Below are 57,671 nucleotides of genomic sequence, written 5' to 3' on the forward strand. Positions count from 1 at the left end.
CAAGTCATCATCGGCCAGACCAAACTCCTGACGGAATTCGGCGCGAATTTGCGGCGCTTCAATGGGTGCTCGGCGGTCTAGGCCAATCCCCGGCGGCAGCAGATGGAAGCGCTCGGCAGGGGTGTCATAGTGCTTGACGAACAGCGGTTGCTGCACTTCTGAAATCATCAATATTTCAGTTTTCGCATCTTTGGTGAACACCGCACGCTCGTAAGCGGCGAAGTGGCGATAGCGACCCCAGCGGCGATACAGCGAATTACGCAGATTTTGCGCTTTGTCTTCGAAACAGCCATCGGCGGCGTAGTACACATCCAGCCCCGGCATTTTATTGAAGCCGATCAGACGGTCCACTGGACGCTTGAGCAGATCCGCCTCGACCCAGGCGCTAAGCCTTTCGTAGCGTGTGTGGTTGAACAGCGCCTTGACCGGCACCATCACCACCTCAAAACCCGGTGGCACCTCGCCTTCCCACGTCAAGGTATACACGCGAATCTGATGGCCACGCTGCTGGCACTCCAGGGCAATGCGCATGAAGTCGCGTTGCAGGCCGCCAAACGGGAAATATTTATAAAGTACAAAAGCCAACTGCATCAACTGAGTTCCTTTGCCAGCAACAGCGAGCCCAATTGGCTGGCTACTCGCTCGGGATTCAAACGAGTGAAGCACAACGGCCACTCGCTATTTAGATCGAAACGACGCTGTTCTTCAGCGGTCGGGCGATAGGTGCATTTCTTTTGCAGGCAGGGCGCGCAAGGGAAGTCACTGGCCATGTGGACCTGGGATCGACCATAAGCACCGGTCAACACCGGGTCAGTTGGACCGAACAGCGACAGGGTCGGCACATCCAGCGCCGCCGCCAAATGCCCGAGGCCGGTGTCCACCGCGACACAAGCCTGAGCACCGACCAACACCCGCGCGACACCCGCTAAATTGAGTTTGGGCAGCACCACAACGTTATCGAGCCCGTGGGCAATGCGCTCGGCACGCGCCAACTCGGCAGGATTACCCCACGGCAGTCGCACGTGCAGGCCGCGCCCGATCATGAGCTGCGCCAACTGCCGCCAGTAAAGTTCCGGCCAATGCTTGGTGGCCCAGGTGGTGCCATGCAAGAACAGCACGAACGGCTCATCCACGGGTGCGTCTATCAAGCGCGAGCGGTCAAGGCCGTAATCACCGATATCGTCCGGCACTTCATAGCCCAATGCCTGCGCAAACAACAACCGCGAGCGCTGCACCGCATGCTGCTCTGGACTGACGGGAAAATGCCGATCATAGAATCGGCTCGCCAAGGGTTCGCGGGCCGACAGCCGATCAAGGCCAACCACCGGCGCGTTCACGTAACGGGTAAGCCACGCACTTTTCACCAACCCTTGGGCGTCAATTACCAAGTCGTAGTCGGTTTCGCTCAAGCGTTTCTTCAAGCCGCGCCATTCGCCGTTCTTGAAGGTTTGCCAGAGATTCTTGCGCCAGCGACGAATTGCCACCGGAATGACCTCGGCCACCGCAGGGTGCCAGGAGGGAATCTCGGCGAAGCTTTCTTCGACGACCCAATCGAACTGTATGCCTGGCAGCGCACGAGCAGCATCGGTCAGCGCTGGCAGCGCGTGAATCACATCCCCCATGGAGGAGGTCTTAATCAACAGTACCCGCAAACTACACAAAATCAGGAAACCTCGACCGGGGTGCCGCCTAAGCGACCCAGCGCCTCGACCACAGGTTTGGGTTCAAGCAGACGCAAGCAATTGTAATGACCAAAACGGCAGGTACGTTCGAAACACGGGCTGCACTCAATGCCCAACTGGACGATTTCGACGTGTTCAGCCAACGGCGGCGTAAAGGCCGGCGAAGTGGAGCCGTAAACCGCCACCAATGGCCGGTTGAGCGCCGCAGCAACGTGCATAAGCCCGGAATCGTTGGACACCACCGCGTCCGCGCAAGACATCAGATCAATCGCTTCGGCCAACGAGGTTTCGCCGCTGAGGTTGACTGACTCTTCACGCAAACCGGGGATCAACCGTTCACGAATGCTTTCGCCGACCGGATGATCCTTCTTTGAGCCAAACAGCCAGACTTGCCAGCCCTCACGGACCTTGGCTTCGGCGACTTTGGCGTAATGCTCAGCCGACCAGCGCTTGGATTCGCCAAACTCGGCACCGGGGCACAACGCCAACACCGGACGATCAAGACTCAAACCGAACTTCTGCAGCGTGGCGTCGCGGGTAGCGGCATCGATTTGCAGGCTTGGGCGAGGATAAGGTCGGGGGATCTCAGCGCCAGCCTCATAGGCCAAGGCCATGAAGCGTTCGATCATCAGCGGGTAACGTTGCTTGTCCAAGGTGCGCACGTCGTTGAGCAAGCCGTAGCGAAACTCGCCACGCCACCCCGTACGCTTGGGGATGCCCGCAAAAAACGGAACCAGCGCTGATTTCAGGGAATTGGGCAGTAGAATTGCCTGGTCGTACTGCCCCTTCAATGACTTGCCGATTCGTCGGCGAGTGGCTAATTCAAGTACACCGTGGCCGAGCGGAAAGCTCAAAGCCTTGCGCACTTCAGGCATGCGCTCAAGGATCGGCCGACTCCACTCGGGCGCTAGCACATCGATTTCACACTGAGGGTGACGCTGCTTCAGGCACTGAAACAGTGTTTGCGCCATCACCATGTCGCCGACCCAGCTTGGCCCTACGATCAGAATTCTCATGCTTAATCCAAAAACCACCAGAAACGATCAGGGAGGCTTTTCAGGTTGCGGAGCACTTCCACACAACCTGACGCCTCCCCGTCATAGCTATAAAGACACATTTCCCTTGGCTCGCCGGGCAAGACTGATTAGCTCAAGCCTAACCCCGCCCAGATCCGCAACACTTCTCGCCGCTCGGCATGGAACTGATCACCACCCACTACCCCGGCCTGCTTCTGCAAGGCCTGACGGTGAGCGGCTGCACGATAGGCTTTATAAGCCTCCCGCAAAAGGTCTGCATCTGCGCCCAGGATTAGACCGGCCTGTTCCAGCCCTTCAAGAATGCGGATGTTGTCGGTGTAACGCAGCAGCTGCGGATACTCCCAGGACCACGCCAAGGCGGCGTATTGCACCATAAATTCGATATCGACGATACCACCGGCATCCTGCTTGAGATCGAACGGCGCCGTGGCTTCAAAGGCGTTGGCGGCCGTTCCGGCGGCGGTGGCCTTGCTACCGAGGGTCCCGCGCATCTTGGCGCGCATCTCACTGACGTCGGTCCGCAATGCAGGTAGGTCACGTTCGCGCCCCACTATTGCGGCGCGCACGGCCTCAAAGGCTGCGCCGACTGCATGGCTGCCCACCAACACCCGAGCGCGGACCAACGCCTGATGTTCCCAGGTCCAGGCTTCGTTGCGCTGGTAACGATCAAACGCGCCCAATGAACTGACCAATAGCCCCGATGCGCCTGAGGGTCGCAGGCGCATATCAACCTCGTACAACTGGCCAGAGTTGGTTTGGGCAGTCAGCAGGTGAATAATTCGCTGGCCCAACCGAGTGAAGAATTGCGCGCTGTCGATGGGCTTGGCGCCATCGGTCTCGGCCTGCGGGTCGCCGTCATGGATAAACACCAAGTCCAGGTCAGAACCATGGCCCAGCTCGATGCCGCCGACTTTGCCGTAGCCGACGATGACAAACCCCGGATCACACAAGGTGCCATCGGAACGCTTCGGTGTGCCGTGTTTGGCCACGGTGTGTCGACACGCCAACGCCAGCACCTGTTCAAGAATCGCTTCCGCCAACCAGGTCAGGTAATCGCTGACTTTCATCAACGGCAGATGACCGCTGATCTCCGAGGCCGCCACACGCAGGCTGTGCGCCAATTTGAAGTGGCGCAGGGCTTCCATCTGTTGTTCAAGGTCGTCTTCGGGAATACGCGTCAACCGTTCGCGCAATTCGGCGCCCAACTCTGGCGCCAGCGGCGGACTGAATAGACGGTCTTCGTTAAGCAGTTCATCCAGCAACAATGGGAAGCGCGCGATCTGCTCGGCGATCCACGGGCTGGCGGCACACAACGTCAACAGGCGTCGCAATGCCCCTGGGTTCTCGGTGAGCAACACCAGATACGCCGAACGCCGAGCAACGGCTTCAATCAGCGGCAGCACGCGTTCCAGCACCAAGTCCGGGTTGCTGTGCTCGACCGTTTGGGCCAACAGCCGCGGAATAAAGGCATCCAGACGCTCGCGACCCAGCCGCTGCATGGCACGTAACTGCGGGCTGTTGCGCAATCCCGACAAGCGTTTCAATGCGTTAGCAGCGTCGGCAAAACCGCCCTCTTCCAGTTGTCGACAAGCCGCTTCCTCATCCTGAGAATCGTCCCACAGCGGCAACCACTCTCCGCCGACGACCATTTCATTGTCTTCGCCGCCCTCCTCTTCATCAGGATCGGAGATAACCCCGCGAAAGTGCCACGCCACCCGGCCGCGCCAATACATCAGCCGCTCATGAAAGCTCGCCCAGTCGGCAAAGCCCAGCATGAAGGCGATACGCGCTTGGTCAGCTTCGCCGTCTGGCAGCATCTGGGTCTGACGATCGGCGATGGCCTGGATCGCATGCTCGGTATAGCGCAAGAATTCATAGCCTTCGCGCAACTCGCTAATCACCGCAGGCGGCAAGTAACCCTGACCTTCCAAGGTGTTCAGCACCTTCAATAAAGGCCGTTGCTGCAAGCTGAGGTCGCGACCGCCATGGATCAACTGGAACGCCTGGGCGATGAATTCGACTTCTCGAATGCCGCCGGAGCCGAGCTTGATGTTATCGGCCATGCCTTTGCGGCGGACTTCCTGATGAATCAGCTGCTTCATGGTGCGCAGCGCTTCGATGGCCGAAAAGTCCAGGTAGCGTCGGTAAACAAATGGCCGCAGCAGGTCGAGCAATTGCGCCCCCGCTAGCTGATCTCCACCGACGACTCGCGCTTTGATCATGGCGTAGCGCTCCCAATCACGGCCCTGATCCTGGTAGTACTGTTCAAGTGCATTAAAGCTGAGCACCAGCGCGCCGGAAGACCCGTATGGCCGCAAGCGCATATCAACACGGAACACGAAGCCATCCACCGTGATCGGGTCCAACGCCTTGATCAGCCGCTGGCCCAGCCGGATGAAAAACTCCTGGTTATCAATGGGCCGCTTGACCCCTTGGGTTTCACCGCCTTCGGGGTAACCGAAGATCAGGTCGATGTCGGACGACAGATTGAGTTCAACCGCCCCCAGCTTGCCCATCCCCAAGATCACCATCTGCTGCGGTTCCCCGCTGCGACGACCCATGGGTGTGCCCAATTGCTGACAATGGCGCAGATACAACCATTGGTAAGCCAAGTCGATGCAGGCATCGGCCATGTCCGACAGGTCGCGGCAGGTTTCTATCAGGTCGGCCTGGCGGGTCAGGTCACGCCAAACAATACGAACTTGATGCCGGGTGCGCTGTCGACGCAGTAGGCGGCCCAGGTCGTCTTCTGTGTCGGCGGTCAGCACGGCGGCGGAGATTTGGCCACGCAGTTCACCCACGGCAAAACTGCGGTCCAACTGCCCGGAGTCCGCCAGGTCCAAAAACATTTGCGTGTCACGGGACACTTGCTCGGCCACAAAATCGCTGGCCGCGCACACCCGGTCGAAGGTTACCTGTCGGGTGTCGGGCCACGCATCAAGTTGAGCCAAGGCAGTGTCCGATAACGCCGTCGCATTAGTGCGTAAAGTCTGTTGCGCACGATCGACAAACGGCAGGAGGATGGCCGGCAGATCGGCCAGCAAAGGGAGGCTCATGGTCTATCCTTGGTCGGCGTGGGAAGGGACCGCCGCAATGGTAGAAAGAAATGCATCAATGACAGGATCGTCAAACAAAGGTAATAAATAGCTGAAAAATAGGATTTATTAGCAGCCAGCATCAAGTTTTAACCTGTTACAGTTCGCTTCGCACTCACATTATCGATTTACATCACAACACAACAGGAGCCGGACTCACGCTCTTCTGTAGTTTTACTACTAGGAGGCTAAGTCGAAAGGCTGAAATGGCTGACGATTTGTAGTAAAACTACACAACGCCGGTACAACCTCCGGTCATCCAAAAATTTTATGTCGTCTGCCCACAAGGCCAGTCGCAAACTCAGGCAACCGATTCTGGAAGCCTTTCCGCCCTGGAGCAAGCCATGCAAGACCTCGATCCCGTCGAAACCCAGGAATGGCTGGACGCCCTGGAATCGGTTCTCGACAAAGAAGGCGAAGACCGCGCTCATTATTTGATGACCCGTATGGGCGAGCTGGCCACCAGAAGTGGCTCCCAGCTGCCGTACGCCATCACGACGCCGTATCGTAATACGATTCCCGTTACCCACGAAGCACGCATGCCTGGCGACCTGTTCATGGAACGCCGCATTCGCTCGTTGGTGCGATGGAACGCACTGGCCATGGTGGTCAAAACCAACATGAACGACCCCGACCTGGGCGGTCACATTTCCAGCTTCGCCTCCAGCGCGACGCTGTATGACATAGGCTTCAACTACTTCTTCCAGGCTCCGACCGATGAACACGGCGGCGACCTGATCTACTTCCAGGGTCACGCATCACCAGGCGTTTACGCCCGTGCATTCATGGAAGGCCGGATCACCGAAGACCAGATGAACAATTTCCGTCAGGAAGTTGATGGCAAAGGCCTGTCGTCCTACCCACACCCGTGGCTGATGAAAGATTTCTGGCAGTTCCCGACTGTGTCCATGGGCCTTGGCCCGATCCAGGCGATCTACCAGGCACGCTTCATGAAGTACCTGGAACACCGCGGCTACATCCCTGAAGGCAAGCAAAAAGTCTGGTGTTTCCTGGGCGATGGTGAGACCGACGAACCGGAATCCTTGGGCGCAATCTCCCTGGCCGGTCGCGAAAAACTCGACAACCTGATCTTCGTCGTCAACTGCAACCTGCAACGTCTCGACGGTCCGGTTCGCGGCAACGGCAAGATCATCCAGGAACTCGAAGGCGTGTTCCGTGGCGCTCAATGGAACGTGACCAAAGTTGTTTGGGGCCGTTTCTGGGACCCACTGCTGGCTAAAGATACCGACGGCATCCTGCAACGCCGGATGGACGAAGTCATCGACGGCGAGTACCAGAACTACAAAGCCAAAGACGGCGCATTCGTTCGTGAACACTTCTTCAACTCGCCTGAACTCAAGGCGATGGTTGCTGATCTGTCCGATGACGAAATCTGGAAGCTCAACCGCGGTGGGCACGACCCGTACAAGATGTATGCGGCTTACCACCAGGCAGTCAACCACAAGGGTCAACCGACCGTGGTATTGGCCAAGACCATCAAAGGTTATGGCACTGGCGCCGGTGAAGCGAAAAACACCGCGCACAACACCAAGAAAGTCGATGTCGACAGCTTGAAAAGCTTCCGCGACCGTTTCGACATTCCTATCAAAGACGACCAACTGGACACCCTGCCGTTCTTCAAACCAGAACCAGACAGCGCCGAAGCCCGTTATTTGAGCGAGCGCCGCACTGCACTGGGCGGCTTCGTGCCTCAGCGCCGCGCCAAGAGTTTCAGCTTGCCGACGCCACCGCTGGAAAGCCTCAAAGCACTGCTTGACGGTACTGGCGACCGCGAAATCTCCACCACCATGGCCTTCGTGCGGATTCTGTCGCAATTGGTCAAGGACAAGGAAGTCGGCCAACGCATCGTGCCGATCATCCCGGACGAAGCGCGCACTTTCGGTATGGAAGGCATGTTCCGTCAGCTGGGCATCTACTCGTCCGTCGGCCAGCTCTACGAGCCAGTCGATAAAGAACAAGTGATGTTCTACCGCGAAGACAAGAAAGGTCAGATTCTCGAAGAAGGCATCAACGAAGCAGGCGCCATGTCCTCCTTCATTGCTGCCGGTACCTCGTACAGCAGCCACAACCAACCGATGATTCCGTTTTACATCTTCTATTCGATGTTCGGTTTCCAACGGATAGGTGACTTGGCTTGGGCCGCTGGCGACAGCCGCACCCGTGGCTTCTTGGTGGGTGGCACGGCCGGTCGCACCACGCTCAACGGCGAAGGTCTGCAGCACGAAGATGGTCACAGCCACATTCTGGCCTCGACCATCCCGAACTGCCGCACATTCGATCCGACTTACGGCTATGAACTCGCGGTGATCATCCGTGAAGGCATGCGCCTGATGTTCGAAGAGCAGCAGGACGTTTTCTATTACCTGACCGTGATGAACGAGTCCTACGCGCACCCGGCCATGCCGGCGGGTTCCGAGGCAGGCATCATCAAGGGCATGTATCTGCTTGAAGAAGACACCAAGGAAGCAGCACACCACGTCCAACTCATGGGCTCGGGCACTATCCTGCGTGAAGTACGCGAAGCGGCGAAGATTCTGCGCGAGCAGTTCAATGTCGGTGCAGACGTCTGGAGCGTTACCAGCTTCAACGAACTGCGTCGCGATGGCTTGGCAGTAGAACGCAGCAACCGTCTGCACCCAGGTCAGAAACCTGTCCTGAGCTACGTGGAAGAATGCCTCACTGGCCGTAAGGGTCCAGTGATCGCATCGACCGACTACATGAAACTGTTCGCTGACCAGATTCGTCAGTGGGTACCAACCAAGGAATACAAAGTCCTGGGAACTGACGGTTTCGGCCGCAGTGACAGCCGCAAGAAGTTGCGTAGCTTCTTTGAAGTCGACCGCCACTTCGTGGTGCTTGCAGCTCTGGAAGCCTTGGCTGATCGCGGCGATATCGAACCTAAAGTAGTGGCTGAAGCCATTGCCAAGTTCGGCATCGACCCTGAAAAACGTAACCCACTGGACTGTTAAGAGTCTGTCTCCAGATCGCAAAGGGCGCTGACAAGAAGCGCGGAGCAGCTGAGGATGCGGAATTTACACACGTAAATGAGCGTCCGACGCTGTGTTCGTCGCAACCCATACAGTGCAGTCGAGAGTGAACAGGTTCTCCGAAGGAGAGACATTGTGAGTGAGCTAATTCGAGTACCCGACATCGGCAACGGTGAAGGCGAAGTCATTGAGTTAATGGTCAAGGTCGGCGATCGCATCGAAGCCGAACAGAGCATTCTTACGTTGGAATCGGACAAGGCAAGCATGGAAATTCCTGCGCCCAAAGCCGGTGTCATCAAAAGCATGAAAGTGAAACTGGGCGACCGCCTGAAAGAAGGCGACGAACTGTTTGAGCTGGAAGTAGAAGGTGAAGCTTCTGCACCAGCACCTGCGGCGGCTGCTCCTGCTGCAGCGGCTGCTCCAGAAAAAGCAGCGCCTGCTCCAGCTGCGGCTGAACCGGTTGCTGCGGCGCCTGCGGCTGCCGCCAGCGAAACCGTTCAGGACATCCATGTTCCTGATATCGGTTCGTCGGGCAAGGCCAAGATTATTGAAGTGATGGTCAAGGTCGGCGACACCATCGTGGCGGATCAATCACTGATCACCCTCGAATCCGACAAAGCCAGTATGGAAATCCCTTCGCCGGCTGCCGGCGTTGTGGAAAGCATCATCATCAAGCTGGACGATGAAGTCGGCACTGGTGACCTGATCCTGAAATTGAAAGTGGCCGGTGCAGCTGCACCGGCCGCGCCGGCTCCAGCGGCTGCACCTGCTGCGGCTCCGGCCAAGGCTGAAGCCGCACCTGCGCCAGCAGTAAAAGCCGAAGCGGCACCCGCTGCTCCGGCCCAAGCGCCTGCACCGGCCAAAGACGGCACCAAGACTCACGCTGGCCCGGCAGTACGCCAACTGGCCCGTGAATTCGGCGTCGAGCTGAGCGCTGTCGGTGCAACCGGCCCCCACGGTCGCGTGCTCAAGGAAGACGTGCAGGTTTACGTCCAGGCCATGATGCAAAAGGCCAAAGCTGCACCGGCCGCCGGTGCTACCGGTGGCGCGGGCATTCCGCCGATTCCGGTGGTCGATTTCAGCCGTTATGGCGAAACCGAAGAAGTACCGATGACGCGCCTGATGCAACTTGGCGCCGCCAGCCTGCATCGCAGCTGGTTGAACATTCCACACGTGACTCAGTTCGATCAGGCTGACATCACAGAGCTGGAAGCTTTCCGTGTCGCGCAAAAAGCTGTCGCAGAAAAGGCCGGCGTCAAACTGACCGTATTGCCACTGCTGCTCAAGGCCAGTGCCTTCCTGCTCAAGGAACTGCCGGACTTCAACAGTTCGTTGGCGCCAAGCGGCAAAGCGATCATCCGCAAGAAATACGTGAACATCGGCTTCGCCGTGGACACCCCGGAAGGTTTGCTGGTCCCGGTCATCAAGAACGTTGATCAGAAGAGCTTGCTGCAACTGGCGGCTGAAGCAGCTGAACTGGCTGAGAAAGCCCGTTCGAAAAAGCTGTCTGCCGACGACATGCAGGGCGCGTGCTTCACGATTTCCAGCCTCGGGCACATTGGTGGCACTGGCTTTACGCCAATCGTCAACGCGCCGGAAGTGGCAATCCTTGGCGTGTCCAAGGCCACCATCCAGCCAGTCTGGGATGGCAAAGCCTTCCAGCCAAAACTGATGCTGCCGTTGTCATTGTCCTACGATCACCGCGTCATCAACGGCGCCGCTGCCGCTCGCTTCACCAAGCGTTTGGGCGAGCTGCTGGCGGACATTCGCACGATGCTGCTGTAAAAACTGTAGGAGCCAACTTGTTGGCGAGGCGTATTGTCAGAAAGACCGCGCCAAGCTTTCGCCAACAAGGCGGCTACTACAGAAACCGATTTTCCGAGCTGCCACGCTCGTACCTCAACCCCGCCAACTTGGCGGGGCTTTTTTTGCCTAAAAGAACGCACTAAACCGATAGATTTATAGCACTAAGCCACCGCGCTCACTTGTCAGCCAGAGCTGCATGATGCAACCTTGCGGCACGCGACATAACAGAGGGCTTGAGCCCGTGCGCGATCAGCATTCTGAAAGCGAGTTCTTGATGAAAAGCCAGCCCGATGCCGCCGGTCGAACTGCGGTCGAGGTAGTAACGCAATTGCCGGTGCCCTCGCGGCTCGGCATGCTGCGTTTCGAACGGCTGAATGAAGCGAGCTGGGCGCTGTTGTACCTTGATCCCAATTGCGAAAAACAGTTCGGCGTACCGGCAGTAGACCTGTGTGCGCTGATTGGCTCGCCGTATGCCAGCCTGATGGAGCCAGAAGCGCGCTATCAAATGCACGACTCCGTGCAGCTACAATTGGCCGACAGCCCGTTCTATCAGATCCGCTACACACTGCATTGCGCTAAAGGCGCTATCAGCCTGCTGGAAGTGGGCGAAGGTTATCGACAACACAACCGCGACTTGCTTCGCGGTTATTTGATGGTGGTCGAGGGACTGTTCGCAGACAACGACCCGTCTAACGCCACCGATCTGGACACCCAAAACGACCGGCTGCACGTCGCCCTCGAACTCAACCAGCGCGCTCAGCAAGATCAGTTGCAGCACCTGGAGCGAGTTCGTGCCCAGCAAAGCCTGATTTTGCGTTTGGCCCGTCATCGTTACAGCACACATGATTCGGTGCAAGAAGCGGCCAAGTTGATCACCCAAAGCGCCTGCGAAATATATGACATCTCCAGCGCCAGCATTTGGGATCTCAGCGGCAGTCATCTGGAACCCATAGCTGCGTTCCACCGTGACACCAGTGAATTCATACAGCCCAAAGGCATTGACCTTACTAACTTCCCGAACTACCTCGAAGCGCTGCACACCAGCCGCGCCATCGATGCCAACGATGTCATGCACGATCCGCGTACCAGCGAATTAGCCGAAAAATTAAGACCCAAAGACATCAATGCAATACTCGACGCCAGCATCCGCATCGACGGCTTGGTGGTTGGCGTGCTGTGCCTTGAGCAGATCGGCATTTCACGCCCGTGGCAGTCTGATGAAATTGCCTTTTCTGGCGAACTGGCCGACCAGTTCGCCCAAGTCATCAACAATCATAACCGTCGCGCCGCCACCAGCGCCCTGCACCTGTTCCAGCGTGCCGTGGAGCAAAGCGCCAACGCGTTTCTGCTGGTCAACTGCAACGGCGTGGTCGAGTACGTCAACCCCAGCTTCACCGCGATCACTCAGTACACCACTGAAGAAGTGCACGGCCATCGGCTCTCCGAACTGCCAGCGCTGGAAAACCTCAACGAACTGCTGATCGACGCCAATTCAAGCCTCGACACAAGCAATAGTTGGCAGGGCGAATTCAAAAGCCGTCGCAAAAACCTCGAACCTTACTGGGGCCAACTGTCGATTTCCAAGGTGTATGGTGACGACCGCGAGTTGACCCACTACATCGGCATCTACGAAGACATCACCCAGACCAAGGCGGCACAACAGCGCATCGAGCGCCTGGCGTACACCGACAACCTCACCAGTCTGGGTAACCGGCCGGCGTTTATCCGCAACCTTGATGAACGGTTTGCACGGGACAGCGACACACCGATCAGCCTATTGCTGGTGGACATCGACAACTTCAAGCGCATCAACGACAGTCTCGGCCACCAGACCGGTGATAAACTGCTGATCAGCCTTGCCCGGCGTCTGCGCAACAGCCTGAGCCCCAGCGGCAGCCTTGCGCGCTTTGCCAGTAATGAATTCGCGGTGCTACTGGACGACACTGATGTCGAAGCCGGCATGCAGATCGCCGCTCAGGTGCTCAAAACCCTCGACAAGCCTATGTTCGTCGACAACCAATTGATCAGTGTCACCGGCTCCGTGGGCCTCGCCTGTGCACCCATTCACGGCGGCGACCCGCAAACACTGATGAAGAATGCCGGCCTGGCGCTGCACAAAGCCAAAGCCAACGGCAAGCATCAGGTGCAGGTCTTCACCGAAGCGCTGAATGCCGAGGCCAGCTACAAGCTGTTCGTCGAAAACAATCTGCGTCGTGCACTGACTCAGAATGAACTGGAAGTGTTTTACCAACCCAAGCTGTGCCTGCGCAGTGGGCGTCTACTGGGGATGGAAGCACTGCTGCGCTGGAATCACCCGGAAAAAGGCATGATCCGTCCAGATCAGTTCATTAGCGTGGCCGAGGAAACCGGACTGATTATCCCCATCGGGAAATGGGTCGCGCGTCAGGCGTGTCGCATGAGCAAAGAACTGACCGCTGCCGGGCTGAATCACCTGCACGTCGCGATCAACGTCTCACCCAAACAGTTTTCTGATCCCGACCTGGTGACGTCGATTGCCAACATCCTCAAAGAAGAGCGCCTGCCTGCAACCATGCTGGAGCTTGAACTGACTGAAGGGCTGCTGCTGGAAGCGACCGACGACACTCGCCAACAACTCGATTTCTTTAAACAGCTCGGGCTGACCCTGGCCATGGACGATTTTGGTACTGGCTATTCATCCCTCAGCTATTTGAAAAAATTCCCGATTGATGTGATCAAGATTGATCGCAGCTTCATTCGCGACATTCCGGACAACCAGGATGATATGGAAATCACCTCAGCGGTGATCGCCATGGCGCACAACCTTAAACTTAAAGTAGTGGCCGAAGGGATCGAAACTGTCGAACAACTGGCGTTCCTGCGCCGACACCGTTGCGACGTCGGCCAAGGCTATCTGTTCGACCGCCCTATTCCAGGCAGCGACCTGATCGACAAACTCCGACGTTACCCACGCGGCCCGCTGGCTGATCCCTTGACCTGCTGATACCGCTGTCGCGCTGAATACTACGTTCGTCCTGATCCCTCCTTGCCCCCTTCCCTCACAGCTGAACAGTCGGGCAAACTGTCGGTCTTTCTTCTATCACCTCTTTATGACCCCATCGACCATCCCCATTCTGTAACCTCCCGCTGACTAGAGGACATGAATCATGGCTTTGCGCTCGGAGATACTCGTGAACAAAAACGTATTGCCTACCGCTGAACAAGCCCTCCCGGGCCGCGAAACACCGATGACCGTTCCGGAGAAACATTTCGTCAACGGCAACCCACTACTGGGTCCGTTTCCCGGCAGTGTCGATTTTGCGATCTTTGGTCTGGGCTGCTTCTGGGGCGCCGAACGTCGCCTGTGGCAGCAACCTGGCGTTTACAGCACTTCGGTCGGTTACGCGGGCGGCATTACGCATAACCCAACGTACGAAGAAACCTGCTCCGGCCTGACCGGCCACAGCGAAGTGGTACTGGTGGTTTACGACACCGAACAAACCACTTATGAAGCGTTGTTGAAAGTGTTCTGGGAAGCCCACAACCCAACCCAAGGCATGCGCCAAGGCAATGACATCGGCACGCAATACCGTTCGGTCATCTACTGCACCAACGAATCACAGTTGGAAGCGGCGCTGGCCAGCAAGGCTGCGTTCCAGGCCGAACTCGACAAAGCAGGCCTGGGCCAGATCACGACTGAAATCGAAGAAGCCCCGACGTTTTACTACGCCGAAGCCTACCACCAGCAATATTTGGCCAAGAACCCGGCCGGTTATTGCGGGCTTGGTGGGACTGGGGTTTGTTTGCCGGCTTGAAAGCCAGCGGCGTCCAATAGACCGCATTCGTCGGCAAGCCGACTCCCACCAAACCTGTGGGAGCAGGCTTGCCTGCGAAAACGGCCAGAATAAGCTCCAAAGTATTTCTGGTTACCTGCTACTCCGCAATCAACCAATCCATCTGCCAGCCACCCTGGGTTTGCCCCAGGGCCTTGGCTAGCCACGGCATTAATTCGCGCAACTCTTCCTCCAGCCCCCACGGCGGGTTGGCAATAACCAGACCCGAACCGTTCAAACTCTGCGGCGTGTTCAGCGGATGCACGAACAGCTCAACCCGCAACAGCTTGGGTGCGCCAGTCTCGGCCAAGTCCTGATAGAAACGACGCAGCAGACGCGTGTCCTTGATCGGATACCAGATCGCTGCCACGGTCTGACGCATGCGACCGATGGTTTCTTTCAATGCCACCGCGCAGCGCTTCATCTCGTCCAATTGCTCGAACGGTGGATCGATCAGCAGCAAACCACGCTTTTCCGCAACCGGCAGCAGCGCACGCGGCACATGCCAGCCTTCGCCCAAGTGCACGGCCACACGCCGATCACCGCGCATGTTCTCTTTGAGCAACCGACCATCTTCCGGGTGCTTCTCATTTAGCAGAATGCGCTCGCGCTCACGGGTCAGGCGGCGGGCGATTTCCGGGGAACCGGGGTAATAGCGTAATTCGCCATCCGGGTTCATGTCGTGCAGCACCTGCATGTAATCTGCCGTGAGCGCAGGCAAATCCGACGCGCCCCACAAACGACCGACGCCCTCAAGCCATTCACCGGTGCGAGTGGCCTGATCGCCCTTGAGGTCATACAGACCAATCCCGGCGTGGCTGTCGATATAGGCGAACGGCTGCTCCTTGCGCGCCATGAGGGCGATCAAGCGAGTCAGGGTCAAGTGTTTGAACACATCGGCGTGGTTGCCGGCGTGGAAAGCGTGGCGGTAATTCATGGCGGCTCCTGGAAGGCCGCGAAGTTTACATGAGTTTGCCCCAGACAAAAAAACGCAAAAGGCACGAGCCAGCTGAAAACGACCTGTTTATAGGTATACCGGCCATTGCACTCACTGGGCCTTGCCGCCGAGCAAGAGCAGAACCAGAATCGACCCATACCGAATAAAGGAGCAGATCACATGATGCATGCGGATTTAATTGACCAAGAAGACCTGCTCGGCCAACTCAGGGCATTGGGCTTCGATATGCCCCCTGGCGCCACCGCTGAACAAGCGTGCGCCCAAGCGGTGTGCGGCCTAACAGAGGCCCGCGCCACGGCATTACGCCGAATGATCGAGCAAATGCTGACAGGCAGCGCAATGATTTTACCGGCCGTGCGCCAGGCGATTGATCAGCAGTTATTACCGGCGTTGGCGGTCTATAAACAGAGCCGAGGGTAAGCGCATTGACAAACCTGTAGAACCGAATTCATTCGGGAACGGGCCGTATTTGACACACCGCCTTCCCGAATGAATTCGGTCCCACAGTGTGAGTTTGTCGTTACATCAACTACAACCTCACACTCGCAAACGTCGATTCATTACGTGCTTGGCTCAGCGCCGATAGCGGTCCTGATAACGGTGTCAGCACCAATGATTGTGGAATCGGGATCATCGCCACTTGCTGTGCGGTATTGGAGCCTACACGTTCGTCGCGGGGTGGAATGCCGAAGTATTCGCGGTAGCACTTTGAGAAGTGTGGCGTTGACACGAACCCACACACCGACGCCACTTCAATGATCGACATTGGCGTTTGTTTGAGCAGTTGCCGGGCGCGGATCAAGCGCAGTTTGAGGTAATAACGCGACGGCGAGCAGTGCAGGTATTTCTGGAACAGGCGCTCCAACTGACGGCGGGACACCGCGACGTACACCGCCAGCTCATCCAGATCAATCGGCTCTTCGAGGTTAGCCTCCATCAGCGCGACGATTTCCTGCAACTTCGGCTGATTGGTGCCGAGCATGTGCTTCAGCGGCACACGTTGGTGATCTTGCTCATTGCGAATGCGCTCGTAGACGAACATCTCAGAAATAGCAGCCGACAGTTCACGGCCGTGATCGCGGCTGATCAAGTGAAGCATCATGTCCAGCGGTGCGGTACCGCCTGAACTGGTAAAGCGATTACGGTCGAGAGTGAACAAGCGGGTGCTCATGGAAACGCGCGGAAACGCTTCCTGCATCGACGCCAAGCATTCCCAATGCACGCTGCAATCAAAACCGTCCAGCAGACCCGCGCAGGCCAGCGCCCAACTGCCGGTGCAGACCGCACCGAGGCGGCGGGATTGGCGTGCCTGGCTTTGCAGCCAGCTCACGTGTTCGCGGGTGACCGTGCGCTGGATACCAACGCCACCGCAGACAATCACGGTGTCGAGGACAGGGGCCTTATGCATGGAAGCGTCGGGGGTGATCTGCAAACCATCACTGGCCCACACTTGTGAACCATCAGCGCTCAACGTGGACCAGCGATACAGCTCGCGACCCGACAGTTGGTTAGCCATCCGCAGCGGCTCGACGGCGGATGCCAGCGAGATCAGCGTGAAGTTGTCCAGCAGCAAAAAGCCGATGGATTGAGGCGTGCGGTTCTGGGGCTGGGGCTGGGCACCAGAGTTGAACGAAGTCATCGCGGTATCTCCTCACACTAGGCGGTTGATGGCCTCAGGCGGAGGCTCTTGTTATCTCCTCCATGCGTGGGAGGATTTTAGGTATGACAACGCAATTGCCATGCCTAAGTTGAATGCGCATTCAATAAAACCTGAAAACGACGTCGTGATGCGTCTATATAAGGAGGTTCAACTCAACGGGTTATAAGGCCGCGGACGCCGGGTACAGCAGGGGTTTGGGGAGGTTGAGCAGTTCGGTATCACTTGTGTGAAGCGCGTTCCGAGTCCGACTAAAGGAGTGTCACTGCCCTGCACGAACGGCCAAGCGGTCAGCGTTCGAGGTATTGCGCGCCAAAAGGTGGCGCTGGTGTCAGCCAATGATCGATAACCGGGCAGCCGGTGCTATCAAACAATCTCTATTCGCGAATGAATTCGCTCCCACAGAGGATGCGATCAACCGTGGGAGCGAATTCATTCGCGAAGGCGTCAGTGAGGGCTCAACACTCGACCGCACTTACCGCCAACCCTCCGCGCGAGGTTTCTTTGTATTTATCGTGCATATCGGCGCCGGTATCACGCATGGTGCGGATCACCCGGTCCAACGAGATAAAGTGCTGACCGTCGCCTCGCAAGGCCATCTGCGCGGCATTGATCGCTTTTACCGCCGCAATCGCATTGCGTTCGATGCACGGCACTTGAACCAGACCGCCTACGGGGTCGCACGTCAGGCCCAGGTTGTGCTCAAGGCCGATTTCCGCCGCGTTGCACAGCTGCTCCGGCGTCGCGCCCAATATATCCGCCAGCCCCGCCGCAGCCATGGCGCAGGCCGAACCCACTTCGCCCTGACAACCCACTTCTGCACCGGAAATCGAAGCGTTTTTCTTGCACAGAATGCCAATCGCGGCCGCCGCCAGCAGGTAATCGACCACGTTCGCTTCGCTGACTTCTTCACTGAACTTGACGAAGTAATGCAGCACTGCCGGGATAATTCCCGCGGCGCCATTGGTCGGTGCCGTCACCATTCGCCCACCCGCGGCGTTCTCTTCGTTGACCGCCAACGCAAACAGGTTCACCCATTCCATGGCGCTGAGTGTCGAGCCGATCACGTTGGGTTTACCCAGTTCTAACAAACTGCGGTGCAAACGCGCCGCTCGGCGCCGGACGTTCAAACCGCCGGGCAAAATACCTTCGTGCTTGAGGCCCTGCTCAACACAGTCCTGCATGGCGCTCCACAAACGCATCAGGCTGCTGCGGATTTCTTCTTCGCTGCGCCAGACCCTTTCGTTGGCCATCATCAGTTGCGACACACGTAAGCCGTGTTGATTGCAGAGTCGAAGCAGCTCGTCCGCGCTGGAGAAGTCGTAAGGCAATACGGTGCGATCCATGTCCAACACGCCGCTGGCGGCCTGGGCTTCATCGACAACGAAACCTCCACCGACCGAGTAGTACGTATCGCGATGCACTTCGCCGTTCTCGCCCTCGGCTATCAAGGTCATGGCGTTGGGGTGGAACGGCAGGTTTTCATCGATGAGCAGCATGTCGCGCTGCCACTGAAACGGGATGGGCAGGTAGCCATCGAGCAACAGCGTTTCGGTTTCTTTCAGCGTCTCGATGCTCACGCCAATCTGCGACGGGTCAATCGAGTCTGGCCATTGGTTCATCAGGCCCATGATCACGGCGTTGTCGCTGCCGTGGCCGATACCGGTGGCGGACAGCGAGCCGTAAAAGCGAACTTCAATGCGGCGCACTTGGTCCAACTCGCCGCGTTCGCGCAGCCCTTGGTTGAACAGTGCGGCGGCACGCATAGGCCCTACGGTGTGAGAGCTGGAGGGGCCGATACCGATCTTGAACAGGTCGAACACGCTGATAGCCATTACCGCAAACCCTCTGTAGTCGAGACCCCCGACGCCCAAAGCGCCCGGTGACGGAGCTGCTACGCTGAAGCTGCTATCCGCCGAGATGGGCGCATCATCGGGCTTTTGCCCAGACGCACGACGTCTGACACCGACTCACCCATGCCCACCAACGTCGTATTGATCGGGAGCCCCCACACAACAGGTTTTGCGGCTACTTTGGCGACTCGGGTACCGCGATGACGCTTGAAAAGTGTCTTTGCGCCCGCTAATAAAGCTGTAAGCGACCTTGCCGACACTGGATACGACCCCCTATGTACTGGATACGACTACCCCTGTAGGCGTTTGTTTTTCACTGTTACATGATCAGTCTCGACTCGATTGCCAGGCGCAGTGGTAGAGCTGTTGCGTAAACGCCTCGCCATTCAGCTGTAACACGCTAAACCACATGAACAGCGTCAGTCGTTACAGGCTGATGACGAGAAGAAAATACCCAGGAGTGCATCGATGAAAGGTTCTCAAACGTTGCTGTTGGCCGCTGCACTGAGTCTTCCCCTGTTGGCGCAAGCTGCAGAACCCGCCCAGTGCGACACCGTCAACTTTTCAGATGTCGGCTGGACGGACATCACCGTCACCACCGCGACCACCAGTGTGATCCTCGACGCTCTAGGCTACAAAACCAAGACCACGATGATTTCCGTACCAGTGACCTACAAGTCGCTGGCCGACGGCAAAAACATGGACGTGTTCCTTGGTAACTGGATGCCAACGATGGAGAACGACATCAAGGCCTACCGCGACGCGGGCACTGTAGATACCGTTCGCGCCAACCTGGAAAATGCCAAATACACCTTGGCCGTTCCTCAGGAGCTGTACGACAAGGGCCTGCATGACTTCGCCGACATCGCCAAATTCAAGAAAGAACTCGACGGCAAGATTTACGGCATCGAACCGGGTAACGACGGTAACCGCCTGATCCAGAGCATGATCGACAAGAACGCTTTCGGCCTGAAAGACGCCGGCTTCAAGGTGGTCGAATCCAGCGAAGCCGGCATGCTGTCGCAAGTGGATCGCGCCCAGCGCCGCAACACCGCCGTGGTGTTCCTGGGTTGGGAACCGCACCCAATGAACACCCGCTTCAAAATGAAGTACCTGACTGGCGGTGACGACTATTTCGGCCCGAACTTCGGCCAGGCAACCATCTACACCAACACCCGCAAGGGCTACACGCAGGAATGCAGCAACGTCGGTCAGTTGCTGAAAAACCTGAAGTTCACGTTGAACATGGAAAGCACGCTGATGGGCAACGTCTTGGACGACAAGATGAAGCCGGATGCAGCGGCGACCGCTTGGCTCAAGAAAAATCCAGCCGTACTTGATACCTGGTTGGCGGGCGTAACCACCGTAGACGGTAAACCAGGCCTGGAGGCCGTTAAAGCCAAGCTGGCCAAGTAACTCGTGTGCAGACGGGTTCGCCCGTCTGCTGTTGTAATTATTTCCCCGCATGCGGACATTCAATACCATGCTGACTGATCACAAAATCCCTCTGGGTCAATACATCGCCGCCTTTGTTGAATGGCTGACGAAACACGGCGCCAACTATTTCGACCTCATTTCCTCGACCTTGGAATCATTGATCCACGGGGTGACGTTCGCACTGACGTGGTTCAATCCGCTGGCATTGATTGGCTTGATCGCGCTGCTCGCGCATTACATTCAGCGCAAATGGGGCCTGACCGTTTTCGTGATCCTTTCCTTCCTGCTGATCCTGAACCTGGGCTATTGGCAAGAAACCATGGAGACCCTGGCACAGGTGCTGTTCGCGACCTTTGTCTGCGTCATCATCGGGGTGCCATTAGGCATCGTCGCTGCACACAAACCGATGTTTTATACCCTCATGCGCCCGGTCCTCGACCTGATGCAAACCGTACCGACGTTCGTCTACCTCATTCCTACCCTGACCCTGTTCGGTCTGGGCGTAGTACCTGGCCTGATCTCGACAGTGGTGTTCGCGATTGCCGCGCCGATCCGTCTGACTTACCTGGGTATTCGCGACGTACCGCAAGAGTTGCTGGACGCAGGCAAAGCCTTCGGCTGTTCCCGTCGCCAACTGCTTTCGCGTATCGAATTACCCCACGCCATGCCGAGCATCGCGGCGGGCATTACCCAATGCATCATGTTGTCATTGTCGATGGTGGTCATCGCGGCGCTGGTGGGCGCGGACGGTCTAGGCAAACCCGTGGTCAACGCACTGAACACAGCAGACATCGCCTTGGGCTTCGAAGCGGGTCTGGCAATCGTATTGTTGGCGATCATGCTCGACCGTATCTGCAAACAACCTGACGCCAAAATAGGGGGTGACGCATGAGCATAATCCGCTTTGAGAACGTAGACGTTGTCTTCGCCAAAGACCCACGCGAAGCGCTTAAACTCCTCGACAAGGGCCAGAAACGCGACCAGATCCTGAAACAGACAGGGCAGATCATCGGCGTTGAAAACGCTAGCCTAGACATCGAAAAAGGCGAAATCTGCGTCTTGATGGGCCTTTCCGGCTCCGGCAAATCCAGCCTGTTGCGTTGCATCAACGGCTTGAACACCGTCAGCCGCGGCAAGCTGTTTGTTGAGCACGAAGGCGCGCAAATCAATATCGCTTCGTGCACACCGGCCGAATTGAAGTTGATGCGCACCAAGCGTATTGCCATGGTTTTCCAAAAGTTCGCCTTGATGCCTTGGCTGACCGTTCGCGAGAACATCAGCTTCGGCCTCGAAATGCAGCACCGTCCGCCTGAAGAGCGGCGCAAGTTGGTGGATGAAAAACTTGAGCTAGTGGGCTTGGCCCAATGGCGCAACAAGAAACCCGACGAGCTGTCTGGCGGCATGCAACAGCGTGTAGGCTTGGCACGTGCGCTGGCAATGGACGCCGACATTCTGTTGATGGACGAACCGTTTTCGGCCCTCGACCCGCTGATCCGCCAAGGCCTGCAAGACGAACTGCTGGAGTTGCAACGCAAACTGAACAAAACCATCGTGTTCGTTAGCCACGACCTTGATGAAGCACTCAAGCTTGGCAGCCGTATTGCGATCATGAAAGACGGTCGGATCATTCAGTACAGCAAGCCTGAAGAAATCGTCCTCAACCCGGCCGATGATTACGTGCGGACCTTCGTAGCACACACCAACCCGCTCAACGTGTTGTGCGGACGCAGCCTGATGCGCACGCTGGACAACTGCACCCGCGTCAACGGTGAAGTGTGCCTCGATCCGGGCGGCGATTCGTGGATTGGTCTGGGCGAAGGCAATACCGTCACGAGTGCTCGTCAGGGCGCAGCCAATTTCGACCTGCAAAACTGGGCACCGGGACAAGCGGTGGAAACCCTGGGCCGCCTTCCGACGCTGGTGCATTCCGACATCGGCATGCGCGATGCGCTGCAAATCCGCTACCAGACCGGCAACAAACTGGTCTTGCAAGAAGGCAACAAAGTGGTGGGTATTCTCGGCGACACCGAGCTGTACCACGCGTTGCTAGGTAAAAACCTAGGCTGAAACACCATTCTGTGGGAGCAGGCTTGCCTGCGAATGAAGCGGTGCATCACAACTACCGCGTGACCCTTCGCAGGCAAGCCTGCTCCCACAGACAGTTCCAGCGTTTACCGGAGTGTTTGCGCCCACCTCCCCCCTTATTTAGCCCCGCAAAAGCAGCTCAAATATCCGCCCATTGGTTTTTATTGATTGAACGTTCAATTAAAACTAAATAGACTGACCATCGCCGAAATGATCACTTCATGACCCTTCGACGATTCAGAGGAGACCCTTGATATGCCCAAGGTCGGTATGCAACCTATCCGCCGTCAACAGCTGATTCACGCCACGTTAGAGGCGGTCGATCAGGTTGGGATGGGAGACGCCAGCATTGCGCTGATTGCCCGCTTGGCGGGGGTGTCCAACGGAATCATCAGTCACTACTTTCAGGACAAGAACGGCCTGATCGCAGCGACCATGCGCCATTTGATGAATGCCCTGAGCCAGAGCGTTCACGACCGCCGCCTAGCGCTAGGCGACGACAGCCCACGGGCTCATCTTCAAGTCATCATCGAAGGTAACTTCGACGCCAGCCAGGTCAACGGCCCGGCGATGAAAACCTGGCTGGCCTTTTGGGCCACCAGCATGCACCAGCCCTCATTGCACAGGCTTCAGCGGATCAACGATCACCGCCTGTACTCAAACCTGTGCTGCCAATTCCGCCGAGTGCTGTCGTTAAGTGAAGCCCGCAGCGCTGCTCGCGGCCTAGCGGCATTGATTGACGGTTTGTGGTTGCGCGGTGCGCTGTCGGGCGATGCATTCGACACCGAGCAAGCGCAACAGATCGCTTACGAATATATGGACTTCCAACTGGCGAAACAGGCGAGCTAGCGCATTCAAGCGCACCAGCAGATTTGCCCTGAATCCCACACACACTGCACTTGCGAGGACACCATGGCCCGATTCGAACTGCAAAAACTCTACATCGACGGCGGTTACGTCGATTCCAGTAGCGACGCTACCTTCGACGCCATCAACCCGGCGAACGGCGAAGTGTTGGCTTCGGTGCAGCGCGCGGGCAAAGATGACGTCGAACGCGCTGTGGTCAGTGCCGAAAAAGGTCAGAAAATCTGGGCCGCCATGACCGCCATGCAGCGTTCGCGCATCTTGCGTCGCGCCGTGGACATCTTGCGTGAGCGCAACGATGAGCTGGCCGACCTGGAGACCCTCGACACTGGCAAAGCGATTTCCGAAACCCGCTACGTCGACATCGTGACCGGCGCGGACGTGCTGGAATATTACGCTGGCCTGGTGCCCGCCATCGAAGGCGAGCAAATCCCACTGCGCAGCACCTCGTTCGTCTACACCCGCCGCGAGCCGTTGGGCGTAGTGGCTGGGATCGGTGCCTGGAACTACCCAATCCAGATCGCCCTGTGGAAATCCGCACCGGCGCTGGCGGCGGGCAACGCGATGATCTTCAAACCCAGCGAAGTCACGTCACTGACTACCCTGAAACTGGCCGAAATCTACACCGCAGCCGGCGTTCCAGATGGCGTGTTCAACGTGCTGACCGGCAGCGGCCGTGAAGTTGGCACCTGGTTGACCGAGCACCCGCGCATCGAAAAAATTTCGTTCACTGGCGGCACCGACACCGGCAAGAAAGTCATGGCCAGCGCGTCGAGTTCTTCGCTCAAAGACGTGACCATGGAGTTGGGCGGCAAGTCCCCACTGATCATTTTCGACGACGCCGACCTCGACCGCGCCGCCGACACAGCAATGATGGCCAACTTCTACAGCTCCGGCCAAGTCTGCACCAACGGCACCCGAGTGTTCGTACCGAGCACGTTGAAGGCCGCTTTCGAGGCCAAAATTCTCGAGCGCGTCAAGCGCATCCGAGTCGGTAGCCCCCAGGACGAAAACACCAACTTCGGCCCGCTGGTGAGTTTTGCCCACATGGAAAGTGTGCTGGGCTACATCGCCAAAGGCAAAGAAGAAGGCGCCCGTTTGCTGTGCGGCGGCGAACGTTTGACTGACGGTGAATTCGCCAAAGGCGCATTCGTCTCAGCCACCGTATTTACCGATTGCACTGACGACATGACCATCGTTCGCGAAGAAATCTTCGGGCCGGTCATGAGCATCCTCAGCTACGACACCGAAGAAGAAGTTATCCGCCGCGCCAACGACACCGAGTTCGGTTTAGCCGCTGGCGTCGTCACCAAAGACCTGAACCGCGCCCACCGCGTGATTCACCAGCTAGAAGCCGGCATCTGCTGGATCAACGCCTGGGGCGAGTCAGCGGCAGAAATGCCGGTCGGGGGATACAAGCAATCGGGCGTCGGCCGTGAAAACGGAATCAGCTCGTTGGCCCAGTACACCCGGATCAAGTCGGTGCAGGTAGAGCTGGGCGAATACGTTTCGGTGTTCTGATAGCTCAAATAGATCCTGTAGAAGCGGCCCGCAACCCCACCCATTCATTGAGGGTGCATTTAATGTCCCAAGAATTCGACTACATCATCATCGGCGCAGGTTCTGCCGGTAATACCCTGGCGACGCGCCTGACTGAAGATCACGGCGTCACCGTGTTGCTGCTTGAAGCCGGCGGCCCGGATTACCGCTTGGATTTCCGTACGCAAATGCCAGCTGCACTGGCCTTCCCGCTGCAAGGGCGTCGCTACAACTGGGCCTACGAAACCGATCCAGAACCGCACATGGATAACCGGCGCATGGAATGTGGCCGTGGCAAAGGTCTCGGCGGCTCGTCGCTGATCAATGGCATGTGCTACATCCGTGGCAACGCGATGGACTACGACGGCTGGGCGAAAACCCCGGGCCTCGAAAGCTGGAGCTACCTCGATTGCCTGCCGTATTTCCGAAAAGCCGAAACCCGCGACGTCGGCCCAAATGACTTCCACGGCGGCGATGGCCCAATCAGCGTGACCACGCCGAAAGCCGGCAACAATCCGTTATTCAAAGCCATGATTGAAGCCGGCGTACAAGCCGGTTACCCGCGCACTGACGACCTCAACGGTTATCAGCAAGAAGGCTTCGGCCCGATGGACCGCACCGTGACCCCCGAGGGCCGGCGTGCCAGCACCGCTCGCGGTTACCTCGATCAAGCCAAGCAACGCTCGACATTGACAATCGTCACCCACGCCTTGACCGACCGAATCCTGTTCGACGGTAAACGCGCGGTGGGCGTGGCTTACCTGGTGGGCGACAGCGATACGCGCATCGAAGCCACCGCGCGCAAAGAAGTGTTGCTGTGTGGCGGCGCGATTGCTTCGCCGCAAATCCTGCAACGCTCCGGCGTCGGCTCGGCCGAAATGCTGCGAAAACTGGATATTCCGGTGGTTCATGACCTGCCCGGTGTGGGCCAGAACCTTCAAGACCACTTGGAAATGTACCTGCAATACGCCTGCACTCAACCGGTCTCGCTGTACCCCTCGCTGCTGTGGTGGAACCAGCCGACCATCGGTGCGAAATGGATGTTCCTCGGCAAGGGCATCGGCGCCAGCAACCAATTCGAAGCGGGCGGCTTCATTCGTTCGAGCAGTGAATTCGAGTGGCCGAACATTCAATACCACTTCCTGCCAGTGGCGATTAACTACAACGGCAGCAATGGGGTGAAAGAGCACGGTTTCCAGGCGCACGTCGGCTCGATGCGTTCGCCCAGCCGTGGCCGGGTTCAGGTGAAATCCAAAGACCCGCGCGAGTACCCGAGCATCCTGTTCAATTACATGGCCACCGAACAGGACTGGCAGGAATTTCGTGACGGCATCCGCTTGACCCGGGAAATCATGCAGCAACCGGCACTGGACCCGTACCGGGGTCGCGAAATCAGTCCGGGGCTTGAGGTGCAGACTGACGAACAGCTTGATCAGTTCGTGCGCGAACACGCCGAAACCGCGTTCCATCCGTCGTGCTCGTGCAAAATGGGCAGCGATGACATGGCCGTGGTCGATGGCGAAGGCCGTGTGCATGGGCTGCAAGGATTACGCGTGGTCGATGCCTCGATCATGCCGCTGATCACGACTGGCAACCTCAATGCACCGACGATCATGATCGCCGAGAAAATCGCCGATAACATCCGCGGTCGTACACCCTTGCCGCGCAGCACAGCGGATTACTACGTGGCCGGCAATGCGCCCGCCCGTGGCAAACCGCTGCGGGAAGTGAGCCGCTAACCTCTGTAGGAGGGTCCGCCACGTCTTCGACGCCGCGCTGTCGCGCAGCAAACTGTGTGGCACTTTGTGTGGTTTGAGGTTGCAGGGTGTCAGGACTGAAGCCTTCCCGAATGAATTCGGTCCCACAGTTTTGGCGCTGCACAGATTTTTGCAGGAGCTGCCGAAGGCTGCGATCAGGTCCGAAGGACCTTCGCCAACAAGTTGGCTCCTACAGATGGCCGCCCGCCTATAGATCGTCTGTGAATTGAATATCGAATTGCGGAAAGAGCGAGGGAAGACCGAGCCTGAGCGAGGGCCTGCATGGTGGGGCAAGCGTTTTGGGGGACCTTTTTGCGGTTCGGCGCCCCGACGTTTGAAAAAGGTGCCTCGCTGTAAAAACGAAACCATAAGCTCAGCAACCACAAAGGCCGGATATACACGCCAAACCAAGCACCAACCCATTGTTTTTAAAGGATTAAAAGTAGTTTTATAAGAGCCATTGTGTTGGCGACAGGCTTGATGCGGCGAGCCACGCACACCGCGTCAAGCCTTCGCGCACGGAAGCGATCCGTCAGCCGGCCTTAAAACCCGAACTTAGGTGGAAATCTCGACAGCGGCGGATGGGTTTTTGCCCATTCTTTGGCGTAGGCTTTGCCGGCTTCGATTTGTTCGGGAGTCATTTTGGCAGCGACCTCTGGCAGTACCTCCCCTCCGTAGCCTGGCGATGACGGCCCTCTTCCGGGGTCAGCTTCTGCCATGAGCAGCGTCAGACCATAGGCTTTTACCAGGTCAAGCGGGTAGCCGACTTCGTCGGGCATGTGCGCGGTCCACGCAGCGTAGCCGGACATTGCACCAAAGTGTCCGGCTTTAGCCGACCGCTCGATCCAGTAACCATACCCTTGACGGTCTCCGCGCTTATGCAGCAAATCAGCGTAACTGTTCATGCCAGGTGGATAGCCGCCTTCTGCCGAGGCCTTGTACCATTTCTCGATTTCTTTTTCCCGGTTGCCGGGGATCAGGAAAGTGCCAAACCCATCTTTGTATATACCCCCGAGCCTGTATTGAGCTCTTGGGAAACCCAACTCTGCTGCTTGCGTTAGCCAGTCGAATTTACCGGTGAGTAAAAAAAGCTGATATACCGCCTCGGCATCACCTTGACTAGCACGCTCTGTAGCCAGTGCCCGAGCGGCTTCCGACCACTGTTGAGGTGTTTTTATATCGGGCGGACAATTCTCCATAATGTGACAAAGGTCATCTTTTTTACTGGCCAATCGCATCATCGAGTAGATATCGCCTTTTTCGGCGGCAGCTTCGTACAGCGCTTGTGCCTCGGCGGTGATATATTTTTTTCGGATCCGTATAAGTTCTGCCAAATAATATTGCGACTCTCCATCGCCAGCCCCGGCTGCTATTTCAAGAAAAGGCTTCGATGTATAGCCATCATCCATATTGTAAAGAAAGACACCCTTAACCCGTGCCTCCTCTTGCTCTGGCGTTAATTCAGCCCATGCACTGTTGCAGACAATGAACAGCGTAAAGATCGACTTTATTAAATAAACAAACATTTTATGCATGCAGTTGCCCTCCATAGTAATGGACGCTTCATTTTTAAATGAAGCGTCCAGCGACTATTAAAACCCGAACTTAGGTGGAAATCTCGACAGCGGCGGATGGGTTTTTGCCCATTCTTTGGCGTAGGCTTTGCCGGCTTCGATTTGTTCGGGAGTCATTTTGGCAGCGACCTCTGGCAGTACCTCCCCTCCGTAGCCTGGCGATGACGGCCCTCTTCCGGGGTCAGCTTCTGCCATGAGCAGTGTCAGGCCATAGGCTTTTACCAGATCAAGCGGGTAGCCGACTTCGTCGGGCATGTGCGCGGTCCACGCAGCGTAGCCGGACATTGCACCAAAGTGGCCGGCTTTAGCCGACCGCTCGATCCAGTAACCATACCCTTGACGGTCTCCGCGCTTATGCAGCAAATCAGCGTAACTGTTCATGCCGGGTGGATAGCCGCCTTCTGCCGAGGCCTTGTACCATTTCTCGATTTCTTTTTCTCGGTTGCCGGGGATTAGAAAAGTGCCTACACCTTCTTTGTATAAAGAACCGAGAAACTCCTGCGCTTCAGGGAAACCAGCCTCCGCTGCTTTGATTAACCAATCAAGATGAGTGGTCATCAAGAAAAGCTGCTGCATGGCTTCACCATCCCCCTGAGCGGCTCGCTCTTTGGCCAGTGCGCGAGCGGTTTCCGACCATTGCTGAGGTGTTTTTATATCCGGTGGGCAGTTCTCCATAATGTGGCAAAGGTCGTCTTTTTTATTGGCCATTCGCATCATCGAGTAGATATCGCCTTTTTCGGCGGCAGCTTCGTACAGCGCTTGTGCCTTCGGCGTTATGAATTTGTTGTTCCGCCTAAGAATTTCAGCTAAATAATACTGCGATTCCGTGTCCCCAGCTCCGGCTGATATTTCAAGGAAAGGGCTCGCCTTTTCACTACTGATCATATTTAAGAAAAATAGACCCTGGCTGCGCGCGTCTTCTTGCTCTGTTGTTAACTGAGCCCAAGCACAATTACTTAATAGAAGTAATAACCCAGTAATTTTCACTGCAACAATCAATACTTTGGCCATGGTGCCAACTCCGCTCCTGCCTCTGGCTTCCAGAATTGTGTCGTTGTTGCAAAACAAAATGCAGTATCCATAGTTTCGCCTAGTACCTTTCTTGCGGAAAGGTACTTTGCTTGCATTCGATTACTTTCGGGCAAGTTTCCAGCATTTACCGACATAAAATCACTCATCCGGTATGCATTCTGGCAATACACCAGATCGGGATGAGCAGGTTTGTTAAAAGAGGAAAACCTCAATACTGCTTTGCCAAACCGCTCCTGCGCCGAGGCCAGGCTTTCATAGCCGAGCTTGTTGTGTGCGTTTGCCGTGGCGTTCTCATAGATGGACGTTAAAATGATTTCGATTGCTTGCTGCTGCAATAAATGGCATTGCCGCGCCGTATACGTCACCGTACTTGTATCACCCATGCCTCCCTGTATTTCTACTTCAAATGCTCTTGGCGTTTGAAGTAGCGTATCCAGCAACGACCCCAATCCTTCCGGCGTCAAGCTTGAATACCACCCTCTTAATTCCTGATTATCTCGTTTATCAAAGATCTCATGAGCCATCGGCCCCGCCCGCCCCCCGGCCTTTATCGCGTCATACATCCGATTAACAATGTTATACCCCCTCAAGAACACCCACTGTATGTCCACGCCCAGCGCGCTGAGCAGTTGCAGTTTGCTGAAGTAAGCGAAAGCTTCCGGTTGTACCCAGACCATTTTTTTATAGTTATTTTCAACCAGTGCCTTATTGAAGATGTCCAGGATCTGGATAATTGCCTTGTAGCCCACGATGAAGTTGAAGGCGCCCTGCACGCCGGGGCCGGCGATGATGGTGGCGTTCATGCGCAGGATCACGTAGCCGTTTTGCAGGGACAGGGTTAGCCCGGCATTGGTGCCGACACCCAAGGCGGCGGAGGCGTCAATGCCGAGTGTGGCGAGTTCCAGCCAACCGTCGTTGTCTACGTGCTTTTTGAAGACCGGGTGACGCAGGGTCAGCAAGTCGTCGGGCGGGGTCCAAAGCAGTGAGCCGTTGATTTTAATCCCGGCTTGCGCGCCGGCGAACAGGTTGAACTGTCCACCAAGCACCTCGTCGTGGCGGATGTGGGGCCTCAGGCCGGATTCTGCGCGGCTGAGACGGCGTTCCGCATCACGCCCGGTGTCGAGGCCGAGTTCGTCGTTTTCCTGTTTGTTCGGGCCCACGCGCAGGTTGGCGCTGAGCATCATTGAAGCGCCGGCGAAGCCCCAGGCTTTGAGGCTGCCGCTCAGGCAAAACGCCCCGATCGAGACAGTGCCGTTCGCGACTTTCTGGCCCTGGTCGTCGTTCTCGTTTGTGTAACTCAGCGTTAACGGTTTCGCCTCGGCCCGGCTTGGCAGCTCAAACGACGCCACCTCGATTTCGCCCTGCGCCAGGTTGACGTCCAGCGTCACGTTGGCCGACGCGCCCAGGCCTTTTTTCATGCTGACGCTGGGGGCCAGTACTTGGCTGGCAAGTTGCACGTCGCTCTGGCCCTGGGTCAAGCACCGGATCAAGCGCGCTTGCGGGCTGTTGTCGTACAGGCGCAGGGGGCCGAGGGTGCTTTGTTTGAAAAGCATTTGCCGCAGGTCTTTACCCCACGCGTCGAAGGTGGCGTCGTCGCGCAGGTTTTCGATGTAGATTTTTTCGGTGTTGATGTAACGCTTGAACGTTTCAGGCTGAAAGAAGCCGTTGCGGTCGAACCAGCCGTCCTGGATGTCAAGGGGCCGAGCGTCGTTCATTCTCAGCCACGAGGTGAACAGGTCCGGGTCGGCAGAGGCAGTGCCCGCCGCCAGCTTTAAGTTAGGATCTTTGGCTTGGGCCAGTGTTTTTTTCAGGTCTTCCTTGAGCAGGTCCCGGGTGCGTTGATTGAGGTGTTTGAATACGTCGGTGAGGCTCAAGTGGCGCAGGCGCGTGCGCTCGGTGGGGACGCTGATTTCTCGCAGCGGGAAGTTTGTGCGCACCAGCCGTTGTTGCGGTTGTGGTGTGAAGCTCTCGGGGTTCCAGAGCAGGTGGCGTTGGGGGCTGGAGTGTTTGACGAATGCTTGGGCCTGTTTCTTCAGCGCCTGTTCCTGGGCGTCAAGCGCCTGCCACTGCACGGCTTCGGTGGTGAACAGGCTGCTCGGAGGCTGTTGTTTGGCGACGTCGACCCAATTGTCGAAGGATTTTTCCACGTGTTCATTCAGGGCTGCTTTTTGCCTGAGCAACGCGTGGTATTTCTCGTACGCTTCGAACCCTTGCTCAATATTCCCGTGGTCGCCTTGCAGGGCGTATTCGGGCAAGGCCAGGCCGTAAGCGGCGGCCTGGAGAAGGGTTTTGACCAATTCGGAATAGTGGAATTGGCCTCTGGACTGAAGAAGCCACAGCTCAACGTCCCGTCGCGGCTCGGTGCGGTGGGCATATGCGTACTGCAACTCAGCAATGATTTCCGTGTATTCCTGTTGATACTTCTCCAGTTCTGCGGGACTAAAAAGCGCTTTGCCCTGATCGACGAAGATCTGGCGCTGCTTGAGGTAGCGTTGAATAATATCGCGAGCCCTCGTCGCTTCGGCGCTGTACAGATGACCGCCTTCAAAACTGTAGCCGCGTTCGAGGGCGATTTTATGGCCACGGGCGTCGAGTACGGCCCGCTCGCGGCGTAACGGCAAGGCGGCCTGTTGCTGTTGGTTGACGTGCTTGAGCTGCTCAACCGTGAGATTCGGTACGTGCTTGACGTCCTGCAAGCCTTCTTCGCGGACCCCGAAACGCCCGAGGTCTTGCCCTATCTGCTCCAACTCATGGTCGATCTGCAAATACCGCTGGCTGTCCTGCGCATCCAGAAAGCTACTGGTTTTGGGCTCCAGAAAAGGTTCCAGCAAGTCCGCGCTATTCAACGCACTAACCCGCGAATCCGGATCACTGGTCAGCAGTTTCTTTTTCAGGTCATCGGCGGCTTCGACCAGCGTATTTAACGTGTGTTCGCGCAGCAGCCAGAAGCGCTCCTGGCCAACCTCATAAATAATATCCGCGTAGTGCCCGGGGCTTTTACACGCCTGCTCGCCACAGAAATTGATGCTGCACTGTTCAGGCGCCGCGGCAATGGGGTCCAGGTGCAACACCCCCGGGGCGTTGGTATCTGCTGCGGGCGGTGGGCTGTCCGCCACAGGCGCCACGGGCACGTCGGTGGCGTCCGGCACGTTCAGCGTCCACCCCGTGCGGAGGTAGTTCGGGTTGTTGATAAAGGGGTTGAGGCGCCGTAATTCGTTAACGCTGCTGCCAAATCGCTGCGCGAGGCCGCTGAGGGTGTCCCCTTGCTGGACGGTATAAAGAGGCGTGGTCATGGCTGTAACTCCTGAAGCAATTGCTCGACCCGATGGTGTGGTCGTTCGTGCGAGGTGAGGATGGGGAGCAGGTCTTCGCGCTCACGCAGATCGCCGTGGGTGACCAGCGCAGACAGCCGCAACAGATCACGGTCGGCACCAATGCCGTGCTTCACGAAAAAATCGAGGTTGCTGACAACGCGAGGCAGCTCGGGGTCTGGCACCTGAGCAAAGTGCTGCGGGTGCTGCCGCAGCCAGTGCAACCAGCGGATATCGGTGTAGGTCGAGTACAGGGTGTCAGGGAAAGCGAGGGGGTATTGGCAAGGCCCGGTGGCCGGCGTTTCGGCTTTCCAGACATGCCACTGATGGGCGGTGGGATCAACGCCAGGGACCGGGGTGTAGACCTCCTGCCACGGACCAAACAGGCAGGCATGTTGCCCAACGTTTTCCATGGCCAGCGCGGTCCAGATAACCGGGTCGTGAATGGCCAATACTTTCGGCGGGGTCATGCTCAGCAATGTTCGGGCATGCGCCAATGCCTGCAACGGGTCGGTGCAAGTCAGGGCCATGCCAGCCGGGCGTTGATGACACACCTGCGCCAGCCCATCGACGCACTGCGCATTGACCACAAACCAGGAAGGCCCTTGGGCCATCTGCGCCTGAAACGGCGTGCCGGACCAGAGGAGGTCAACCTTGAACTGCGCACCTTTTTGCATCAGTACCGTCCATGCAGCAGGCGCGTGGGCGGCTTCGATAAGGAACGCTATCTTCTGCCCATGTTCCAGGCGAGGACTGTTCAGGGTGGGGCGGTTAAGAAACCGGGGGATCGCGTCAGGCATAAAAACGGTTCGTCCTTATGAAGTGTCAGAAAGGGCGAAACATGCCGTGAATAAAGCGCCACTTCAATGCGGGGGGACACGAAAGAGACGTTTCCTGTAAGGCTTGAGGATTAGTCTTACAAAGATAAAGAAAAGACAGCTCACCCACAGCGTAGGGGCTGCTCGCTAGGATTTCGCAGGCCCGGTTGGCGCGCAACAAACGAGTCAAGCTTGATCCCGACGGGTGCGCAGGCCTAATCTATCGCCACGCAAACGATCACCCCCCGCTCTAATCGACAAGCCGGCAATGACTGGCCACGAGGCTTTCTCCATGTTTGATGTAGTGTCTTCGAGCACATGGCCCACCGGCTATTTGATTAATCCAAACGCTGAACCCCTCGATCCGATGTGGCTTCAAGCTTTTAGCAAAATTCCCGCCGCCGCCGTCAGTGACTGCTTGGGCCGCAACGTAGGCGGCCTGGGACTCAAAGCGTTCCACGGCAATGCGCCGATGCTGGGCAGCGCCTTGACTGTTCGTGTTCGTCCCGGCGACAACTTGATGATCCTCAAAGCCATGCAAATGGCTCGTCCTGGCGACGTATTGGTCATCGACGGCAGTGCCGACCTGACCCGTGCAGTGTTCGGCGGCATCATGCGCGCCATGGCGCTCAAGGCAGGGATCGTCGGCGTGGTCATCAACGGCGCCCTGCGTGACCTGGACGAATGGCAAACCGGCGAGCTTCCGGCCTATGCCATCGGCGGCGTGCATCGGGGTCCGAGCACCGACGGCGGCGGCGAAATCAACGTACCTATTTCCTGCGCAGGCATGCTGGTCATGCCCGGTGATTTGATGATTGGTGACGGCGATGGTGTGGTTGCTGCCGCCCGTGCCGAGTTGCCTGAGTTGCTGGAGCGCTGCAAAGATTTGCTGGCGCGGGAACAAGCGACCTTGGCGGCCATCGAATCAGGCACGCTGGACCCGGATCGTTTTGACGCGATCCTGCGCAGCAAGGGTTGCCCGGTTTAAGCGATCAGGCCTTCGCGAATGAACTCATTCCCACAGTAGATTCGCGCAATTGCGGGGGACACTGTAGGACCGAATTTATTCGGGAAGCGGTCAACGCGGTGTATCTGATACTCCGCGTCGCGGCCTTCGCGAATGAATTCGCTCCCACAGATCCGCGTAAGCCCCTGTGAAACCAATTCATCCGCGACGGCATCAGCCCATTTGACGGAGCCATTGTGCAATGTTCGATTTCTCCGCTCAGCTCAAGCAGCGGTTTAGCGCGCTGCGCAGCCCTGCCGAATTTTTCTCCCTGCGTTACGTCCGACAAACCAGCCAGCACTTATCCGTGCGCAAGAACGTCGCCGAGCCGCCGTACCTGAGTACTGATGAAGGCGCGATGCTGACCGTGCGGGTCAATGGCGTCGAAGCCTATGCTGCGACCAACGATCTCTCGCAACGCGGGCTGCAAGCAGCGCTTGAACAGGCCGAGCAACACGCCCGGCGTTTGGCGCCTTATGCCCTGCTCGACCTGCGCGATCAGCCAGTGTCCACCAGTCGCGCCGATTACCTGTCGCCGCACCTGGCCGATGTTTTTCCATCGCTGGGCGATTGCTACCAACTCCTTTCAACTGAATCGTCAGCGGTGCCCAGCGATAAACGCCTGGTAAGTTGGCAAGCCAGTCTTGGGCTGGAAAACGTCGAGCAAATCTACTTGAACACCGCCGGTGCCGAGATTCGTCAGGCGCAGCGCTATGTTTATCCGGGTATGAGCGTCACGGCGTATGACGGCAGCGCCAGCCAAACCCGAAGCCTGGGCCGCGATAATTTCGGCCAACAAGGCGGCGCGGAGGTCATCAGCAATTGCGGATTGATCGGTGCCGCTGCGCAGGTCGCCGATCAGGCATTGCAACTGATCATGGCGCCAAACACCCCGTCCGGGCCGCGGGACTTGCTGTTGACACCTGACCAGATGATCCTGCAAATCCACGAATCCATTGGTCACCCCCTGGAGCTGGACCGGATTCTCGGTGATGAGCGCAATTACGCTGGCACCAGCTTCGTAAAAACCAGTGACTTTGGCAGTCTGCAATACGGTTCCGAGCTGCTCAATGTGACCTTCGACCCAGACATACCCGAACAGCTGGCGAGTTACAGTCACGACGATGACGGCACCCCCGCCAGCAAACAATTCCTGATCCGCGACGGCGTGTTGGTCCGGCCCTTGGGTGGCGCGCTGTCGCAATTTCGATCCGGCATGGAAGGCGTCGCTAACAGTCGCGCATGCAGCTGGAACCGCCCGCCCATCGACCGCATGGCCAACTTGAACATCGAGCCCGGCGACACGCCCCTCGACCAACTGATCGGCAACATTGAGCACGGCATCATGATGTCGACCAATCGCTCATGGTCCATCGATGACGCACGTAACAAGTTCCAGTTCGGTTGCGAGTGGGGCCAATTGATCGAGAACGGCGAACTCAAAGGCGTGGTGAAGAACCCTAACTACCGGGCGATCTCCGCACATTTCTGGCGCAACCTCGCAGCCGTGGGCGATGCCAGCACCTTCAAGGTCCTGGGCACGCCCAATTGCGGCAAAGGTGAACCCAATCAAGTAGTGCGCGTCGGTCACGCCTCACCCGCCTGCGTGTTCTCGCAGGTTGATGTATTCGGAGGGGACGCTTGATGGAACACCTGACTCAGCAACAACAATTTGCCGCGCTGGTGGATTGGCTGCGTGGCGCGATTGCCGCCCCCGAAGCGTTCACCTTGGGCTACAACGCCGAAGCATCGGAATTCATTCGTTTCAACCATGCCAAGGTGCGTCAGGCCGGACATGTGCAACAGGCGGCTTTGAACGTCAAACTGATCAACGATGGCCGTCATGCCGACTTGCGCTTGACGCTGTCAGGGGACGCCGAGGTGGATCAAAATCGCTTGGCGGCGGCCTTGCAACAGTTACGGGAAACCCTGGTGCTGCTGCCGCAAGACCCGTACTTGCTGCCCAACACTGACGATTGGCAGATCAGCAACGCTCAGCATCAGCCACTGCCGGACAGCGCACGAGTGCTGGCGCAAATCAGCGAATTGGCCGAAGGCCTGGACCTGGTGGGATTTTATGCCGCAGGCCCGTTGTACCGGGGTTTCGCCAGTTCCTGGGGCGCGCTGGGTTGGCATCAGGCGAACAGTTTCAACTTCGACTGGAGCCTGTTTCACGCCAACGGTCAGGCAGTCAAAGCGAGCTATGCCGGGGATCACTGGGACGACCAGGCGTTCGCTCAGCGCTTTCAGCAAGCCCGGGAACAACTCGAGTTTCTCGGTCGCCCCTTGCACGCCTTGGCGCCCGGTCAATACCGCGCGTACCTGGCCCCCGCCGCACTTGAAGAAGTGATGGGCATGCTCTGCTGGGGCGGCTTTTCCGCCGACGCCATCGCCAGTAAAACCAGCCCGCTACAGCGGCTGTACAACGGCGACGCACAGCTCAGCCCATTGGTGAGCCTGGATGAACAGGTCACCGGCTCGTTGTCGCCTGCGTTCTCCGGCGAAGGCTATCCGCGCAGTGACTTGTCGCTAATCAGCGGCGGCCGCGCCCACGAACAACTGGTCGGTTCGCGCAGCGCGGCGGAATATGGCCTGACCGCTAACGGTGCGGGCGGCGGCGAATCACCCAGCGCCCTCAGCATGGCTGGCGGAACCCTGGCGCTGAAAGACATTCTCAAGCAACTGGGCACCGGGCTGTACATCAGCAACCTGTGGTACTTGAACTTCTCGGATCAATCCGCCGCACGCTTGACCGGCATGACCCGTTTTGCCACGTTCTGGGTCGAAAACGGCGAAATACAGGCGCCGGTCAATACCATGCGTTTCGACGACAGCGCCTACAGCCTGCTAGGCAGCGCACTCGAACAATTGACCCGCGAAAGGGAACTGATTCTGTCCGCCAGCACCTATAGTCAACGTCAAACCGCTTCAAGCCTGCTGCCAGGCGCGTTGATCAGTCGCTTGACCCTCACGCTCTAAGGAACGTATGCCAACCAGCACACCGATTCTGGATGCCCGAACCCTGCGCTGGTTGCCATGGGTCGTCGCCATCGCGTTTTTCATGCAGAGTCTCGACGGTACGATTCTCAATACCGCCCTGCCGGCCATGGCCCGTTCGCTCAATGAAGACCCCTTGCGCATGCAGTCGGTGGTCATTGCTTACATGCTCACCGTGGCACTGTTGATTCCGGCCTCGGGCTGGATCGCCGACCGGTTTGGCATCAAGCGGATTTTCTTTGGCGCGATCCTGCTGTTCAGCCTCGGCTCACTGCTGTGTGCGCTGTCCAGTTCGTTAGGCATGCTGGTCGCGGCGCGGGTGGTTCAAGGCTTGGGCGGCGCACTGATGGTGCCCATCGGGCGCTTGATCGTGTTGCGGGCCTACCCGCGATCAGAGCTGGTGCGGATCATGAGTTTCATCACCGTGCCCGGCTTGCTTGGCCCGCTGATGGGCCCGACCGTGGGTGGCTGGATGGTTGAGTACCTGAGTTGGCACTGGATCTTTCTGATCAATATCCCGGTGGGCCTGATCGGTTGCTACGCGATCAACGCACTGGTGCCCAATTTGCCGGGCGGCGGTCGCACGCGTTTTGATGGGGTTGGTTTTCTATTGTTCGGCGCCTCAATGGTCCTGATTACTATCGCGCTTGAAGGCTTGGGCGAATTGCACCTGCCGCATATGCGCGTGGTGCTGCTGTTGTTTGGCGGGATGGCGTGTCTGGCGGCGTATTGGTTGCGGGCCGGCAATATCAGCTATCCCTTGTTCGCCCCCGCGCTGTTCAGTACTCGGTCGTTTGCCGTGGGTATTTTCGGCAATTTGTTCTCGCGCCTGGGCAGCGGCGCCCTGCCGTTTCTGGTGCCGCTGTTGTTGCAAGTGGCGCTGGGCTATTCGCCGTCCCAAGCGGGGATGAGCATGATCCCGCTGGCGGTTGCCGCGATGATTTCCAAATCATTGGCGCGGCCACTCATTGAGCGCCTGGGTTTTCGCATCGTACTTACCGGCAATACATTTTTGCTGGGCTTGCTGCTGGCGAGTCTGGGTCTGGTCGATGCACAAACCCCGTATTGGTTGCTGCTGATCCACCTCGGCTTTATGGGCGCGGTGAACTCGCTGCAATTCTCCGCCATGAACGCCGTGACCCTGATTGACCTTGACGATTCCAGTGCCGCCAGCGGTAACAGCCTGCTGTCGGTGGTGGCGCAATTGTCCTTGAGCCTGGGCGTGGCCTGTGCGGCAGCCTTGCTCGGCGGTTTTACAGACGACATAACCGGCGGTGCAGTGAGCGGCTTATTGGGGGCGTTCCAAAAGACGTTCCTTAGCGTTGGGGTGCTGTCGATGCTGGCTGCGGGGATTTTTCTACAGCTCCCCCCTCAAGGCGGACGAAGTGTTCCTCGTCAGGAACCCGAGATCCACGACTAGGACGGGGCCGCGACCTGATACACTGCGCGACATTTTGTTTTGCAGGCCCGTCCCGTGACTAGCACCGCTTTTAACTCACTGCCTCTTTCCGCCCCCATGTTGGCTAACCTGGAGTCCCTTGGTTACGCCGAGATGACGCCGATTCAGGCGCAGAGCCTGCCGGTGATTCTCAAGGGGATGGACCTGATTGCTCAGGCCAAGACCGGCAGTGGCAAAACCGCCGCGTTCGGCATCGGCTTGCTCAACCCGATCAACCCGCGCTTCTTCGGTTGCCAGGCGTTGGTGCTGTGTCCGACCCGTGAATTGGCTGACCAAGTGGCCAAAGAAATTCGTCGCCTGGCGCGTTCGGAAGACAACATCAAGGTCCTGACCTTGTGCGGCGGCGTCTCCTTCGGGCCGCAAATCGGCTCATTGGAGCACGGCGCGCACATCATCGTCGGCACGCCAGGGCGTATTCAGCAGCACTTGCGCAAAGGCTCGCTGGTATTGGACGGCCTGAACACGCTGATCCTCGACGAAGCTGACCGCATGCTCGACATGGGTTTCTACGACGCCATCGAAAACATCATTGATCAGACGCCGAAAAAGCGTCAGACCTTGCTGTTCTCGGCGACCTACCCGGCCGGCATCAAGCAACTGTCTTCGAAGTTCATGAAGGACCCGCAAACGGTCAAGGTTGAGGCGCTGCATGCCGACAGCCAGATCGAGCAGCACTTCTATGAAATCACCCCGGAAGACCGTCTCAACGCTGTGGTTAAAGTGCTTGGGCATTTCCGTCCACAGTCCTGCGTTGCGTTCTGCTTCACCAAGCAGCAGTGCCAAGAAGTGGTCGACCACCTGACCGCCAAAGGCATTTCCGCAGTCGGCCTGCACGGCGATCTGGAACAGCGTGACCGTGACCAAGTGCTGGCGATGTTCTCCAACCGCAGCACCTCGGTATTGGTTGCCACCGACGTCGCTGCTCGTGGTCTGGACATCGATGCGCTGGACATGGTGCTCAACGTTGAGCTGGCCCGTGATTCGGAAATGCACATCCACCGTGTAGGCCGTACCGGTCGCGCTGGTGAGAAAGGTCTGGCCATCAGCCTGGTTGCTCCGTCTGAAGCGCACCGCGCCCGAGCCATCGAAGACGTGCAGAAAGCCCCGCTGAAGTGGGAACAGCTGGACGATTTGAAAAGCAAAGGCGGCGCACCGCTGCAACCGACCATGACCACGCTGGTGATCGGCGCAGGCCGTAAAGACAAGGTTCGCCCTGGCGATATTCTTGGCGCCTTGACCGGTGATGCCGGCATTCCAGGCACCCAGGTTGGCAAAATCGCCATTTTCGATTTCCAGGCCTATGTCGCCGTCGAAAGCGTCGTGGCCATGCAAGCGCTGGAGCGTTTGAACAACGGCAAAATCAAAGGCCGCTCGTTGCGGGTTCGGATTTTGTAAGACCCCAAAAAGCTTCCCGAATAAATTCGGTCCTACAGGGGGCGATTGAATTCGGGAAGGGGTCATGTCAGACCATAAAGATTTAACCGTTACCCGAGGATTTCGCTTTGCCCGTTACTGACGTTGTGATCATCGGCGCTGGCGCCGCAGGTTTGATGTGCGCCCTCACGGCGGCCAATCGCGGCCGTACGGTGATGCTGATTGATCACGCGAACAAAGCCGGCAAAAAAATCCTCATGTCCGGCGGTGGACGTTGCAACTTCACCAACATGTACACCGAACCCGGAAATTTCCTTTCGCAAAACCCGCACTTCTGCAAATCGGCACTGGCGCGTTATACCCAGTGGGATTTCATTGCGCTGGTCGCCAAGCACGGCGTGCCGTACCACGAGAAGAAACTCGGCCAGTTGTTTTGCGATAACAAATCCAGCGACATCCTTGAGCTGCTGCTTAACGAATGCGAACAAGCCGGTGTCAGCCTGCATCTGGACACATCGGTACAAAACATCGAAAAGACCGACGACGGCTACAGCCTCGGCACGACAATGGGCACGTTAAATTGCCAATCGCTGGTCATCGCCACCGGCGGACTTTCGATCCCGACCCTGGGCGCGACCGGTTTTGGTTATCAAGTCGGCAAACAGTTCGGTCATACCCTGCTGCCGACCCGCGCCGGACTGGTGCCGTTTACCATCACCGACCAGCTTAAAGAACTGTGTACCGAACTGTCCGGTACTTCGGTGGATTGCCTGGTCAGCTGTAACGACATGAGCTTTCGCGAAAACATCTTGTTCACTCACCGGGGTCTGAGCGGGCCGGCGATTCTGCAGATATCTTCGTTCTGGCACCCCGGCGAAGCCGTCGAAATCAACCTGCTGCCGGACCACGATGCGCTTGAATGGTTAGTGCAACAACAAGCCGAACGGCCTAACAGCGAACTGAAAACCCTGCTGGGTGAACTCTTCACCAAGAAGATGGCCAACCTGATTGCCGAGCATTGGTTCGTTTCCAAACCGATGAAGCAATACACGCCGAGCGAACTCAATGAGATCGCTGAAAAACTCGCCAGCTGGCAGGTGGTGCCTGCGGGCACCGAAGGCTATCGCACGGCGGAAGTCACCCTCGGCGGCATCGACACCAGGGAGGTGTCGTCCAAGACCATGGAGTCGCTGAAATCACCGGGGCTGTATTTCATCGGTGAAGTGCTGGACGTCAGCGGCCATCTAGGCGGCTTCAACTTCCAATGGGCCTGGGCCTCGGCGTACGCGGCTGCGCAGTTTGTCTGAATTACCGCGTCGCGCCCTGACCGAATAAATTCGGTCCCACAGGTAATCCGCATCCCCCTGTGGGACCGAGTTCATTCTGGAAGCGTTACACCTGACACCCCACGTCATGCCCTTCGCCAACAAGTTGGCTCCGACAGGGGGGCGGTGAACCGGCGGCTGCAAAAACATTTTTGCTAATCCTTATGTACAGCCGACACTTAGCGCTGTAGATACTTAGCTGATCTGGATCAATAGCGAACAAGGCCGTAAGCCCTTATGCCATCACCTTCTTTTCGTCATACGCTCCGCCGTTTGTGGGCGCTGGATAAGTTCAGCTACAGCTTGCGCGTGTTCATCGCCCTGACTGGGACGATGGCGCTGTGTTGGTACCAGAACGAAATGGCCCTGCTGATCCCGGTGTTTTTGGGGATTATCGCCAGCGCGCTGGCCGAGACTGATGACAGCTGGCAAGGACGCCTCAACGCATTGGCCGTGACCTTGGTGTGTTTCAGCATCGCCTCTCTCTCGGTTGAATTACTCTTTCCCTACCCGCTGATTTTTGTCTGCGCTCTGGCCGTCGCGGCGTTTTGCCTGACCATGTTGGGTGCGCTGGGCGGACGCTATGGCGCCATCGCCTCGGCCACCCTCATATTGTCGGTGTACACCATGATTGGCGTTGATCAGCGTGGCGGCGAGGTGGCAGACGTTTGGCATGAGCCGATGTTGCTGGTCGCGGGCGCTGCCTGGTACGGCTTATTGTCGGTGCTGTGGCAGATGCTGTTTTCCAATCAACCGGTGCAACAAAGCCTGGCGAAGCTTTTTAGCGAACTGGGTCGCTACCTGGAACTCAAGTCGACGCTGTTTGAGCCCATCCGCCAACTGGACCTTGAAGGTCGCCGCTTGGCGTTGGCGCAACAAAATGGCCGAGTCGTTGCGGCGCTCAATGCCGCGAAGGAAATTATTCTGCACCGCGTGGGCGATGGCCGGCCTGGGGCCAAGGTCAATCGCTACCTCAAGCTGTACTTTCTCGCTCAGGACATCCACGAACGCGCCAGTTCCTCCCACTACCCATATAACGCGCTGGCCGAAGCATTCTTCCACAGCGATGTGCTGTTCCGTTGCCTGCGACTGCTGCGCCAGCAAGGGGTCGCGTGCCGTCGACTGTCGGAAACCATCCAACTGCGTCAGCCCTTTGTGTATGACGAAGGTTTTGCCCATGCATTGGAGGACTTGCATGCCTCGTTGGAGCACCTGCGCATTCAGAGCAATCCGGCGTGGCGCGGGCTGTTGCGCTCGTTGCGCGCGTTGGCTGCCAACCTGGGAACCCTGGACCGCCTGCTCAGAGACGCCAGCAACCCCGACAGCTTGGCCGATGCAACCGATAGTACTTTGCTTGACCGGTCGCCGAGCGGTCTGAAGGACGTATGGAATCGCGTCCGGCTACAACTGACGCCAACGTCGCTGCTGTTCCGCCATGCCTTGCGGCTACCGCTGGCGTTGAGCGTCGGTTATGGCATGGTGCATTTGGTGCATCCGTCCCAGGGTTACTGGATTATTTTGACCACACTGTTCGTCTGCCAGCCTAACTACGGCGCGACGCGGCGCAAGCTGGTGCAGCGAATCAGCGGAACGGCGATTGGCTTGACCGCGGGATGGGCCTTGTTCGATCTGTTTCCCAGCCCGCTGATCCAATCAACATTCGCCATTGCGGCAGGCATCGTGTTCTTCGTTAACCGGACCTCGCGCTATACCTTGGCCACCGCCGCGATGACTCTGATGATTTTGTTCTGCTTCAATCAGACCGGCGACAGTTACGGGCTGTTCCTGCCGCGCCTGTTCGATACCTTGCTGGGCAGCCTGATTGCGGGCCTTGCGGTGTTCCTGTTCTTGCCGGACTGGCAAGGGCGGCGGCTGAACAAAGTGCTGGCCAATACCCTCACCTGCAATAGCATTTATCTGCGGCAAATCATGCAGCAGTATGCACACGGCAAGAATGACGACTTGGCTTACCGCTTAGCCCGCCGCAACGCCCACAATGCCGACGCGGCGCTATCGACCACCTTGGCCAACATGCTGATGGAGCCGGGACACTTTCGCAAAGACGCCGACGTCGGTTTCAGATTTTTGGTGTTGTCTCACACGCTGCTCAGTTATTTATCGGGGCTGGGGGCGCACCGGGAAACCCAGTTACCCGCCGAGGCGCGGGAGCATTTGATCGATGGTGCGGGTGCCAGCTTGGCAGCGAGCATTGATGAAATCGCGCAAAGCCTGGCCAACAAAAAGCCCGTGGCGATCCAGAGTGATGCCGAAGAAGCGCTGGCCACTGACCTTGAACAGATTCCTGACGAGATAGACGACAGCCAGCGGCTGGTGCAAACCCAGCTCGCGCTGATTGGCCGTCAGTTAGGACCATTGCGGACGTTGGCCGCGCACTTGATCAAAGAACCCATTGCCGCCTGACAAAGCGGTCAGTTCCAGTTACAGGCCGTGCTCACGAAACAGACGGTCATAGGTCCCATCGGCTTTCATTGCAGCTATCTCCCGATCAAAGTTGGCAACAATTTGCGCGTGATCGGGATTCTTCAGGCTGACCAGAATATGCAGGCTGTTCTCGCTCAGTGACCTGGGAAGAAATTCAACGCTGTCACGGACCTGTTGCGACTCGTTATTCAGGTTATAACGGGCGACATATTCATCCTCCACGGTCAGCGCAACCCGCCCTGCCTCCAGCATTTGCAGCGCCATGGAAAAACTGTGGACCGGGACTTTTTGCAGCTCGGCATCATTATCAAACGCTAATGAATAGGCATAGCCTCGCACCACAGCGATGGGATACGGATGAAGCTGCTGTAAATTATCGAAAACGATAGGGGAATCTTTGCGCTTGAGAAAGCGAACGCGGTTAAGCAGGTACTCGTTCGAAAACTCTCCTAACAGCGTGCGATCGTGATTAAACCAGGCATCGACCAACACGTCATAGCGCCCTTCTCCTAACCCAAACAACGCACGCGCCCAAGGCACTTGCTCAAATTCAGTGGTGTAACCGGCACGCTTTAAGGCCGTGCTGACAAGGTCTGTAGCCAATCCACCGTTAGCCAGATTGACGTCAGTAAAAGGTGGCCATGCATCGCCGACCAAACGCAACGTTTGCGCTTCGGCGCCGTGCGCCATCAACAACAATCCCAGCAAACCCATGGCTCGAAGCAATCGTGGCATGCTCAAGATCCTAAGGCGGACAGCTGGCCGCCATACGGGGGACGCGTTGGATCACGACCCGGATTAATACTCGCTCATACACAATCGAAATCCAGAGATGGCATGCAGATTACACAATCGCGAACCTTGCGACCAACAGTCCTGATGGCCCATCGCCGAATCAAAAACTTTTTTCTTTTCACCTGCACCCGTAGCCTTTTGCGTTAAAACGCTACAGTTCTATCTGGCATCCAATCGGACACTGGCTTTAGTATCCGCCCCAGAATTCTTTTTCAGGCCTGTCACATGTCGATCAATTGGGTTTGCAAACACCACACCGACCTCAGCAAAGAACAGCTCTACGCTATATTGCGGTTGCGTGCCGAAGTTTTTGTGGTCGAGCAAAAGTGCTGGTATCAGGACGTCGACGGTCAGGATCTGGAGGGTGACACCTGTCACCTGATGGCTTGGGAAAACGACGTGCTGGTGGCCTATTTGCGCCTGCTTGATCCGATCCAGCAAGGCGGTGATGTCGTCATCGGCCGCGTTGTCACTGCACTGGTTGCGCGCAAACGCGGCATGGGGCATTCCTTGATAGTGCAGGCATTGGTGCACGCCGAACAAAGGTGGCCTGACCAACCGATCTATCTCTCGGCTCAAGCCCACTTACAAGGCTACTACGGCCGCTATGGCTTCAAGCCTGTTGGCGAGGTGTACCTGGAGGACGATATCCCCCACATAGGTATGCGTCGCGACCTGGACTAGTGCTTCTTCATGGGTAGCCCAACACTGCTTTTATGTGCGGCAGATGCTGAGCGATCCAGATTTTGTCGAGTGCACCCCACTCTCTGATCTGATAGCTGCCTGCATGATTACGCGCACCTTCCTGCTGTTGGAACTCGCACACAATGTCCAGATCGGCCAACGCGGCGATGGTGTCTTGTGCCGTGCGGCGCGGCATACCGGTTGCATCACACAGCGCAGGAACGCTCGCGGCGGTCCCGCTATCAATCAAATACGCCACGTACAAACGGCGATAAAAACTGCTTTTAGTCTTGCTGACATCCATCGTCGGGGCCTTGTCGAGATTCATTCGGCGGCTTTTCCTTGCAGGTCACGGTACGTCAGGTAAATGCGCAGATCGAACTCTAACTGGTGATAGCCGGGCTGCATGTGTTCACACAGCTGATAAAACGCTTTGTTATGGTCTGACTCTTTGAAGTGCGCCAGCTCGTGAACCACGATCATCTTTAAAAATTCTGGCGCGGCGTCCTTGAACAATGAGGCAATGCGGATTTCTTTCTTGGACTTGAGCTTCCCGCCTTGGACTCGGGAAATTGTCGTGTGCAACCCTAGCGCTCGGTGGGTCAGGTCAAGACGATTATCGAACAGCACTTTGTCGATATTGGGTGCGTTGCGCAGGTGCTCTTGCTTTAACGCCAGCGCATAGACGTACAACGCTTTATCGCTCTGCACCGCGTGGCGCTCGGGATAGCGTTGTTTCAAATAAGCCTCCAGCCGATTCTGCGAAATCAATTGCTGCACCTGCTCCTGGAGAGCCGGCGGATAAGCTTGCAGGTATTTCAACGGAGGGAAAGCAGGCGCGATCATAAGGGGCAACGAAGGTTTGAAAGTCCCAGTGTACCGAATTCAAATCCCTTTGGACCTGTCCCAGTCGAACGGTTTTAAAAACTGTAAGGCACCGTCCGCGGTCAGCGGCGGCGTGATCAAAGCCCCCTGAACCAAGTGACAACCGTTTTCGGCCAGCCACTGATAGTGCTCGGCCTTGTCGACACCTTCGGCAATCACTAGCATGCCCAACTCACGACAGAGCTGAATGACACTGCGCGCCACCGCCGCATCACGCGGTGAGTCGAGTAGCCGAGCGACAAACTGGCGATCAATTTTCAGCGTATCCAGCTCGAGCGTGTGCAGGAGCGAAAGCGAGCATTCACCCACACCGAAATCATCCATCGCAATACGCACGCCGACCTCACGAAGGGCCTGTAATTGCTTGCGTGAGTGAATAAGGCTCTGCGCCAGCGAACCTTCGGAAATTTCGACCTCTAGCTGATGCGGTCGCAGCCCGTAGCGGGTGATGGCGAGGTGAAGTTCCGAGGCCAGATTGGGCAGGCTGAACTGCGCAGCACTGACGCTCACCGCTAGCACCAACTCCTGAGGAAAAATGCCGTTCCAGGCCTGGCGCTGTTCGGCGGCCTGCTCGAAAATCCAGCTGCTTAGCCTATTGATCAGACGCGTCTCTTCGAGCAGCGGGATAAACAGCCCCGGCGGCACATCCCCAACGTCAGGGTGTTGCCAGTGCAACAAAGCCTCAAAACCGCGCACGCGACCGTGTTCAATAGAGACCTGAGGCTGATAAACCAACGAGAAATCATTCCCCTCGATGGCCGTTCGCACGCTCTCTTCGAGCATCAACCGCGAGCGGGCGCGACCATTCATTTCATGGTCATAAAAACGATATTGCTGACGCCCCGCGCGCTTGGCCTCGTACATGGCAATGTCGGCGGCGCGCAGCAAGCCATCCAGGTCGGCGCCACAATCGGGGTAGGTCGCAATGCCAATGCTGGCGCCCAGCGTGACATCCAGACCGTCGATCTGCTGTCGCACAGACACGCGCTCAATTAATTTTTCAGCGATGATCGCCGCTTGTTCCGGATAATCCAGACCGTCAATCACAGCGGTAAACTCATCACCGCCCATGCGCGCCAGTATGTCGTAAGGCCGCAGACACTCCCTTAACTGCTCAGCAACCCATAGCAACACCCGATCACCCGCATCGTGACCCAGCGAGTCGTTGACACGCTTGAACCCATCAAGGTCCAGGTACAACACCACCAGTGATTTGTCGGCACGGTCGGAGCGCGCCAAGGTGTTTTCGACCGTTTGATAAAAACCGCGGCGGTTGAGCAGCCCGGTGAGCGAGTCGGTCACCGCCTGCTGCTCAAGTTGCTGGCACAAGTCGCGCACCACCGACATGTCGAGAATACTCAACACCATCGACCGCTGCTCGGCGGGCAACGGCGCACAGGACAACGCGACCGGCACCTGAGGGCCGTCAGCCGTGCGCAAAACGGCATCGTGCATGCGGTACGTATCCGCATTGCGGTAGCTGCGATAAAAATCCGACTCCGACCATTGCAACACGTGGGGCTTGCTCAGGTAATCGATCACTTCAGTGCCCTGCAATTCATCGACAGTTGCATTGAGCAAACGACAAATCGCCGGATTGGCAAAACTGATCACGCCCGCCTCGTCGACGACCAGGATGCCTTCGGCGACGTTCGACAGCACCGATGCGTTGAAGGCGCGGGCAGCTTCCAGTTCATGACTCAGGGTTTGCAAGGCGCGGCGGTTACGCTGATGTTCCAGTAACGCCTGGACTTTTGGTTTCAGGACCTGAGGATCGAAGGGTTTGAACAAATAATCCACAGCGCCGCTAGCGTAGCCTTTGTGCACCGAGGCCTGGGACTGTTCGCTGGCGGTCAGGAAAATAATCGGCGTCAGCCGGGTGCGCTGGCTGCCGCGCATGAGCCGAGCAACCTCAAAACCATCCATGCCCGGCATGTGGACGTCGAGCAACACTAGATCGACTTCCATTTCCAGCAGCACATTCAGCGCTTCGACCCCGGAGCCGGCCGTGACGACGTGCCAATCTTGCCGCTGCAAGACGGCACGCATGGTGATCAGATTTTCAGGGTAATCATCAACGACCAAGAGGACCGAGGTAGCTTCCGATGGCTTTGATTGCAGGCATTCCATGCTGCTTCTCTTCCTGTGGCCCGTACGCCAGGGCGTAGGGCGAGGCCCGAATTCTACTAGCCGCTTACTCTAGTCTTGGGAAAACAAAAGCAGAAGCAAGGGACGCTTCATCTAGTGGCTAAATGCCGGTCGTCCGACTAATGGTATACACCATCAGAAGGCCATTAGAGACCTTTTAAGTGCCATCACGAAAAATTGACGCCAACCGCTCGACGGAAAAACGCTAATACTTTCTCTTACAAGTTTATAAACGGTACTTGGAAACCCTTGAGCCAGAAACCTCTCTACTGGCCATGAGACACATCGAAGGCTAAAAAATGATTGACCTGGCAACGTGGAACCTAAGCATCCCCGAAGGCTCCCCACCTGCGACCATCAACACTCCCCAGTTGGTCGACGGTTACAGCGGAAAATATTTCCAATCCGACAGTGGCGCGATTTTTTTCTGGTCTCCGGTTACTGGCTCACGCACCGCTAACGCGATCTACCCCCGCAGCGAACTACGAGAAACCTACTCCGATGGTTCATTGCACAACTGGTTGTACCCTAGCACCGACAATTTTTTACGCGCCACCGTTGCGGTCAATCAGGTGCCATCGTCCGGGCGAATCGTCATCGGCCAAATTCACGCGTACGAAAGCACCGACCCCCTGCTGAAGGTCGAATACCAATATAAGGAAAGTACAAAAAGCGGCACGGTCGTCGCCAAGGTGCGCAACCGGTTTGATGACAAAGAAGGCCGCGTGATCATCGTTGCTGAAAACGTGCCCCTCAATGAGCCGTTTAAATACATCATCCACCTCAGCCCCGGCGGACAACTGAGCGTGAGCGTGCGCGATTCAAACTGGAGCAGCCCGATCAGCGCAACCTGGCGTGATAAGCCGCTGTACTTCAAGGCTGGGGTCTACACCCAGGACAACACGGGTTACACCAGCGAAGGCGGCAAAGCGACGTTCTACAAACTGGACATCAATCACGTAAAAGGCTGAAGGGTCTGCGCTGAAAACGGCCCATCGCGTGGGCCGTTCCGGGGTTTCATTCAGAGAGAGGCAGCCTTGAACTCTTTTTCGGCAGCGTCGAAGCGTGTCAGCATGTCCTGCGTCGGCGCTTTGCCCAGCAGACTGAACACCACGATGGCGATGCTGGCGAAGAGGAAACCTGGAATGATTTCGTACAACCCCAGCAGTGCGAAGTGTTTCCAGACAACCACCGTAATGGTGCCGACCAGAACACCCGCGAGTGCGCCGTTGCGCGTCATGCCTTTCCACAGTACGGAAATCAGCACCACAGGGCCGAACGCAGCACCGAAGCCTGCCCACGCGTAACTCACCAGACCCAATACCCGATTATCCGGGTTCGACGCGATGACTATCGCGATCACGGCAATCAACAGAACCATACCGCGACCCACCCACACCAGCTCTGAGTCTGATGCCTTTTTGCGGAAGAAGGCTTTGTAGAAGTCTTCGGTCAGCGCACTGGAGCACACCAACAATTGGCAGCTCAGCGTGCTCATCACCGCCGCCAAAATGGCCGATAACAGCACACCGGCGATCCAGGGGTTGAACAGCAACTTAGCCAGTTCGATGAACACCCGCTCAGGGTTTTCCGTTACTGGCGCGGCAAACTCGGGGTGCGCTGAGAAGTAGGCAATCCCAAAGAAGCCCACCGCAACTGTGCCGCCAAGACACAAGATCATCCAGGTCATGGAAATGCGACGCGCCTTGGCAATCGACTTGACCGAATCCGCTGCCATGAAGCGCGCCAGAATATGCGGCTGGCCAAAATAGCCCAAGCCCCAGCCCATCAGCGAGATGATGCCGATCAACGAGGTGTTCTTGAGCATGTCGAAATGGGTGGGGTCTTTCGCTTCGATGGCCAGCAACGTGGCGTCGATGCCGCCCGTTGCCAGTAACACGATGATGGGCGTGAGGATCAGCGCGAAGATCATCAGGGTGGCCTGCACCGTGTCGGTCCAGCTTACTGCAAGGAAACCGCCCACAAAGGTGTAGGCGATTGTTGCAGCTGCCCCGGCCCACAGCGCAGTTTCATAAGACAGGCCAAACGTGCTTTCGAACAAACGGGCACCGGCAACAATGCCCGACGCACAGTAAATAGTGAAGAACACCAGAATCACCACAGCCGAAACGATCCGCAGCACGCCGCTTTTGTCGTCGAATCGGCTGGTGAAATAATCCGGCAAGGTCAACGCGTCGCCGTTGTGTTCGGTCTGCACGCGAAGGCGCCCGGCAACAAACAGCCAGTTCAGATAAGCACCGGCGACCAAGCCGATAGCGATCCAGCTTTCGGAAAGACCCGACATATAGATGGCGCCCGGGAGGCCCATCAATAGCCAGCCGCTCATGTCCGACGCACCGGCCGATAAGGCAGTAACGACGGAGCCGAGGCTGCGGCCGCCTAGAATATAGTCAGAAAGGTTATTGGTGGAGCGATAGGCCATCAGGCCAATTAATACCATTGCTGCGATGTAGATCACGAAGGTGATCAAAGTAGGATTGCTGACAGTCATAAAATTGCGCCCTGGCGTTATTATTTGCACGGCCATCAATCTGTGCGCAACGATCAAACCGCTCCACAGGATGAATAACTAACCGCACGCTAGACTGAAGTTTCCCCAGGAAAACGTCAGCTGATAGACCGAGAATGAACACGCATCACCTCGGGGGCGGGAATCCTAGTCAACAATACAAATGAGGTGCAACCCCTTTTTCTTATCAAGTTGCACCCATGGTGCCTTTTTAGTGTCTGCATGTTTTTTGCTTCTTTTCGGAGCAAAGCCTACTGTTTGCCGGCTACAAAGCACCATCGCTGCGCGCCTGACAGCTGGCTAAGTGCCGCAATATCGAGCTTATAATTATTTCCGTGAAAACGGGTTGCACTAGGTTGCACCCGCAGTACTTCGAGATTAACCTGAGCGTCGGCTAAGCCACACCGTGGTGGCGATTACGAGGATGAGAAATGGCGACAACCACCCTGGGCGTCAAGCTCGACGACGCGACCCGCGAGCGCTTGAAAGCCGCCGCGCAGTCTATCGACCGAACCCCCCACTGGCTGATCAAGCAGGCCATTTTCAATTACCTTGAAAAACTTGAGGGCGGTGCGACCCTCATGGAACTGAACGGTTTGACCGGAAAGGAGCCCGACGAACTGGTCGATCTGCACGCCGATGTCACCCATCAGTGTTTCCTCGAATTCGCCGAAAGCATTCTTCCGCAATCGGTTCTGCGCGCCGCGATCACGTCTGCTTATCGCCGCCCCGAACCTGAAGTAGTGCCGATGCTGTTGGAGCAGGCGCGTCTGCCTGCGGCCATGGCTGAAGCCACCCAGAAGCTTGCCGCGAGCATCGCCGAGAAGCTACGCAATCAAAAAAGCGCCACCGGCCGTGCGGGCATCGTGCAAGGTTTGCTGCAAGAGTTCTCACTGTCGTCCCAAGAAGGCGTCGCCCTGATGTGCCTGGCCGAGGCACTGCTACGCATCCCGGACAAAGGCACTCGCGACGCACTTATTCGCGACAAGATCAGCACCGGCAATTGGCACCCGCATTTGGGAAATAGCCCGTCACTGTTCGTCAACGCCGCTACGTGGGGCCTGCTGCTGACCGGAAAACTGGTCGCCACCCACAACGAAGCCGGATTGACCTCGTCCCTGAGCCGCATCATCGGCAAAAGTGGCGAACCCATGATCCGCAAGGGCGTGGACATGGCCATGCGCTTGATGGGCGAGCAGTTCGTCACCGGCGAAACCATCGCCGAAGCCTTGGCCAACGCCAGTCGCTTCGAAGCCAAGGGCTTCCGCTATTCCTACGACATGCTCGGTGAAGCGGCGCTGACCGAACGCGACGCGCAGAAGTACCTGGCTTCCTACGAGCAGGCCATCCACTCCATTGGCAAAGCGTCCCATGGTCGTGGCATTTATGAAGGCCCAGGCATCTCGATCAAGCTTTCCGCCTTGCATCCGCGCTATAGCCGCGCGCAGTACGAACGCGTGATGGACGAGTTGTACCCGCGACTGTTATCGCTAACCCTGCTGGCCAAGCACTATGACATCGGCCTGAACATCGACGCCGAAGAAGCCGACCGCCTTGAGCTGTCGCTGGATCTCTTGGAGCGTTTGTGTTTCGAACCACAGTTGACCGGCTGGAACGGCATCGGCTTTGTGATTCAGGCGTACCAGAAGCGTTGCCCGTATGTCATCGATTACGTGATTGACTTGGCGCGCCGCAGCCGTCATCGCTTGATGATTCGCCTGGTCAAGGGCGCGTATTGGGACAGCGAAATCAAACGCGCCCAGGTTGATGGCCTGGAAGGCTACCCGGTGTACACCCGCAAGGTTTACACCGACGTTTCCTACATTGCGTGTGCGAGGAAGCTGCTGTCAGTACCCGAGGTTATTTATCCGCAGTTTGCCACCCACAACGCCCACACTCTGGCCGCGATTTATCACATCGCGGGCCAAAACTACTACCCTGGCCAGTACGAGTTCCAATGCCTGCATGGCATGGGCGAACCGCTGTACGAGCAGGTAGTGGGCACCGTTGCCGACGGCAAGTTGAATCGACCGTGCCGGGTCTACGCGCCGGTGGGTACGCACGAAACACTGCTGGCTTATCTTGTACGCCGCCTGCTTGAGAACGGCGCCAACACTTCATTCGTCAACCGCATCGCCGACCAATCTATTTCCATACAGGAACTGGTGGCCGATCCAGTGAACAGCATCGAGCAGATGGCGACGCAGGAAGGCGGGTTCGGCTTGCCACACCCGCGCATCCCTCTGCCTCGCGATCTGTATGGCCCGGACCGCGCCAACTCCAGCGGCATCGACCTGGCCAACGAACACCGGCTGGCATCGCTGTCTTCTGCATTGCTGGCCACCGCCCATAACGATTGGAAAGCCGGCCCAATGCTGGGCAGCCCTGCGAGTATCGGTACCTTTGCTCCGGTACTTAATCCATCTGACCTGCGTGACGTCGTTGGCCACGTTCAGGAAGCTGATCTGGAAGACGTCGACAACGCGATTCAGTGCGCCTTGAACGCCGCGCCTATCTGGCAAGCGACCCCGCCTGCCGAACGCGCCGCGATCCTCGAACGTGCCGCTGATTTAATGGAAGGTGAAATTCAACCGCTGATGGGTCTGCTGGCCCGCGAGGCGGGGAAGACCTTCGCCAACGCGATTGCCGAGGTCCGGGAAGCCGTAGATTTCCTTCGGTATTACGCCGTCCAGGCACGTAACGACTTCACCAACGACGCCCACCGCCCGCTGGGTCCAGTGGTTTGCATCAGCCCATGGAACTTCCCGCTGGCTATTTTCAGTGGTCAAGTCGCCGCCGCGTTGGCCGCCGGGAATCCGGTGCTGGCCAAGCCTGCCGAGCAAACGCCGCTGATTGCTGCGCAAGCTGTTCGTTTACTGCTGGAAGCGGGTATTCCAGAAGGCGTCGTGCAATTGCTTCCAGGTCGCGGCGAGACAGTCGGTGCGCGACTGGTGGGTGATGACCGAATCAAAGGCGTGATGTTCACCGGCTCCACCGAGGTCGCCCGCCTACTGCAACGCAATATTGCCGGGCGACTGGATGCACAAGGCAGACCTATCCCGCTGATCGCCGAGACTGGCGGACAAAACGCGATGATCGTTGATTCCTCGGCGCTGACCGAACAAGTGGTTACCGACGTCGTGTCTTCGGCGTTCGACAGCGCAGGCCAACGCTGCTCGGCGTTGCGCGTCCTGTGCTTGCAAGAAGACTCCGCCGATCGCGTGATCGAAATGCTCAAGGGCGCCATGGCCGAATGCCGTCTGGGCAATCCAGAGCGCTTGTCCGTAGACATTGGCCCGGTGATCGACGCAGAAGCCAAGGACGGTATCGAGAAACACATCCAGGCCATGCGCGACAAAGGCCGCAGCGTTTATCAGGTAGCCATTGCCGACAGCGATGAAATCAAACGCGGCACCTACGTCACGCCCACCTTGATTGAACTGGAAAGCTTCGACGAACTGCAGCGCGAGATTTTCGGTCCGGTGCTGCACGTCGTTCGCTACAAGCGCAAAGAGCTGGACCTACTGATTGGTCAGATCAACGCGTCCGGTTATGGGTTGACCTTGGGCGTTCACACGCGCATCGACGAAACCATCGCCAAAGTCATCGATAACGTCAACGCGGGCAATGTTTACGTGAACCGTAACATTGTTGGCGCCGTGGTCGGTGTTCAGCCCTTCGGCGGTGAAGGCCTGTCTGGCACCGGGCCGAAAGCCGGTGGCCCGCTGTACTTGTACCGTCTGCTGTCGACGCGTCCGGTGGATGCCATTGAACAATCGTTCGCCCGTGGCGATGCGCTGACTGCGCCCAACACCCAAATGCGAGATGCCATGAGCAAACCGCTCAAGGCGTTGAAAACCTGGGCCGACAGCCAGCGGCAAGAATCGCTCGGCATACTTTGCAATAAGTTCGCAGAGCAATCACAAAGCGGCATCACTCGGGTATTGACGGGGCCGACAGGTGAACGCAACAGCTACAGTCTTCTGCCACGCGAGCATGTGCTGTGCCTGGCCGAAAACGAAGCTGACCTGCTCACTCAATTGGCAGCCGTTTTGGCCGTGGGTAGTACTGCGGTCTGGCCCGACTCGGACCTGAGCAAAACCTTGCGCACGCGCCTGCCCAAGGAAGTGCAAGGGCGCATACAACCGGTGGCGGACTGGAATAAAGACGAGGTGGTCATTGATGCGGTTCTGCATCATGGCGACTCGGATCAACTCCAGGCCGTCTGCCAGCACATCGCCAAACGCGAAGGCGCCATCGTCGGGGTTCACGGGCTGTCCCACGGGGAAACCAATATAGCCCTTGAACGCCTGGTAATTGAGCGGGCGCTGAGTGTGAACACCGCCGCCGCGGGAGGCAATGCAAGCTTAATGACCATTGGCTGATCGCTGATACGCAGAAAAGGGGAGCTTCGGCTCCCCTTTTTTTGTGTTGAGTACCCACGCTTTCCACAGTCGCCAGCTTTATTTATGCATAAGTTGTACGAATGATTATTTATGTATAGGTTTTTTTGTTTAACTACGTACAAATTAGTATACGATCGTATCAAAGTGCTACCAGCGACACAGCGCTTTCCAGTCCATGTGGCCCTGTCGTAACGAGACTCGATGTCGAGAACCGTGTGCGGTCCTGAACTTTGACCCAGCCCCCCCGCACAAGAGGTCTATCGTGACGCACTCATACCTTGATGATCAAAGCCTCGAGCGCCTGGACAGATTGGTGCGCAGTGCCGCGCACTCGGCGAGCTGTAGTTCGGCCGTACTCTATGCGGGCTGCGCAAAAAGATGGGAATCGATCGTGAGCTTTGAGGCCGCCAGCCCTCTCGCTTTGGAAGAAGCCCATCAATCCTGGCTACAAAACGCATTTCGGCAAACTGACCTTCTGGTACTGGACGATGCGTCCAAGGTGACAGCAGACGGGCTGCATGATTTTGAAGTGCTCGCTGGAAAACCCATCAAACTGATGATTTGGGTGCCGATTAAAGGGCCCGACGGAAAACTGCTTGGCGCCTTATTGGTGGCGCATCATCTGACCCAGGCTGGGTTAAGTTCGGCGCAAAAATATGTACTGCAGACCCACGCGGTTCAACTCGCTCACGAACTCTACCCCACTAACGGCGACGGGACGCTTGAACGAACAAGTGGCCACCTCATGGAGCGACTGCGACTGTTGGAGTCCGTGGTGGTTCATGCCAAGGATGCGATTCTGATCACTGAAGCGGAACCTTTAGACACGCCGGGGCCGCGCATTGTCTATTGCAACGCCGCTTTTACCGCCACCACGGGTTACAGCGAAGCAGAAGTGCTCGGACTAACGCCTCGGATACTTCACTGCGATAACACAAATCGCGAGACGCTGGACCAGATAAGAACAGCGCTTGAAGGCTGGCAACCCGTCGAAGTCGAGCTGCTGAACAAACGGCGCGACGGCAGTGAGTTCTGGGTTCAACTGAGCATCGTTCCGGTGGCCAACGAGCGCGGCTGGTTCACCCACTGGATCTCGGTGCAACGCGACATCAGCGAACGAAAGGAGGCCGAGAAACTCGCTTATCAAGCGCATGTGATATTGGCCGAAAAAAATGCGCTGGAGATCCGGCTGGTTGAGCGCCAACAGATCGAAAAAGAATTGTCCTACGCTGCGTCACATGATGCCCTGACACAGCTGAACAATCGGGCCTTCATCATGGCGCGGCTCAGTCAGGTCTTTGAGCAGCGGTACCTTAATGGACAGCCTCACGCCACTGTCTTGTTCATGGATCTGGATCGCTTCAAGTTGGTCAATGACAGCCTTGGCCATCGGACCGGAGACCTTCTGCTCTCGGCCGTGGCTCGCCGGCTTGAGCAGTGCTTGAGGCCATCCGAAATCCTCTCGAGATTTGGCGGCGATGAGTTCGTTTTGCTAGTCGAGGGCGAATTAGCCGCCGCAGATGCTGCCGCACTGGCGATGCGCATCATCGACCAATTACAAGCGCCTCTCCACGTCAGCGGACAGGATATCTTTACCGCGTGCAGCATCGGCATCGTTAGCATCAATAAAAGTCACGAAACACCTGAAGAGCTACTGCGCGACGCCGACGTCGCCATGTACACCGCGAAGTCCAAAGGCGGTGGCCAGTACGCGCTTTTTGACCATTCAATGCGTGAAAAAGCAATAGAAACCCTGTCGCTACAGAGCGCGCTCAAACAAGCCATCGCCCGCAACGAATTTGTGCTGCATTACCAACCGATCTATGACCTGCAAACAGGCAACCTGAAAGCGGTCGAAGCGCTGATTCGCTGGAATAACCCCCAGCGCGGCCTGGTTAGACCTGACCTGTTCATCCCCTTCGCCGAAGAAATCGGCGCCATTCAGCAGATCGGTTATTGGGTCATGAGCGAAGCATGCAGGCAGCTTCAAGAATGGAGAAACAAATACCCGGAAATGGATTTACAGCTGAACGTGAATGTCTCCGGAAGAGAGCTCAAGTATTCCGGGTTCGTCGCACAACTGGAGCACGTTCTGACCAGCACCCACTTTCCAGCCGACCGCCTACAAATAGAAGTCACCGAGAACATTTTCCTGCATGAACCCGAAGCCATCGGTCTGATACTCGAGAAAGTGCGTGAAATGGGCGTTCGCGTTGCGCTGGATGACTTTGGCACCGGGTACAGCTCATTGGCGTACATCGACCGTTACCCTATCGATGCAATAAAAATCGACCG

General features: G+C 57.3%; 38 protein-coding genes (2 of these 38 cut by a window edge). 22 read left to right on the top strand and 16 right to left on the bottom strand.

The genetic code is table 11. From position 1 onward, the window contains the following. From RHM65_RS03500 to glnE, 4 genes are all read right to left on the bottom strand, one after another. Window positions 1-591 carry the 5' portion of a glycosyltransferase family 4 protein gene (locus RHM65_RS03500; protein ID WP_322167325.1) on the bottom strand. 534 nt of this gene lie to the left of the window's left edge, so the window shows 591 of its 1,125 coding nt (coding positions 1-591); the start codon lies at window positions 589-591; its stop codon lies off the left edge, out of view. Continuing rightward, a complete protein-coding gene (gene waaC, locus RHM65_RS03505; protein ID WP_322170678.1) occupies window positions 591-1,652 on the bottom strand; it encodes a lipopolysaccharide heptosyltransferase I in 1,062 nt (353 codons plus the stop codon). The genes RHM65_RS03500 and waaC overlap by 1 nt, the downstream gene beginning before the upstream one ends. An 11-nt stretch (window positions 1,653-1,663) precedes the next feature. Then, window positions 1,664-2,698: a lipopolysaccharide heptosyltransferase II gene (gene waaF / locus RHM65_RS03510; RefSeq protein WP_322167324.1), complete on the bottom strand. Its 1,035-nt coding sequence runs from the start codon at window positions 2,696-2,698 to the stop codon at window positions 1,664-1,666. A gap of 128 nt (window positions 2,699-2,826) precedes the next feature. Continuing rightward, window positions 2,827-5,775, bottom strand: coding sequence for a bifunctional [glutamate--ammonia ligase]-adenylyl-L-tyrosine phosphorylase/[glutamate--ammonia-ligase] adenylyltransferase (gene glnE, locus RHM65_RS03515; protein WP_322167323.1), 2,949 nt, complete (start codon window positions 5,773-5,775; stop codon window positions 2,827-2,829). A gap of 383 nt (window positions 5,776-6,158) precedes the next feature. On the opposite strand from glnE, the gene aceE reads away from it, so the two are divergent. The 4 genes from aceE (at window position 6,159) to msrA (ending at window position 14,422) form a co-directional block, all read left to right on the top strand. Beyond that, window positions 6,159-8,804 carry a pyruvate dehydrogenase (acetyl-transferring), homodimeric type gene (gene aceE, locus RHM65_RS03520; protein WP_322167322.1) on the top strand — a complete coding sequence of 882 codons (2,646 nt, stop codon included), beginning with the start codon at window positions 6,159-6,161 and terminating at the stop codon, window positions 8,802-8,804. A gap of 153 nt (window positions 8,805-8,957) precedes the next feature. Further along, complete coding sequence (gene aceF, locus RHM65_RS03525; RefSeq protein WP_322167321.1) at window positions 8,958-10,607, top strand: dihydrolipoyllysine-residue acetyltransferase; 1,650 nt, start codon at window positions 8,958-8,960, stop codon at window positions 10,605-10,607. Window positions 10,608-10,902: 295 nt separating this feature from the next. Further along, window positions 10,903-13,611 carry a putative bifunctional diguanylate cyclase/phosphodiesterase gene (locus RHM65_RS03530; protein ID WP_322167320.1) on the top strand — a complete coding sequence of 903 codons (2,709 nt, stop codon included), beginning with the start codon at window positions 10,903-10,905 and terminating at the stop codon, window positions 13,609-13,611. A 163-nt stretch (window positions 13,612-13,774) separates the two neighbouring features. Continuing rightward, on the top strand, window positions 13,775-14,422 hold the full coding sequence (gene msrA, locus RHM65_RS03535; protein ID WP_322167318.1) for a peptide-methionine (S)-S-oxide reductase MsrA: 648 nt from the start codon (window positions 13,775-13,777) through the stop codon (window positions 14,420-14,422). Window positions 14,423-14,540: 118 nt separating this feature from the next. On the opposite strand, the gene RHM65_RS03540 is transcribed toward msrA, so the two are convergent. Next, window positions 14,541-15,377 (bottom strand): 23S rRNA (adenine(2030)-N(6))-methyltransferase RlmJ, encoded by an 837-nt coding sequence (locus RHM65_RS03540; RefSeq protein WP_322167317.1) that lies wholly within the window; start codon window positions 15,375-15,377, stop codon window positions 14,541-14,543. 180 nt (window positions 15,378-15,557) lie between these two features. Here RHM65_RS03540 and RHM65_RS03545 point away from each other — a divergent pair, with 180 nt between their 5' ends. Beyond that, the gene (locus tag RHM65_RS03545) at window positions 15,558-15,818 is read left to right on the top strand and encodes a hypothetical protein (RefSeq protein ID WP_322167316.1); all 261 of its coding nucleotides are present in this window, start codon (window positions 15,558-15,560) and stop codon (window positions 15,816-15,818) included. 109 nt (window positions 15,819-15,927) lie between these two features. On the opposite strand, the gene RHM65_RS03550 is transcribed toward RHM65_RS03545, so the two are convergent. Both RHM65_RS03550 and RHM65_RS03555 read right to left on the bottom strand, forming a co-directional pair. Next, window positions 15,928-17,037 carry a GlxA family transcriptional regulator gene (locus RHM65_RS03550; protein WP_322167315.1) on the bottom strand — a complete coding sequence of 370 codons (1,110 nt, stop codon included), beginning with the start codon at window positions 17,035-17,037 and terminating at the stop codon, window positions 15,928-15,930. A gap of 476 nt (window positions 17,038-17,513) precedes the next feature. Then, window positions 17,514-18,890: an L-serine ammonia-lyase gene (locus RHM65_RS03555; RefSeq protein ID WP_322184249.1), complete on the bottom strand. Its 1,377-nt coding sequence runs from the start codon at window positions 18,888-18,890 to the stop codon at window positions 17,514-17,516. Window positions 18,891-19,376: 486 nt separating this feature from the next. Between RHM65_RS03555 and RHM65_RS03560 the strand changes: the two genes are divergently transcribed. The 6 genes from RHM65_RS03560 to betA all read left to right on the top strand — a co-directional run bounded on the left by RHM65_RS03560 (window position 19,377) and on the right by betA (window position 26,572). Then, a complete protein-coding gene (locus tag RHM65_RS03560) occupies window positions 19,377-20,324 on the top strand; it encodes a choline ABC transporter substrate-binding protein (RefSeq protein ID WP_322167313.1) in 948 nt (315 codons plus the stop codon). A 67-nt stretch (window positions 20,325-20,391) separates the two neighbouring features. Further along, window positions 20,392-21,237: a choline ABC transporter permease subunit gene (gene choW, locus RHM65_RS03565; protein ID WP_322167312.1), complete on the top strand. Its 846-nt coding sequence runs from the start codon at window positions 20,392-20,394 to the stop codon at window positions 21,235-21,237. Next, window positions 21,234-22,412 (top strand): choline ABC transporter ATP-binding protein, encoded by a 1,179-nt coding sequence (choV, locus tag RHM65_RS03570; RefSeq protein ID WP_322167310.1) that lies wholly within the window; start codon window positions 21,234-21,236, stop codon window positions 22,410-22,412. The genes choW and choV overlap by 4 nt, the downstream gene beginning before the upstream one ends. 273 nt (window positions 22,413-22,685) lie before the next feature. Continuing rightward, window positions 22,686-23,279, top strand: coding sequence for a transcriptional regulator BetI (gene betI / locus RHM65_RS03575; RefSeq protein ID WP_322167309.1), 594 nt, complete (start codon window positions 22,686-22,688; stop codon window positions 23,277-23,279). Between the two features lie 63 nt (window positions 23,280-23,342). Further along, the gene (betB, locus tag RHM65_RS03580) at window positions 23,343-24,815 is read left to right on the top strand and encodes a betaine-aldehyde dehydrogenase (RefSeq protein WP_322167308.1); all 1,473 of its coding nucleotides are present in this window, start codon (window positions 23,343-23,345) and stop codon (window positions 24,813-24,815) included. A gap of 62 nt (window positions 24,816-24,877) precedes the next feature. Then, complete coding sequence (betA, locus tag RHM65_RS03585; protein ID WP_322167307.1) at window positions 24,878-26,572, top strand: choline dehydrogenase; 1,695 nt, start codon at window positions 24,878-24,880, stop codon at window positions 26,570-26,572. A 560-nt stretch (window positions 26,573-27,132) separates the two neighbouring features. Here the strand turns inward: betA and RHM65_RS03590 are convergent. The 4 genes from RHM65_RS03590 to RHM65_RS03605 are packed head-to-tail and all read right to left on the bottom strand — an operon-like array spanning window position 27,133 to window position 33,307. Further along, window positions 27,133-28,125: a sel1 repeat family protein gene (locus tag RHM65_RS03590; protein WP_322167306.1), complete on the bottom strand. Its 993-nt coding sequence runs from the start codon at window positions 28,123-28,125 to the stop codon at window positions 27,133-27,135. Between the two features lie 57 nt (window positions 28,126-28,182). Continuing rightward, window positions 28,183-29,175 carry a sel1 repeat family protein gene (locus RHM65_RS03595; RefSeq protein WP_322167305.1) on the bottom strand — a complete coding sequence of 331 codons (993 nt, stop codon included), beginning with the start codon at window positions 29,173-29,175 and terminating at the stop codon, window positions 28,183-28,185. After that, the gene (locus RHM65_RS03600) at window positions 29,160-32,489 is read right to left on the bottom strand and encodes a LysM peptidoglycan-binding domain-containing protein (RefSeq protein ID WP_322167304.1); all 3,330 of its coding nucleotides are present in this window, start codon (window positions 32,487-32,489) and stop codon (window positions 29,160-29,162) included. Before RHM65_RS03600 ends, RHM65_RS03595 begins: the two co-directional genes overlap by 16 nt. Then, window positions 32,486-33,307, bottom strand: coding sequence for a hypothetical protein (locus RHM65_RS03605; RefSeq protein WP_322167303.1), 822 nt, complete (start codon window positions 33,305-33,307; stop codon window positions 32,486-32,488). The genes RHM65_RS03600 and RHM65_RS03605 overlap by 4 nt, the downstream gene beginning before the upstream one ends. A 310-nt stretch (window positions 33,308-33,617) precedes the next feature. On the opposite strand from RHM65_RS03605, the gene RHM65_RS03610 reads away from it, so the two are divergent. From RHM65_RS03610 to yccS, 7 genes are all read left to right on the top strand, one after another. Further along, entirely contained in the window at window positions 33,618-34,313 is a 696-nt protein-coding gene (locus RHM65_RS03610; RefSeq protein ID WP_322167301.1) for an RraA family protein, read from the top strand. A gap of 220 nt (window positions 34,314-34,533) precedes the next feature. Further along, entirely contained in the window at window positions 34,534-35,976 is a 1,443-nt protein-coding gene (locus RHM65_RS03615) for a TldD/PmbA family protein (protein ID WP_322167300.1), read from the top strand. Continuing rightward, the gene (locus RHM65_RS03620) at window positions 35,976-37,310 is read left to right on the top strand and encodes a TldD/PmbA family protein (protein WP_322167299.1); all 1,335 of its coding nucleotides are present in this window, start codon (window positions 35,976-35,978) and stop codon (window positions 37,308-37,310) included. Before RHM65_RS03615 ends, RHM65_RS03620 begins: the two co-directional genes overlap by 1 nt. Window positions 37,311-37,317: 7 nt before the next feature. Further along, window positions 37,318-38,748 carry a multidrug transporter subunit MdtD gene (mdtD, locus tag RHM65_RS03625; protein ID WP_322167298.1) on the top strand — a complete coding sequence of 477 codons (1,431 nt, stop codon included), beginning with the start codon at window positions 37,318-37,320 and terminating at the stop codon, window positions 38,746-38,748. Between the two features lie 54 nt (window positions 38,749-38,802). Continuing rightward, window positions 38,803-40,182, top strand: coding sequence for an ATP-dependent RNA helicase DbpA (dbpA, locus tag RHM65_RS03630; RefSeq protein ID WP_322167297.1), 1,380 nt, complete (start codon window positions 38,803-38,805; stop codon window positions 40,180-40,182). A gap of 107 nt (window positions 40,183-40,289) precedes the next feature. Further along, window positions 40,290-41,468: an NAD(P)/FAD-dependent oxidoreductase gene (locus tag RHM65_RS03635; RefSeq protein ID WP_322167295.1), complete on the top strand. Its 1,179-nt coding sequence runs from the start codon at window positions 40,290-40,292 to the stop codon at window positions 41,466-41,468. 255 nt (window positions 41,469-41,723) lie between these two features. Next, complete coding sequence (gene yccS, locus RHM65_RS03640; protein WP_322167294.1) at window positions 41,724-43,907, top strand: YccS family putative transporter; 2,184 nt, start codon at window positions 41,724-41,726, stop codon at window positions 43,905-43,907. An 18-nt stretch (window positions 43,908-43,925) separates the two neighbouring features. Here the strand turns inward: yccS and RHM65_RS03645 are convergent, their stop codons facing one another. Beyond that, window positions 43,926-44,663, bottom strand: coding sequence for a substrate-binding periplasmic protein (locus tag RHM65_RS03645; RefSeq protein WP_322167293.1), 738 nt, complete (start codon window positions 44,661-44,663; stop codon window positions 43,926-43,928). A 285-nt stretch (window positions 44,664-44,948) separates the two neighbouring features. Here RHM65_RS03645 and RHM65_RS03650 point away from each other — a divergent pair, with 285 nt between their 5' ends. After that, the gene (locus RHM65_RS03650; protein ID WP_322167291.1) at window positions 44,949-45,407 is read left to right on the top strand and encodes a GNAT family N-acetyltransferase; all 459 of its coding nucleotides are present in this window, start codon (window positions 44,949-44,951) and stop codon (window positions 45,405-45,407) included. A gap of 7 nt (window positions 45,408-45,414) precedes the next feature. Here the strand turns inward: RHM65_RS03650 and RHM65_RS03655 are convergent, their stop codons facing one another. From RHM65_RS03655 to RHM65_RS03665, 3 genes are read right to left on the bottom strand one after another with little or no spacing between them, the layout of a single operon-like run. Next, entirely contained in the window at window positions 45,415-45,711 is a 297-nt protein-coding gene (locus RHM65_RS03655; RefSeq protein WP_322185248.1) for a winged helix-turn-helix domain-containing protein, read from the bottom strand. Window positions 45,712-45,731: 20 nt separating this feature from the next. After that, complete coding sequence (locus RHM65_RS03660) at window positions 45,732-46,253, bottom strand: M48 family metallopeptidase (RefSeq protein WP_322167290.1); 522 nt, start codon at window positions 46,251-46,253, stop codon at window positions 45,732-45,734. A 39-nt stretch (window positions 46,254-46,292) separates the two neighbouring features. After that, window positions 46,293-48,422, bottom strand: a complete 2,130-nt coding sequence (locus tag RHM65_RS03665) for a putative bifunctional diguanylate cyclase/phosphodiesterase (protein ID WP_322167289.1) — start codon at window positions 48,420-48,422, stop codon at window positions 46,293-46,295. Window positions 48,423-48,739: 317 nt separating this feature from the next. Here RHM65_RS03665 and RHM65_RS03670 point away from each other — a divergent pair, with 317 nt between their 5' ends. Then, window positions 48,740-49,411, top strand: a complete 672-nt coding sequence (locus tag RHM65_RS03670) for a polysaccharide lyase family 7 protein (protein ID WP_322167288.1) — start codon at window positions 48,740-48,742, stop codon at window positions 49,409-49,411. Window positions 49,412-49,461: 50 nt separating this feature from the next. Here the strand turns inward: RHM65_RS03670 and putP are convergent, their stop codons facing one another. Next, entirely contained in the window at window positions 49,462-50,952 is a 1,491-nt protein-coding gene (putP, locus tag RHM65_RS03675) for a sodium/proline symporter PutP (protein WP_322184251.1), read from the bottom strand. Window positions 50,953-51,401: 449 nt separating this feature from the next. Here putP and putA point away from each other — a divergent pair, with 449 nt between their 5' ends. After that, complete coding sequence (putA, locus tag RHM65_RS03680) at window positions 51,402-55,355, top strand: trifunctional transcriptional regulator/proline dehydrogenase/L-glutamate gamma-semialdehyde dehydrogenase (protein ID WP_322167286.1); 3,954 nt, start codon at window positions 51,402-51,404, stop codon at window positions 55,353-55,355. 577 nt (window positions 55,356-55,932) lie between these two features. Continuing rightward, on the top strand, window positions 55,933-57,671 hold the 5' portion of the coding sequence (locus RHM65_RS03685) for a putative bifunctional diguanylate cyclase/phosphodiesterase (RefSeq protein WP_416194781.1). 226 nt of this gene lie beyond the right edge of the window; only the first 1,739 of its 1,965 coding nucleotides appear in the window; its start codon is at window positions 55,933-55,935; its stop codon lies off the right edge, out of view.

This window comes from Pseudomonas sp. CCI4.2 (assembly GCF_034350045.1).
Lineage (GTDB): Bacteria > Pseudomonadota > Gammaproteobacteria > Pseudomonadales > Pseudomonadaceae > Aquipseudomonas.

Coding starts and splice junctions, on each gene's coding strand:
- RHM65_RS03650 (WP_322167291.1), top strand. CDS start 44,949: ATGTCGATCAATTGGGTTTGCAAACACCACACCGACCTCAGCAAAGAA.
- RHM65_RS03555 (WP_322184249.1), bottom strand. CDS start 18,890: ATGGCTATCAGCGTGTTCGACCTGTTCAAGATCGGTATCGGCCCCTCC.
- RHM65_RS03645 (WP_322167293.1), bottom strand. CDS start 44,663: ATGCCACGATTGCTTCGAGCCATGGGTTTGCTGGGATTGTTGTTGATG.
- RHM65_RS03545 (WP_322167316.1), top strand. CDS start 15,558: ATGATGCATGCGGATTTAATTGACCAAGAAGACCTGCTCGGCCAACTC.
- yccS (WP_322167294.1), top strand. CDS start 41,724: ATGCCATCACCTTCTTTTCGTCATACGCTCCGCCGTTTGTGGGCGCTG.
- RHM65_RS03665 (WP_322167289.1), bottom strand. CDS start 48,422: ATGGAATGCCTGCAATCAAAGCCATCGGAAGCTACCTCGGTCCTCTTG.
- msrA (WP_322167318.1), top strand. CDS start 13,775: ATGGCTTTGCGCTCGGAGATACTCGTGAACAAAAACGTATTGCCTACC.
- RHM65_RS03655 (WP_322185248.1), bottom strand. CDS start 45,711: ATGGATGTCAGCAAGACTAAAAGCAGTTTTTATCGCCGTTTGTACGTG.
- RHM65_RS03670 (WP_322167288.1), top strand. CDS start 48,740: ATGATTGACCTGGCAACGTGGAACCTAAGCATCCCCGAAGGCTCCCCA.
- betB (WP_322167308.1), top strand. CDS start 23,343: ATGGCCCGATTCGAACTGCAAAAACTCTACATCGACGGCGGTTACGTC.
- RHM65_RS03530 (WP_322167320.1), top strand. CDS start 10,903: ATGAAAAGCCAGCCCGATGCCGCCGGTCGAACTGCGGTCGAGGTAGTA.
- RHM65_RS03560 (WP_322167313.1), top strand. CDS start 19,377: ATGAAAGGTTCTCAAACGTTGCTGTTGGCCGCTGCACTGAGTCTTCCC.
- betI (WP_322167309.1), top strand. CDS start 22,686: ATGCCCAAGGTCGGTATGCAACCTATCCGCCGTCAACAGCTGATTCAC.
- aceE (WP_322167322.1), top strand. CDS start 6,159: ATGCAAGACCTCGATCCCGTCGAAACCCAGGAATGGCTGGACGCCCTG.
- putA (WP_322167286.1), top strand. CDS start 51,402: ATGGCGACAACCACCCTGGGCGTCAAGCTCGACGACGCGACCCGCGAG.
- RHM65_RS03540 (WP_322167317.1), bottom strand. CDS start 15,377: ATGAATTACCGCCACGCTTTCCACGCCGGCAACCACGCCGATGTGTTC.
- RHM65_RS03590 (WP_322167306.1), bottom strand. CDS start 28,125: ATGCATAAAATGTTTGTTTATTTAATAAAGTCGATCTTTACGCTGTTC.
- RHM65_RS03605 (WP_322167303.1), bottom strand. CDS start 33,307: ATGCCTGACGCGATCCCCCGGTTTCTTAACCGCCCCACCCTGAACAGT.
- glnE (WP_322167323.1), bottom strand. CDS start 5,775: ATGAGCCTCCCTTTGCTGGCCGATCTGCCGGCCATCCTCCTGCCGTTT.
- mdtD (WP_322167298.1), top strand. CDS start 37,318: ATGCCAACCAGCACACCGATTCTGGATGCCCGAACCCTGCGCTGGTTG.
- RHM65_RS03595 (WP_322167305.1), bottom strand. CDS start 29,175: ATGGCCAAAGTATTGATTGTTGCAGTGAAAATTACTGGGTTATTACTT.
- putP (WP_322184251.1), bottom strand. CDS start 50,952: ATGACTGTCAGCAATCCTACTTTGATCACCTTCGTGATCTACATCGCA.
- choV (WP_322167310.1), top strand. CDS start 21,234: ATGAGCATAATCCGCTTTGAGAACGTAGACGTTGTCTTCGCCAAAGAC.
- RHM65_RS03615 (WP_322167300.1), top strand. CDS start 34,534: ATGTTCGATTTCTCCGCTCAGCTCAAGCAGCGGTTTAGCGCGCTGCGC.
- RHM65_RS03600 (WP_322167304.1), bottom strand. CDS start 32,489: ATGACCACGCCTCTTTATACCGTCCAGCAAGGGGACACCCTCAGCGGC.
- RHM65_RS03620 (WP_322167299.1), top strand. CDS start 35,976: ATGGAACACCTGACTCAGCAACAACAATTTGCCGCGCTGGTGGATTGG.
- RHM65_RS03660 (WP_322167290.1), bottom strand. CDS start 46,253: ATGATCGCGCCTGCTTTCCCTCCGTTGAAATACCTGCAAGCTTATCCG.
- betA (WP_322167307.1), top strand. CDS start 24,878: ATGTCCCAAGAATTCGACTACATCATCATCGGCGCAGGTTCTGCCGGT.
- choW (WP_322167312.1), top strand. CDS start 20,392: ATGCTGACTGATCACAAAATCCCTCTGGGTCAATACATCGCCGCCTTT.
- RHM65_RS03610 (WP_322167301.1), top strand. CDS start 33,618: ATGTTTGATGTAGTGTCTTCGAGCACATGGCCCACCGGCTATTTGATT.
- waaF (WP_322167324.1), bottom strand. CDS start 2,698: ATGAGAATTCTGATCGTAGGGCCAAGCTGGGTCGGCGACATGGTGATG.
- RHM65_RS03550 (WP_322167315.1), bottom strand. CDS start 17,037: ATGACTTCGTTCAACTCTGGTGCCCAGCCCCAGCCCCAGAACCGCACG.